Annotated in this window: 57 protein-coding genes, 3 tRNA genes and 1 pseudogene (1 of these 61 running past the window's edge); 15 read left to right on the plus strand and 46 right to left on the minus strand. The window is 28.3% G+C overall.

Annotated features, from left to right (window positions below):
- Positions 1-158: 158 nt before the first annotated feature.
- Positions 159-293, plus strand: a complete 135-nt coding sequence (locus AVBRAN9333_RS03535; protein WP_336609439.1) for a hypothetical protein — start codon at positions 159-161, stop codon at positions 291-293.
- A gap of 95 nt (positions 294-388) precedes the next feature.
- Here the strand turns inward: AVBRAN9333_RS03535 and AVBRAN9333_RS03540 are convergent, their stop codons facing one another.
- Genes AVBRAN9333_RS03540 through AVBRAN9333_RS03590 form a run of 11 tightly spaced genes read right to left on the minus strand, consistent with a single transcriptional unit; the run spans position 389 to position 12143 of the window.
- Complete coding sequence (locus AVBRAN9333_RS03540; protein ID WP_442862225.1) at positions 389-964, minus strand: NUDIX domain-containing protein; 576 nt, start codon at positions 962-964, stop codon at positions 389-391.
- Positions 961-1620, minus strand: a complete 660-nt coding sequence (locus AVBRAN9333_RS03545; protein ID WP_214120481.1) for a hypothetical protein — start codon at positions 1618-1620, stop codon at positions 961-963. Before AVBRAN9333_RS03545 ends, AVBRAN9333_RS03540 begins: the two co-directional genes overlap by 4 nt.
- Positions 1613-2353, minus strand: a complete 741-nt coding sequence (locus AVBRAN9333_RS03550) for a DUF815 domain-containing protein (protein WP_214117442.1) — start codon at positions 2351-2353, stop codon at positions 1613-1615. Before AVBRAN9333_RS03550 ends, AVBRAN9333_RS03545 begins: the two co-directional genes overlap by 8 nt.
- On the minus strand, positions 2337-4334 hold the full coding sequence (gene glyS / locus AVBRAN9333_RS03555) for a glycine--tRNA ligase subunit beta (RefSeq protein WP_214117443.1): 1998 nt from the start codon (positions 4332-4334) through the stop codon (positions 2337-2339). Before glyS ends, AVBRAN9333_RS03550 begins: the two co-directional genes overlap by 17 nt.
- Positions 4331-5530: a threonine ammonia-lyase gene (ilvA, locus tag AVBRAN9333_RS03560; protein WP_214120479.1), complete on the minus strand. Its 1200-nt coding sequence runs from the start codon at positions 5528-5530 to the stop codon at positions 4331-4333. The genes glyS and ilvA overlap by 4 nt, the downstream gene beginning before the upstream one ends.
- Positions 5517-6536: a tRNA (uridine(54)-C5)-methyltransferase TrmA gene (locus AVBRAN9333_RS03565; protein ID WP_336609440.1), complete on the minus strand. Its 1020-nt coding sequence runs from the start codon at positions 6534-6536 to the stop codon at positions 5517-5519. The genes ilvA and AVBRAN9333_RS03565 overlap by 14 nt, the downstream gene beginning before the upstream one ends.
- On the minus strand, positions 6529-8286 hold the full coding sequence (locus AVBRAN9333_RS03570; RefSeq protein ID WP_214117446.1) for a Na+/H+ antiporter NhaC family protein: 1758 nt from the start codon (positions 8284-8286) through the stop codon (positions 6529-6531). Before AVBRAN9333_RS03570 ends, AVBRAN9333_RS03565 begins: the two co-directional genes overlap by 8 nt.
- Before the next feature lie 21 nt (positions 8287-8307).
- Positions 8308-9594: an MFS transporter gene (locus tag AVBRAN9333_RS03575; RefSeq protein ID WP_336609441.1), complete on the minus strand. Its 1287-nt coding sequence runs from the start codon at positions 9592-9594 to the stop codon at positions 8308-8310.
- Complete coding sequence (locus AVBRAN9333_RS03580) at positions 9591-10739, minus strand: GGDEF domain-containing protein (protein ID WP_214117448.1); 1149 nt, start codon at positions 10737-10739, stop codon at positions 9591-9593. Before AVBRAN9333_RS03580 ends, AVBRAN9333_RS03575 begins: the two co-directional genes overlap by 4 nt.
- A 10-nt stretch (positions 10740-10749) precedes the next feature.
- Positions 10750-11916, minus strand: a complete 1167-nt coding sequence (locus AVBRAN9333_RS03585) for a hypothetical protein (RefSeq protein ID WP_214117449.1) — start codon at positions 11914-11916, stop codon at positions 10750-10752.
- Positions 11916-12143 (minus strand): hypothetical protein, encoded by a 228-nt coding sequence (locus AVBRAN9333_RS03590; RefSeq protein ID WP_214117450.1) that lies wholly within the window; start codon positions 12141-12143, stop codon positions 11916-11918. Before AVBRAN9333_RS03590 ends, AVBRAN9333_RS03585 begins: the two co-directional genes overlap by 1 nt.
- A gap of 87 nt (positions 12144-12230) precedes the next feature.
- Between AVBRAN9333_RS03590 and moaC the strand changes: the two genes are divergently transcribed.
- The 3 genes from moaC to AVBRAN9333_RS03605 are packed head-to-tail and all read left to right on the plus strand — an operon-like array spanning position 12231 to position 13938.
- Positions 12231-12704: a cyclic pyranopterin monophosphate synthase MoaC gene (gene moaC, locus AVBRAN9333_RS03595; protein WP_214117451.1), complete on the plus strand. Its 474-nt coding sequence runs from the start codon at positions 12231-12233 to the stop codon at positions 12702-12704.
- Positions 12682-12936, plus strand: coding sequence for an HP0495 family protein (locus tag AVBRAN9333_RS03600; RefSeq protein WP_214117452.1), 255 nt, complete (start codon positions 12682-12684; stop codon positions 12934-12936). The genes moaC and AVBRAN9333_RS03600 overlap by 23 nt, the downstream gene beginning before the upstream one ends.
- Positions 12937-12945: 9 nt before the next feature.
- Positions 12946-13938: a hypothetical protein gene (locus AVBRAN9333_RS03605; protein ID WP_214119763.1), complete on the plus strand. Its 993-nt coding sequence runs from the start codon at positions 12946-12948 to the stop codon at positions 13936-13938.
- A 37-nt stretch (positions 13939-13975) separates the two neighbouring features.
- Here AVBRAN9333_RS03605 and AVBRAN9333_RS03610 read toward each other — a convergent pair whose 3' ends face one another.
- The 4 genes and pseudogenes from AVBRAN9333_RS03610 to AVBRAN9333_RS03625 all read right to left on the minus strand — a co-directional run bounded on the left by AVBRAN9333_RS03610 (position 13976) and on the right by AVBRAN9333_RS03625 (position 17835).
- Positions 13976-14707 (minus strand): thioredoxin fold domain-containing protein, encoded by a 732-nt coding sequence (locus AVBRAN9333_RS03610; protein ID WP_214117454.1) that lies wholly within the window; start codon positions 14705-14707, stop codon positions 13976-13978.
- 50 nt (positions 14708-14757) lie between these two features.
- Positions 14758-16455: pseudogene (selB, locus tag AVBRAN9333_RS03615) on the minus strand (selenocysteine-specific translation elongation factor); the annotation flags it as partial.
- Complete coding sequence (locus tag AVBRAN9333_RS03620) at positions 16449-17555, minus strand: AAA family ATPase (protein WP_336609442.1); 1107 nt, start codon at positions 17553-17555, stop codon at positions 16449-16451. The gene AVBRAN9333_RS03620 and the pseudogene selB, both read right to left, overlap by 7 nt.
- A 28-nt stretch (positions 17556-17583) precedes the next feature.
- Entirely contained in the window at positions 17584-17835 is a 252-nt protein-coding gene (locus AVBRAN9333_RS03625) for a hypothetical protein (protein WP_214117457.1), read from the minus strand.
- A 153-nt stretch (positions 17836-17988) separates the two neighbouring features.
- On the opposite strand from AVBRAN9333_RS03625, the gene AVBRAN9333_RS03630 reads away from it, so the two are divergent.
- Both AVBRAN9333_RS03630 and AVBRAN9333_RS03635 read left to right on the plus strand, forming a co-directional pair.
- Positions 17989-18969 (plus strand): PLP-dependent cysteine synthase family protein, encoded by a 981-nt coding sequence (locus AVBRAN9333_RS03630; RefSeq protein ID WP_214119760.1) that lies wholly within the window; start codon positions 17989-17991, stop codon positions 18967-18969.
- Positions 18970-18978: 9 nt separating this feature from the next.
- Positions 18979-19401: a DUF1090 family protein gene (locus AVBRAN9333_RS03635; RefSeq protein WP_214117459.1), complete on the plus strand. Its 423-nt coding sequence runs from the start codon at positions 18979-18981 to the stop codon at positions 19399-19401.
- Positions 19402-19422: 21 nt separating this feature from the next.
- On the opposite strand, the gene AVBRAN9333_RS03640 is transcribed toward AVBRAN9333_RS03635, so the two are convergent.
- The 4 genes from AVBRAN9333_RS03640 to AVBRAN9333_RS03655 are packed head-to-tail and all read right to left on the minus strand — an operon-like array spanning position 19423 to position 23993.
- Positions 19423-20070 carry a tRNA threonylcarbamoyladenosine dehydratase gene (locus AVBRAN9333_RS03640; protein ID WP_214117460.1) on the minus strand — a complete coding sequence of 216 codons (648 nt, stop codon included), beginning with the start codon at positions 20068-20070 and terminating at the stop codon, positions 19423-19425.
- Entirely contained in the window at positions 20063-20824 is a 762-nt protein-coding gene (gene surE, locus AVBRAN9333_RS03645) for a 5'/3'-nucleotidase SurE (protein WP_214117461.1), read from the minus strand. The genes AVBRAN9333_RS03640 and surE overlap by 8 nt, the downstream gene beginning before the upstream one ends.
- 2 nt (positions 20825-20826) lie before the next feature.
- Positions 20827-21243, minus strand: coding sequence for a hypothetical protein (locus tag AVBRAN9333_RS03650; RefSeq protein WP_239803326.1), 417 nt, complete (start codon positions 21241-21243; stop codon positions 20827-20829).
- Positions 21240-23993, minus strand: a complete 2754-nt coding sequence (locus AVBRAN9333_RS03655) for a cytochrome c biogenesis protein (RefSeq protein ID WP_336608509.1) — start codon at positions 23991-23993, stop codon at positions 21240-21242. The genes AVBRAN9333_RS03650 and AVBRAN9333_RS03655 overlap by 4 nt, the downstream gene beginning before the upstream one ends.
- Before the next feature lie 243 nt (positions 23994-24236).
- On the opposite strand from AVBRAN9333_RS03655, the gene AVBRAN9333_RS03660 reads away from it, so the two are divergent.
- Genes AVBRAN9333_RS03660 through AVBRAN9333_RS03670 form a run of 3 tightly spaced genes read left to right on the plus strand, consistent with a single transcriptional unit; the run spans position 24237 to position 28690 of the window.
- The gene (locus AVBRAN9333_RS03660) at positions 24237-26165 is read left to right on the plus strand and encodes a multiheme c-type cytochrome (RefSeq protein ID WP_214117464.1); all 1929 of its coding nucleotides are present in this window, start codon (positions 24237-24239) and stop codon (positions 26163-26165) included.
- A 43-nt stretch (positions 26166-26208) separates the two neighbouring features.
- Positions 26209-28245, plus strand: coding sequence for a rhodanese-like domain-containing protein (locus AVBRAN9333_RS03665; protein WP_336609443.1), 2037 nt, complete (start codon positions 26209-26211; stop codon positions 28243-28245).
- A gap of 4 nt (positions 28246-28249) precedes the next feature.
- Positions 28250-28690: a hypothetical protein gene (locus AVBRAN9333_RS03670; protein WP_336609444.1), complete on the plus strand. Its 441-nt coding sequence runs from the start codon at positions 28250-28252 to the stop codon at positions 28688-28690.
- A gap of 6 nt (positions 28691-28696) precedes the next feature.
- Here the strand turns inward: AVBRAN9333_RS03670 and AVBRAN9333_RS03675 are convergent, their stop codons facing one another.
- The 22 genes from AVBRAN9333_RS03675 to AVBRAN9333_RS03780 form a co-directional block, all read right to left on the minus strand.
- Positions 28697-29233 carry a hypothetical protein gene (locus AVBRAN9333_RS03675; RefSeq protein ID WP_239803324.1) on the minus strand — a complete coding sequence of 179 codons (537 nt, stop codon included), beginning with the start codon at positions 29231-29233 and terminating at the stop codon, positions 28697-28699.
- Between the two features lie 2 nt (positions 29234-29235).
- Positions 29236-30183, minus strand: a complete 948-nt coding sequence (locus tag AVBRAN9333_RS03680) for a sialidase family protein (RefSeq protein WP_336609445.1) — start codon at positions 30181-30183, stop codon at positions 29236-29238.
- A gap of 192 nt (positions 30184-30375) precedes the next feature.
- Entirely contained in the window at positions 30376-30966 is a 591-nt protein-coding gene (locus AVBRAN9333_RS03685; RefSeq protein WP_214117469.1) for a zeta toxin family protein, read from the minus strand.
- A 176-nt stretch (positions 30967-31142) separates the two neighbouring features.
- Positions 31143-32990, minus strand: coding sequence for an Lnb N-terminal periplasmic domain-containing protein (locus tag AVBRAN9333_RS03690; RefSeq protein WP_336609446.1), 1848 nt, complete (start codon positions 32988-32990; stop codon positions 31143-31145).
- Positions 32991-33431, minus strand: a complete 441-nt coding sequence (locus AVBRAN9333_RS03695) for a DUF3015 family protein (protein WP_214119749.1) — start codon at positions 33429-33431, stop codon at positions 32991-32993.
- Between the two features lie 64 nt (positions 33432-33495).
- Positions 33496-33572 (minus strand) — tRNA-Arg (locus tag AVBRAN9333_RS03700).
- Positions 33573-33596: 24 nt separating this feature from the next.
- Positions 33597-33687: transfer RNA gene (locus tag AVBRAN9333_RS03705), tRNA-Ser, on the minus strand.
- 49 nt (positions 33688-33736) lie between these two features.
- The gene (locus AVBRAN9333_RS03710; protein WP_239803320.1) at positions 33737-36058 is read right to left on the minus strand and encodes a tetratricopeptide repeat protein; all 2322 of its coding nucleotides are present in this window, start codon (positions 36056-36058) and stop codon (positions 33737-33739) included.
- Positions 36058-37374, minus strand: coding sequence for an NADH-quinone oxidoreductase subunit N (locus AVBRAN9333_RS03715; RefSeq protein ID WP_336609447.1), 1317 nt, complete (start codon positions 37372-37374; stop codon positions 36058-36060). The genes AVBRAN9333_RS03710 and AVBRAN9333_RS03715 overlap by 1 nt, the downstream gene beginning before the upstream one ends.
- Positions 37375-37383: 9 nt before the next feature.
- Positions 37384-38760, minus strand: coding sequence for a complex I subunit 4 family protein (locus AVBRAN9333_RS03720; protein ID WP_214117474.1), 1377 nt, complete (start codon positions 38758-38760; stop codon positions 37384-37386).
- Positions 38753-40558, minus strand: a complete 1806-nt coding sequence (gene nuoL / locus AVBRAN9333_RS03725; RefSeq protein WP_442862226.1) for an NADH-quinone oxidoreductase subunit L — start codon at positions 40556-40558, stop codon at positions 38753-38755. The genes AVBRAN9333_RS03720 and nuoL overlap by 8 nt, the downstream gene beginning before the upstream one ends.
- Entirely contained in the window at positions 40549-40827 is a 279-nt protein-coding gene (nuoK, locus tag AVBRAN9333_RS03730) for an NADH-quinone oxidoreductase subunit NuoK (protein ID WP_214117476.1), read from the minus strand. Before nuoK ends, nuoL begins: the two co-directional genes overlap by 10 nt.
- Positions 40824-41333: an NADH-quinone oxidoreductase subunit J gene (locus AVBRAN9333_RS03735; RefSeq protein WP_214117477.1), complete on the minus strand. Its 510-nt coding sequence runs from the start codon at positions 41331-41333 to the stop codon at positions 40824-40826. The genes nuoK and AVBRAN9333_RS03735 overlap by 4 nt, the downstream gene beginning before the upstream one ends.
- Positions 41326-41997, minus strand: coding sequence for an NADH-quinone oxidoreductase subunit NuoI (gene nuoI / locus AVBRAN9333_RS03740; protein ID WP_214117478.1), 672 nt, complete (start codon positions 41995-41997; stop codon positions 41326-41328). The genes AVBRAN9333_RS03735 and nuoI overlap by 8 nt, the downstream gene beginning before the upstream one ends.
- Positions 41998-42006: 9 nt before the next feature.
- The gene (gene nuoH, locus AVBRAN9333_RS03745) at positions 42007-43002 is read right to left on the minus strand and encodes an NADH-quinone oxidoreductase subunit NuoH (RefSeq protein ID WP_214117479.1); all 996 of its coding nucleotides are present in this window, start codon (positions 43000-43002) and stop codon (positions 42007-42009) included.
- A complete protein-coding gene (locus tag AVBRAN9333_RS03750) occupies positions 42995-45400 on the minus strand; it encodes an NADH-quinone oxidoreductase subunit G (RefSeq protein WP_336609448.1) in 2406 nt (801 codons plus the stop codon). Before AVBRAN9333_RS03750 ends, nuoH begins: the two co-directional genes overlap by 8 nt.
- Positions 45390-46037, minus strand: coding sequence for a hypothetical protein (locus AVBRAN9333_RS03755; protein WP_336609449.1), 648 nt, complete (start codon positions 46035-46037; stop codon positions 45390-45392). The genes AVBRAN9333_RS03750 and AVBRAN9333_RS03755 overlap by 11 nt, the downstream gene beginning before the upstream one ends.
- Positions 46034-46261, minus strand: coding sequence for an NADH-ubiquinone oxidoreductase subunit E family protein (locus AVBRAN9333_RS03760; RefSeq protein ID WP_214117482.1), 228 nt, complete (start codon positions 46259-46261; stop codon positions 46034-46036). Before AVBRAN9333_RS03760 ends, AVBRAN9333_RS03755 begins: the two co-directional genes overlap by 4 nt.
- Positions 46258-47484, minus strand: a complete 1227-nt coding sequence (nuoD, locus tag AVBRAN9333_RS03765; RefSeq protein WP_214117483.1) for an NADH dehydrogenase (quinone) subunit D — start codon at positions 47482-47484, stop codon at positions 46258-46260. Before nuoD ends, AVBRAN9333_RS03760 begins: the two co-directional genes overlap by 4 nt.
- Entirely contained in the window at positions 47484-48275 is a 792-nt protein-coding gene (locus AVBRAN9333_RS03770; protein ID WP_336609450.1) for an NADH-quinone oxidoreductase subunit C, read from the minus strand. Before AVBRAN9333_RS03770 ends, nuoD begins: the two co-directional genes overlap by 1 nt.
- Positions 48275-48775, minus strand: coding sequence for a NuoB/complex I 20 kDa subunit family protein (locus AVBRAN9333_RS03775; RefSeq protein ID WP_214117485.1), 501 nt, complete (start codon positions 48773-48775; stop codon positions 48275-48277). The genes AVBRAN9333_RS03770 and AVBRAN9333_RS03775 overlap by 1 nt, the downstream gene beginning before the upstream one ends.
- Positions 48757-49146, minus strand: coding sequence for an NAD(P)H-quinone oxidoreductase subunit 3 (locus tag AVBRAN9333_RS03780; RefSeq protein ID WP_214117486.1), 390 nt, complete (start codon positions 49144-49146; stop codon positions 48757-48759). The genes AVBRAN9333_RS03775 and AVBRAN9333_RS03780 overlap by 19 nt, the downstream gene beginning before the upstream one ends.
- Positions 49147-49316: 170 nt before the next feature.
- On the opposite strand from AVBRAN9333_RS03780, the gene rpsL reads away from it, so the two are divergent.
- The 5 genes from rpsL (at position 49317) to AVBRAN9333_RS03805 (ending at position 53986) form a co-directional block, all read left to right on the plus strand.
- The gene (rpsL, locus tag AVBRAN9333_RS03785) at positions 49317-49724 is read left to right on the plus strand and encodes a 30S ribosomal protein S12 (protein WP_214117487.1); all 408 of its coding nucleotides are present in this window, start codon (positions 49317-49319) and stop codon (positions 49722-49724) included.
- 78 nt (positions 49725-49802) lie between these two features.
- A complete protein-coding gene (rpsG, locus tag AVBRAN9333_RS03790; RefSeq protein WP_336609451.1) occupies positions 49803-50273 on the plus strand; it encodes a 30S ribosomal protein S7 in 471 nt (156 codons plus the stop codon).
- A 12-nt stretch (positions 50274-50285) separates the two neighbouring features.
- Positions 50286-52361 carry an elongation factor G gene (fusA, locus tag AVBRAN9333_RS03795; RefSeq protein WP_336609452.1) on the plus strand — a complete coding sequence of 692 codons (2076 nt, stop codon included), beginning with the start codon at positions 50286-50288 and terminating at the stop codon, positions 52359-52361.
- Between the two features lie 58 nt (positions 52362-52419).
- Positions 52420-52496 (plus strand) — tRNA-Arg (locus tag AVBRAN9333_RS03800).
- A 956-nt stretch (positions 52497-53452) separates the two neighbouring features.
- A complete protein-coding gene (locus tag AVBRAN9333_RS03805; RefSeq protein ID WP_214117490.1) occupies positions 53453-53986 on the plus strand; it encodes a YagU family protein in 534 nt (177 codons plus the stop codon).
- Positions 53987-54015: 29 nt separating this feature from the next.
- Here AVBRAN9333_RS03805 and AVBRAN9333_RS03810 read toward each other — a convergent pair whose 3' ends face one another.
- Together AVBRAN9333_RS03810 and fliW are read right to left on the minus strand one after the other, a co-directional pair.
- Positions 54016-54753 carry a pyrroline-5-carboxylate reductase gene (locus AVBRAN9333_RS03810; RefSeq protein ID WP_336609453.1) on the minus strand — a complete coding sequence of 246 codons (738 nt, stop codon included), beginning with the start codon at positions 54751-54753 and terminating at the stop codon, positions 54016-54018.
- On the minus strand, positions 54750-55160 hold the full coding sequence (gene fliW, locus AVBRAN9333_RS03815; protein ID WP_214117492.1) for a flagellar assembly protein FliW: 411 nt from the start codon (positions 55158-55160) through the stop codon (positions 54750-54752). Before fliW ends, AVBRAN9333_RS03810 begins: the two co-directional genes overlap by 4 nt.
- Positions 55161-55243: 83 nt before the next feature.
- On the opposite strand from fliW, the gene bamD reads away from it, so the two are divergent.
- Entirely contained in the window at positions 55244-55906 is a 663-nt protein-coding gene (gene bamD / locus AVBRAN9333_RS03820; protein ID WP_214117493.1) for an outer membrane protein assembly factor BamD, read from the plus strand.
- A 27-nt stretch (positions 55907-55933) separates the two neighbouring features.
- Here the strand turns inward: bamD and AVBRAN9333_RS03825 are convergent, their stop codons facing one another.
- The 3 genes in view from AVBRAN9333_RS03825 to AVBRAN9333_RS03835 are tightly spaced (each overlapping or abutting the next) and all read right to left on the minus strand, a layout consistent with a single transcriptional unit that may run on beyond the window.
- Positions 55934-56596, minus strand: coding sequence for an anaerobic ribonucleoside-triphosphate reductase activating protein (locus AVBRAN9333_RS03825; RefSeq protein WP_336609454.1), 663 nt, complete (start codon positions 56594-56596; stop codon positions 55934-55936).
- Positions 56593-56724 (minus strand): anaerobic ribonucleoside-triphosphate reductase, encoded by a 132-nt coding sequence (nrdD, locus tag AVBRAN9333_RS03830; protein ID WP_214117495.1) that lies wholly within the window; start codon positions 56722-56724, stop codon positions 56593-56595. The genes AVBRAN9333_RS03825 and nrdD overlap by 4 nt, the downstream gene beginning before the upstream one ends.
- Positions 56721-57671 carry the 3' end of a ribonucleoside triphosphate reductase gene (locus AVBRAN9333_RS03835; RefSeq protein WP_284454203.1) on the minus strand. 1119 nt of this gene lie beyond the right edge of the window, so 951 of the gene's 2070 nt are visible here — the last part of the coding sequence; its start codon lies beyond the right edge, outside the window; it ends in the stop codon at positions 56721-56723. Before AVBRAN9333_RS03835 ends, nrdD begins: the two co-directional genes overlap by 4 nt.

The following is a 57671-nucleotide window of genomic DNA, read 5'->3' on the forward strand; positions in this document are numbered from 1 at the left end:
TTTTTATTTTATGTAGGCTAGAATTTAAAAACCCACCCATATCACAAATATTTAAATCCATATTTAACTCTCCTTTAACTAAACTTATATCGGTTAATTTTATTTTTCTTTAAGAGTTTTTAGTAATAATTTACTAAATTTTAAAAAAAGGAGAGATTATGAAAAAATTATTATCAGCTATTTTATTATTATTAGCTTTGTCATCTATTGCTGATGCAAGAACAAGACCTTATAATCACTGCACGATTACTTGGTATGGCAAATTATATTGCAGCCCACATATCAATGATTAATCAAAAGAATTACGAATTTATTCGTAATTCATATATAAGTTTTACTGCATTTATAAAATACAAAATTATTAAAAATTAAAAGAATTTAAATCTACTTATTTTTTATAAATATACCTAAACCACAAATTAGCATAATCAATCAAAGCACTTCTTTTATTTTTTGCAAAAAACTCATCATATTCATTGATTTTTACATATACGCTTTTAATGAATTCTCCATTATCAACGCCGCCACCAACTCCTACAATGTCATCATCGCTAACCCTAGCAAAAAATAAATGTTGAGTATTTACCCCACTACCAAATCCTGTATAAAATTTATTAATATAAACTAATTTTTTAGGCTTAAATCCTAATTCTTCTATACATTCATCTAAGGCGATTTCTTCTAAGCTTTTGTTTTTATCAATTATCCCACTACATAATTCAACCGAAAATCCACTCTCATAATCTTTACAATTTTCGTAATAATATAAAGGTGCTCTAAATTGTTTTACAAATATAAAACTATCCTTGCTCTCGTGATATAACATAATACTAACAGAATCAAAAGACTTTATAAAATCCCAATCTACCTTATGCTCATTTATAACAAAACTAGCTCTTAAAGGTTTTATAAAATCTGATTTTTTAAACTCAACTATTTTAAAATCACTTATATTAATTTTCATTCAAGCTCCTTTAAAACCTTAAGCCCTATTTCATCAAATTGTTTATTTTTATAATGATTTTGCATTAGATTATCAATACTTGCAGCAAAAATCATATAAATATATGACAAATCTTGAGTATTTAATGCTTTATAAAAATACTCATCATCAAGCCCACTAGCTATAATATCTATAGCTTCTTCGTAATTATTAAACTCATAGCCTAATAGTTCTAAAAATCTTTTAGCATTTGAATTAACCACAAAAATAGGCTTTTTTAAAAGAAAATTACTAAGCATTAAAGCCGTATCAAAACCAATGCCTTTAATATCCATAATCCAATCAAAACTAGCATTATTAATAAAATCATCAAAACTGCTAAAATCATTCACAATTGCCCTTGCTAAATCGCTAATTTTTTTTGCTTTTGTATTATAAAATCCACTTGCTTTTATTAACTCGGCTAGTTCTTTTACATCAATTAAAGCAAGTTTGTTTATAGAATTTGAAATAGGAATTTCAACATTTTTTAATGCTTTTTGAGTGTTTTGCCACTTGGTATTTTGACCTATTAAAAGAGCTAAAAATTTTGAAAAATCATCATAATTTTGCCATTCATAAGAACCTTGTAAATTATGTTTTAATAACGCTTTAAAAATACTAGCTCCATTAATCATTCAAATCCTTTTTTAGTTCATAAAATTGTTTAGCGATACGACCATTTTTTGTGCCTTTTAAATTTGCAAATTCTAAAGCCTTAGCCTTTATCTCATCACTAAATTCATCTTTAAATAATGATTTTACAATGCTTAAATACTGCTCTTGGCTCATTGAATAAAAATTAAGCCATATTCCAAATCTTTCTTTTAAAGCAAATCTATCATCGCTTTCATCTTTAAAATCAGCGTCTTGATAATTTGTATTACTTGATTTTAAAAGATTTTTATAATTTGAACTTAAAATAAACATTATATTATCACTTAATTTCTCGCATCCACCATCTAAAATCGGCTTTAATGCCTTAAAACTATCATCATTTATACTAAAGCTTATATCATCTAAAAATATTACGAATTTGTATTCTAATTCGCTTAAATCATCAATAATATATCTTAAATGCGATAAATCTTCTTTAAAAACCTCAACTATTCTTAAATCACTTTTAATAAATTCATTAAAAATAGCCTTGATTAAACTAGATTTGCCACAACCTTTTGCACCGGCTAATAAACAATGCTGATAGGCTTTGTTTTGTAAAAAATTATTCATATTATTTTTTAAGATATTAAATTCTTTATCCAAAAACAAAAGGTCTTTAAAATCAACCAAATCAAGGTTTTTAATAGGCTTAAAGCTACTAGTTCTTGCTCTATAACTAGCAGCTTTAAATTCTTTAAACAATGCTATCAAAACTAACTTCTTTTAAATCAGCCACACAAGCAATGTGCTTATAAATGCTATAAACTAATGCTAAGCGATTGTTTTTAATCTCTAAATCATCAACATTTATCATAACATTATCAAAAAACTCATCAATGATAGGTTTAAGTGCAAAAATCTTACCTAAATTATCACTCACATCATCACTAAAACTAATATCTTTATAAGCTTTATATAATTTAATCTCATATTCATTACTTAATTTGCTTTCATCACAATATAAATCTTTACTATCTTTTATGATATTTGCAAGTCTTTTAAATGTTGAGATTTTGCTCTCATAATCTTTATCTTTTGCTAGATTTATAAGTGCTTTTATATTCTCATCAATTACTACTAAATCATTATTATTCACATTTAAAACTGCTTTTATAAAAGATGAATTTACGCTATATAAAGCATTAAATCTATCTGTAATAAAATTAAGCAATTTAACTTTATCATAATCTTTATAAAGACCTTTAAACTCGTTTAATAAATCTAATAAATTAAATTTAACGCCTAAATCAATTAGAATTTTAATAATACTTAAAGCTGCTCTTCTTAATGCGTAAGGGTCTTTATTACCACTTGGAAGCTTGTTTATACTAAATAAAGCCATTAAAGTATCAAGTCTAGTTGCTAAGATTACAATTTTACTTAATTTTGTGCTTGGAATAACATCATATAAATATTGCTCTTTAATAGCAGTGCAAACTTCACTAGAATACCCCATATTAGCAGCATAATATGAGCCTACAATTCCTTGTAATTCAGGGAATTCGCCTACCATTTGTGTCCTTAAATCAGCCTTGCTAAGTGTGATTGCATCTTTTATATTTTTTGTATTTTCATAAGCAAATAATTTTGCTAATCTTAAGGCAATTTCTTCTTCTCTTTGTTCTTTTTGTGCTATTGTGCCTAATTCTTGCATATAAATTGTATTGTTTAATAATTCAGGTTGTAAGCCAAGTTTTAAGTCATTTTCCCAGAAAAACAACGCATCGCTAAGCCTTGCTCTTAACACCTTTTCATTACCTTTTTTTATAGTTTCTAAATCAGGATTGAATGAATTTGTAATTGTTATAAAATTATTGCTTAAAGAATTATCCTTATATACTGCAAAATAGCGTTGATTTTCTTTCATTGAAGTAATTATTACTTCAGGTGCAACTTGTAAAAATTCTTTATCAAAACTACCTAAAAGCGCTGATGGATATTCAGTAATTGCTACAACTTCTGCTAATAATTCTTCATCAATTTCAGCTTTTAAATTCCATAATTTTTCAATATTTCTTATCTCACTTAAAATGATTTCTAATCTATCTTTAGGATTTAATATAACTTTGCCTTCTTTTAAAGTCTTAAAATACTCATCTTGGGTATTAAAAGAGATTTTATCCATACTAATATTTCTATGAACGAAAGTGCTTTTACTTGAGTTTATATTAAACAAACTTGCATTAATTAATTCATCATCCATCATAACGCATAGTCCAGTAATTGGGCGAATAAAACTAAAAGTATTTGCACCCCAACGCATACTTTTACCAAAATTAAGACTTGTAATAAAGCTTTCTAAAATATCATTTATTAATTCGCTAAATAATTTACCTTTTTCTATTTTTTCTACATATAAACAAACTTTTCCTTTAATTTCTTTAAAGCTAAGTTCGTTTTCGCTAATATCTGCTTTTGCTAAAAAACTCTCACCAGCTTTACTTAATTTCCCATCTTTATAGGCTACTTCTTTAGGAGCTCCGATTAATTCTATAACGCTATCGTTTGCTCTTTCGTTTGCTTTAAATGTAAAAACAAATCTTCTAGGAGTGTATAAAAACTCTAAATTACTAAATTCAATATTATTTGCTTTTAAAACCACTTCTAATTTATCTTTTATATTTGGTTCTTCTTTTAAAAAAGGAATTGCAGGTAATTCTTCTGTAGTTATTTCTATTAAAAACTTTCTCATTTTATCTCCTTAAATGTAAAACCTTGCTCTTTAAGAATTTTTCCAACTTCTTCTTGATGAGCTTTGCCTTTAGTCTCAAGTGTGATTGTAATATTTGCATCACCAAAATCAGTGCCTAATCTATCATAATCAACTTTTATTATGTTTGCTTGTGCGTCTTTTAAAGCTTTAGTTAAATCAAGTAATGCCCCTGCTTTATCAATTAAAGTTACGCATATTTGCATTTTTCTATAACTTTTAATAAGACCTTTTTCAATAATATTATTTAGCATTGTAATATCTATATTTCCACCACTTAAAATACAAACTACATTGCCGCTTAGATTAGGAATTTTGCCGTGCATTACAGCAGCTACACTTGCTGCTCCTGCACCTTCAACTACTTGTTTATGTTGCTCTAATAAAAATAAAACCGCATTAGCTATTTCTTCATCGCTAACCATAACCATATCATCTACATTATTTTTAATTATATTAAAGCTATCTTCATTAACATCTCTTACAGCTATACCATCAGCTATTGTTTTTACCTTGTTTGAGTTTATGATTTTACCTTCATTAAAGCTATTTAGCATAGCACTAGCACCCTTGCTTTGCACTCCTATTACTTTAATATTTGGATTAATTTGTTTTGCTGCACTAACAATACCGCTAATTAAACCGCCACCGCCTACTGGAACGATGATATAAGAAATATTGTTTAATTCTTCAATTAGTTCTAAAAATATAGTCCCTTGTCCTGCCATTACAAACGGGTCAGCAAATGGGTGAATAAAGGTTAGATTTTTAGTCTTTTCTAACTCTTTTGCGTAAGCATAAGCTTCATCAAAATTATCGCCTTTAAGTATTACATTAGCACCTAAATTAGCTGTGCTGCTTACTTTATTTACTGGTGTTGATTCTGGCATTACGATATGAGCTGTTATACCAAACTTTGAAGCAGAAAAAGCTACTCCTTGAGCGTGATTTCCTGCACTTGCTGCAACTACTCCTAGTTTTTTTTGCTCTTCATTTAAACTTGCAATCTTATTATAAGCGCCCCTTATCTTATAAGCTCCAATTGTTTGAAGATTTTCACATTTTAAATATATATTATATTTATCATTTGATAAAAATCTTGAATAATTAAAAGGCGTTTTAATTGCCACATCATATACTTTTTCTTTAGCCGCATATATTTTGCTAAGCTCTATCATCTTTCTTCCTTTCTAGGTAAAATCCACACTCTAAATGCTCTGAATTTATAAATTGGTCAAACAAAACAAATCTTTTTAACTCGTGAGTTTTGCATAATTTTTCTAAATCTATTTTAGCCGTTAATGGATTGCATGAAATATAAATTATATTATCATAGTTTTTTACTAAATTAACACATTCGCCTAAACCGCATCTTGGAGGGTCTATTAAAATATGTGAAAAACAAAAATCATCTAAATTTAAATCTTTTAACCTATTAAAAGCTCTTACCTTATTAAAAGCGTCTTTTACTTCACTATCTTTTAGCCTTGCTGTAAAAATATTATTTACATTATTTAATTTGCAATTTTTATTTAAAAATGCCACATTTTTTTTACTAAGTTCTGTTGCAAAAACTTTTTTAAAAAATGGTGCAAGTGCTAAGGTAAAATTACCATATCCACAATAAAGCTCTAATAAATCATAGCATTTTTTATCTTTAAGACAAGATTTTGCAAACTCAAGCATATTTTCATTCATACTTAAGCTAGGTTGGATAAAACACTCATCATTAAACTCATACTTAATATCATTGCTAAAATGCTCTAAAATATCGCTTGGATATGATATTCTTTGTTTTCTTGATTGCATTATTAAATTAAGCTTTAAATTAGTTAATTTGCTTAATTTTTCGTAATAATTTTCTATTTTAAATTCTTTTATGTCTTTATGATATAAAAGCAAAACATTTAAAGTATAAAAGCTCTTAAAAAATCTAATCTCAAATAATTTATCTTTTAAAACTTCATCTAAAGCCTTAAGCAATTTAGGCATAAATTCTCTTATCTCATCACATATAAAAGAAGTATCAAAATCAGTTATTTTTACCTTATCTTTAAACATAGCATAAGATATTTCGCCGTTATTTTTATATAAAGCAAAATTAACCCTAGTTCTTAAGCCATCTTTATAAATCTTCTCGCAAGGAATTTGAAATTCCTTGCAAACTAAGTCAAATTTATTCAACTTTTTTTCCTATTAAGCGAAGTGCTAAGCTCATCATAACAACACCTAAAATAATTGTTAAATACACATTTAAGCCAAGACTTACAGGAATATATCCAAAAATTACGCTAATAGCACATACTAAAAGCGCATAAGGCATTTGAGTTTTAACATGCGCACTTAATTCACATTTTGCACTCATTGCACTTAAAATTACGGTATCAGCTATCGGAGAACAATGGTTTCCAAAAATAGCACCTGTTAAAACACAAGAAATATTTATAACCATATATTCATGAAGTTCATTTCCACTCATACCAGCTTCAAGACCAACTGCGTGTGCAAGTGGGATTGCTAAAGGCATTAAAATACCCATAGTTCCATAACTTGTGCCTATTGCAAAACTCATAGCCGAGCCGATTAAGAAAATTAAACTAGGAAGTAATACATGCGGAGTTGAGCCTGATAGTAATTGAACTATGTATTTATGAGTGCCTAATTCTTTTACAATTGCAGCAAGGCTCCAAGCAAAAAGTAGCATTGCAATAGTAAATATCATACTCTTCCAGCCATGTAGCCAAGTCTCTACTGCTTCTTTGTGATTAATTTTTTTGCGAACTAGACCTAAAATAACTGCTACAACACTAGCAAATAATGCAGCTTGAAATAATGCTAAGCTTGAGTTTGCTTCACCTAAAGTAGTTCTTATCGCATAAAAACTTAAATAATTTTCTTCAATCTTGCTTAAAATGTCTGCTTTATCAGGGTCATCTATAATTGCATTTAAACCACTAAAATAAAAACTTGCTAAAGCTGTAATAATAAGAGTTAAAATAGGAATTAAAGCATCACTAATTTTATGCTCTACTCCATCATTTGGTTTTAATTCACGCTCAAGTTCAGCTCCAACATCAAGTGCAGCTTCACTTACTATTCCTGCACGAGCATTTTTTTCAGCTATATACATTGAGCCAAATTCTCTTTGCTGAATAGCTGTTAAAACAACGAAAATTAGCATAAAGATATTATAAAATCTATAAGGAATTGTTTGCATAAATACTCCAAAAGCATTTACATCGCTAATTCCTACTAAAGAATAAGCAGTTTTAATAAGTCCAACTTCAATACCTATCCAAGTAGAAATTATCGCAATTCCTGCAACAGGTGCAGCGGTGCTATCAAGTATGAAGCTTAATTTCTCACGAGAGATTTTAAACTTATCAGCAATTGGTCTCATAATAGGACCAACGGTTAAACTATTTGCATAATCATCAAAGAAAATACAAAGCCCTATAAGCCAAGTGCTAACTTGAGCTGAAACAGGACCTTTTACAAAGCGAGTAAGCGCAAGTGCAACTGCGTTTATTCCACCCATTTTAGTAATTAATGCAACCACACCACCTATACAAAATACTTGCAAGATTACTCCTGCATCATCGCTATCTATCATAGCATCTAGCAAATGTTTTACTATATTTGAAAATGACGCTAAAAATAAATTTACCCAATCCATAAAAGATGGATTATTATAAGTAAATGTATAAGTATCATTTACAATATTTGCTGTGTAAAAATTAGCAAAAGCTAGAAGAAAAGTCCCCGTAAAAACACCTATAAATAAAGATAAAATTACTTCACGAGTAATAAAAGCTAAAATAATAGCCATTAAAGGCGGTAAAAGTGTTAAAACGCCATATAATTGCATATTGCTAACGCTTGTATCAGCTGCGTTTGCAAATATACTAAAAAACATTAAAAACAAAAATCTCATTTTAAATTCCTATTTTAAATTCTACATTCTTTTTGATACTAAACAAGCCGTAATAAAGGCAACAAATGCTACTAAAACTATATAAGCTCCACCACCGATTTGATATAAAAATGGTGGATTTTCACCAATTGCAACTTTGTTTAAAAACGGCAATAATATAGGAGTTATAAATCCTGCTATTGCGTAAGCTAGGTTGTAGCTAAAGCTAATTCCACTATAACGAATTTTTGCAGGGAAAATCTCAACCATAATTAAAGGCGTAAAGTTCATAAGTCCTGCACTAAGAGTTGCTAATAAATAAAAACTCACAAGTAAATTAATATCCTTGCCTATATACAACTCATAAAAATACAACGCACCAAAAACACCCCAAAGAATGGCAAAAATCTTATAAATCCTACTAATTCCAAATTTATCACTTAAAAATCCTGTTAAAACACAACCAATCATCATAGCAAGTATTCCATACATTTGAAAAAGGGTATTATCAACAGGGTCTAATTTCATAACAGCTTTTACGAAATTTGGAGCAATTAATAAAAATACAACCACACAAGCAGTTAAAACCCAAGTAACTAAAATAGAAATAAATATCCCAAATCTATGATTTTCTATAACATCTTTTATAGGAAGTTTTACTAAAGAATCGCTTTCTTTCATCTTTTTAAATACAGGAGTTTCATTTAAATAGCGTCTAAGATATAAAGAGATTATTCCAAAAACACCGCCTAAAGCAAATGGAATTCTCCAACCCCAATCCTTTAGCTCTTCAGTCGTAAAATTAAGCTGCATAATAAGTGCAACCAAACAACCAAGTAAAATTCCACCAACAACGCTTGAAGTTAATAAGCCTATAAATAGACCTTTTTTGTTATCTTCACTATGTTCTCTTACAAATACCCAAGCACCAGGTAGCTCTCCACCTATTGCCATACCTTGAAAAATACGAACAAATAAAAGTGCAATAGGGGCTGCATATCCAATTGTCTCATAAGTTGGAATAATAGCAAGTGCAAAAGTAGGAATTACCATAAGTAAAATACTTAGCATAAACATATTTTTTCTACCAAATTTATCTCCAAAATGTGCCATCACAACGCCGCCTAAAGGACGAGCTAGATAAGCTGCTGCAAATGCTCCATAAGTATTTAGCTCTTGCCAAAACGGACTAAGCGTATTTGGGAAAAAATGATGTGCAAAATAAGATGAAAAAAATACAAATATAATAAAGTCATAAAACTCAAGAGTTCCACCAAGTGAGCTTAAGGCTAGAGTTTTTACTTCTTCTTTGTTTAATTTTTTTGTCATATATCTCCTTTTTCGTAATTTAATTTATCTCTATTAATAGCCAATTCTTCATAAGCTTCGCTAATAAATTTATTTATTTGATAATCAAATGATGAAGTATGAGATAAACCTACAATTACTTGAACTTTAGCACCTTTTACTCCAAAACGATTTTTCATAGCTTCTTGCCTAACTTCATCTATATAACTCTTAACTACAACCTCATCTTCATTAATAATAAAAACTAAAAACTCATTTCCACTCCAACGAGATATGTATTTTTCATAGTTTTCACTATTTTTTCTTAATATATATGCAAATTCTTTTAAGACTTCGTTGCCTAATTCTGTTGTGTATTCTTCGTTAATTTTTCTTAAGTTATTAATCTCTATTACTATTACACTAGCTTGAGTAATTACATCTTCATCAGCATTATGCTCAAGTTTTGCATTCATAATTTCTAAGAAAGAATATTTATGATAAGTTTCAGTTAAGGTGTCAAAACTAGTAAGTCTTTTTAAATGGCTCTTTCTGTTTTCATCATTAACAAATCTAATAACCTGACCTAATTCCATAATAATTTGGGTAAAAAATATAGCACTAACTACGCAAATTATATTGATAATATATATAAATACTTGTCCTGGCTCTTGATACGCCTTGTCGCAATAGAAAAATAAAAATAAATATAACAAGAAATAAACAAAAGGAAATATAAAAATTAAAGCAGAATATTTTCTTAAATTAAGATAATAATAAGATGTAAGCATAATTAAATATAAATCAAATCCATATCCCCAACCAATACTTAAAGAAAAATAAGTAGCTGTAAAAATTGATTCTAATTGAAATAAATACCAAGCATAATGCCTAACGCTTATAAAATTTACTCTTATAATTTTTTTAAACAATGATGATTTAAAAGATTTTTTACCATTTAAAATCTTTCTATATCTATTATAAAAATAATTTTTTTCTCCAAAACTCTTATAAAGTTTTCTACCAACAAACAATAAGAATAAAAAAGCTAAATAATATAAAGATGTTGCAAAAATTTCATAAGAAGTAATTATAAAACCATTGTAATAAAAAATCAAACCAGTAAAAAATCTAGCAAAAAATAAAAATAGACTATTTACTAATATCAAAACTTCATATTTAACCACTTTAAACCTTTTAATTTATATCGTCATATCCACTTTTATACAATATATACTCACGACCCATTGTTTTTGTTTCATATTTTAATTTTACGGTTTCATTTATTTTTTCTAATAAAACTTTAGGTCTTTTTTGAGTATCTATATGCTTGTGGTATTTTGCAACAATTTTTAAATAAATATCAAAATTATCTTTTTTCTTTCTAATCATCTTATCAAAATCTTTGCTTATTGATTCAAGTAAGAAATAAAACTTAGAGCTTTCTTCTTCTAAAATTAATACAAAAGTATTTAAATCCCATTTAATTATAATTTCATCATTAGGATAATAAACTCTTAAAAGACTTAAGAATTCATTCATTACTTTATTTTGGTAGTAGTAATCTATCTTAAAATATGAATCTTGGTCTTTTTGAACAAAAGCTATCTCAAATATACAAACATTAAGATTATTGTATTGATTTTGTTGTCTTTGTAAAAGCAATTGTGTGAAATCTTTTTTATCAATTAGATTGAATTTAGTATGTATTTTTTTAGTTATTTTTATATGACTTTTATTTACAGATAATTTTTCTATATCTTCTATTGATTTTAGACCTACTACATGGTTGCTAAATACTATGCTAGAAAAAACTACAAAAACAGAAATTATAAATAATAAATTAGAAAAAAAACTCTCCTTATAATAAGGATGCCAAAAATAATAATCAATTAAAAATAAAGATATAAATATAGTTAATAGCACTAAATAAGTAATATTTGCTATCAATAATCTTTTTTTAGAATCATTTATAAACATTATATAAATCAAAGTGGCTAGCAAAATAATATATAAATGAGCCCCACCTGCCATAGAATATAAATATATATTACAACAAATAGCAATGATTATACATGCCCCACCACCCATAAAGCTAAACCAGTCAAGATACCTTGCTACTGATTTTTTCTTTCTATTTAAAAGTAAGGCATAAAATAAACAAGCACAAACAATATATAAACTTGATATAAAAAATTCTTTAGCAAAAAGCATAGTAATACCTAAAAAACCAAATGTAATAATTATGGTTAATATTAAAATTACATAAATTCTTTTTAAGGTAATATTATGATTTCTTATATCTTCATAGGTATCATAAAGCTCTTGTATAAATTCTACTCTTTGACTATCGTATTCTCGCATTATGCCTCGTCATAACTATAATCATCGTCATCATACATATCTTCATCATATATGTTATATTCATCAAGACTGCTTAATTCATCATCAAAATCTTGCTCAAATTCGTCATCAAACTCATCTAACTCATCGTCAAATTCGTCTAATTCATCATCAAAGTCATCATATTCACTAAAGCCATCTAACTCGTCATCTTCATAATCTAAAAACTCATCATCATCGTAAGCCATATAATTTTCCTTAATAAAATTAAAAATGCTAATATACCATTTTATTTATATTATTTGTTAAAATCTAAGCAAAAATAAAGGAAAAAAATGCAACTTACACACATAAACGAGCAAAATAATCCTACTATGGTTGATGTTAGTGATAAACAAATTACTAAAAGAAGAGCTTTAGCAAGTGGCAAAATCACAATGAACGAAGAAGCTTTTAAAGCAGTTTTAAACGGAAATGCTAAAAAAGGAGCGGTAATAAATACAGCTATTGTTGCAGCTGTTATGGGAGCTAAACAAACATCAAATCTAATCCCAATGTGCCATCCACTACCAATTAGTAAAGTTGAAGTAGATATTGAGCCAATTGAGAATGAATTTGCTTTTAGACTAAATGCAGTGGTAATCACCGAAGGAAAAACAGGTGTAGAAATGGAAGCTTTAAATGCTGTTAGTGTAGGCTTATTAACGATTTATGATATGGTTAAAGCAATTGATAAAACAATGGTTATTGATGATATAAAATTATTAGAAAAAGACGGAGGCAAAAGTGGTCAATTTAGAAGAAATTAAAGCTGATTTAAAGATAGAATATCCTTGCAACTGGAGCTATAAAGTAATACTTGATAAAGATGATGATATAAATGAATTAGTAAAAAAGCTAGATATTAAAAATGCAAAAATTGAAAGTTCAAAATCTACAAGTAATTATAAAAGCTATAACCTAAGCCTAGAAGTGCCAAATGAAGCTTATAGATTAGAATTATTTTCTACTCTTAAAAAACATTCTAAATTTGTTTTATAAGGAAAAACTATGAAGAATATATTATTTAATGAAATACAAGAAAAAGCAAAAAAAGAATTTATTAATTCAAACGATGATGGATTAATCGCTAGATTATATACCAAGTATTGTGAAGAGCTAGAGAATTTAGAAGCGCTTACAAATGAGAATAAAAATATAGTTTTAAAAGCCCTTTTAAGAGCAAAAATGTCTATAAAAGAGCAAGAGATTTATACTCTTACAAATGAGCTTGAGATGATTAGAAAAGAGATAAAGTCAAAAGAATTAGAGCTTTATAATATTACAAAATCAAGTTTTAATGAGCTAAGTAAGGTAGTTCAAAATGATATTCAAAAAGAATACCTTGAAGAACTTATGTTAAATGAAGCAAACTCATTACAAATTCTTTACGAAACTTCTCAAAATGCTTTTATAAATGTTCTTGAAACAAATGCGATGATAGAAGAAAGATGCTTTTTAATAAGTAATTTTATGCTAATTAACGCACTTGAATATGCTAAGTTTAATAAGGATAAAATAATTAATGCAGCTGAACTTATCTTAAAAGCAGCACTTGAACTAGCAAATGAATGGCAAAGCTATGCTGAAGAGCTTTTGACTGGAGTATTAAATGGACTTTTAGAAGGTATATTTGCTATCTTAGAAAGGCTTAAAAAGGATTTAGAAGTTAGCTTAAGTGATAATGAACTTGATAATATGAAACTATCTCTTCTAAGTCTTGAGCGTGATTTTATAGCTATGATTAAGACAAATCTAAATAACGATGCTTCAGGTAAGGCACTTGAAAATATTTTAAATAATAAACTTGATAATAATTTTGCTAAATTTGCAAGATTAGTAAGAGAAAACAAGCAACTACTAAATATAAAATTAATCAAATTTCAAAATAGCGAACTAAACGAAAAAATCAAAAAAGAATTAAATACTTTAGAAAAAGCTTATAATGAATTTGATGTAAAAAAATTAGCTTCAAATATTTTCACAAAATTTAAGAAGAACTAAAAAAAGAATTTGAAACTCTCGTTTCAAATTCTAAAAATTATTTAACTTTTATATTACTAAAAATTGCTGGAGTATAATTTACACCCATATTAAATACTTTTTCATCAACCTTTTTAGCATATTCATTTTTTCTATCTTGGTCAATTTTTTTGTATTCAACACCATCTTGATAATATTTTCTTAATATTGCGATTTTTTCTTCATCAGTTTTAGCTGTTTTGATTTCATCAAAAATATTAAGCGATTTATCTAAAGCATTCTCGTGCATTGGAAGTGGAGTTAAAACAAATTTAATATTAGTTTTTTTCAAATCTTCTTCTATATTTTTTAAATGTTCTCTACAATAAGGACAATCAGGGTCGCTAAATACTACCATTGCAGTATTGCTATTTTGCTTTCCTAGATTAATAATCATATCAGGATTTTCTTTAACAAAATCTGTTAATAATAAGCTTAATTTCTCTTGTTTTTCTTTTTCTTTTTTAGCCATAAAACTAGCTTTTAAATCTATACTTTCTTTCATATTAAGCATAGTTGGTGTTCCATAAACTCCATCACTAAAGAAAACATCAGAGCCAACTACAACTCCATCTTTTAATAAATTAAACTCTACCATTTCAAATTTTGAATCAGGAACTTTATCAACTTTTACTAATTCTACTTGAATATTTTCTGGTGTAATTGTTTTTACAAATTCTATAACTTTATCACTAATTTTACTAGCACTTAAAGCGCTTACAACCGACATTGCTAATATTATTTTTTTCATACTAATCTCCTTAAAAAAATAAAAGTTTAATTTTGCATTAAATAGCGTTTATTGTCAATATTTTTTACACCCTTTAAAGTGTCTAAATACTCAAGTAAAGCAATGGCATATTTTCTACTTAAGTCATATTCATTTTTAAGTTCTTGCACTCCTACACCTATTTTTAAAATAGGGCTTATGTTTTTTACAAATTCTTCAAGTGCTTGTGTGCTAATAAAATAATTATGTGCTAATCTTTTTACCTTATTTTGAGAACATAATTTCTTCATAATATCATCGCCACTTTTTCTATCTAAATTAAGCTCATCATAGATATTATAAGGAGCTTTTGGGGTTAGGCAATTTAATTCATCATATATTTTTTCTTCATTATTTTCTAATAATTTTTCTAATTTTTCGCCTTTTTTATAAAAAAGACCATTATTAAATTCTAAAAAATCTAAATCTTTTAAAGCCAAATCACACAAAAACTCATCAATTCCTAATGATTTTTCTAAGCTTTTTGCACTTTGTAATGAATAAGGGTTTTTAGTAAAAAGCTCTTTTATATTATTTTTTGTATCTTCTAGGGCTTTTTTTGCATATACACAAGCACCATTTAAATCTACTATCTCGCCTACTTCTTGAGCATATTCTAAGGCTTTTTGAGTGCTTAGATTAAATCTTTGCGGCGCACAAAAAAGCCCAAAACCTGAACTATGATTTTGATTTAATAAAGCAAAAGCACTTTTAAAATCTTTTTGCTCTAAAGCGTTTAATAATTCAATCATTTTTGATTTTTTAAGCGGCTCTGTAAGTGGATTTAACACCACTCCACCAGCAACAGCACGAGCATTTTTTAAGATTATAAAAGGCTCATTAAAACTTAGAGCAATTGGTTTTTTTAATACAAATTTTGCAAATCTATCGTATTGTAAAAATTTCGCTTCAATTTGCTTATTAGCAGCACAAAACAATACATTTTCATCATGCTTTAATTCACCTTCTAAAGTAGTATAAATCTCATTTGCACTTCTTAAATAACCCTTAGAATAAATGATATTTCCTACTTTTAAATTCCCTTTAAAGACAAAAGCAACCCTAGCAGGTGCTACTACGCTTTCTACATTTTTATGCTGAACTTCAATTGATTTTATTTGAATATTTTCTAATTCATCGCTTAAATAAGTTTTGCATTCTAATTTGCCACTTTTTAAAATACCCGTTGCTACAAGACCAATGCCTTTTACATTAAATACTCTATCAACATTGATTTTTAAAGCAAAATCTTCATAATTTGGAACTTTTAAACTCAATAAATATTTTTTAAGCTCATCTATGCCTAATTTGTTTTTAGCACTTACTAAAAATACTCTAATAGGCGTAAAATCAAGTTGCTTTAAAATCTCTTGCTTTTTAGCATCAATATCTTGGCATAAATCAATTTTATTTAAAACTAAAATTATATTTTTTACACCCATAATTTTTAAGATAAAAATATGCTCTAAGGTCTGTGCTTTTAGCCCTTCGTTAATATCTACAACAAGCATTGCGTATTCACTTTGAATACCACCTATCATTGTCTTAACCAAGCTTTCATGACCTGGCACATCAACAAATGAGATATGCTCTAAATGTGAAAAGCTCAAATCAATAGTAATCCCACGCTTTTGCTCTTCAGGTGTATTATCTCCATCAAAATCATTTAAAGCTTTAATTAATGAAGTTTTGCCGTGGTCAATATGACCTGCGGTTGAAATTATTAACATTTATAAAGTCCTTCCTTTCTCCATAGTGCGAAATTTTTTTCATATCCTATGCCGTAATCTTCGTAAAATTTAGGGCAATTAATAGCCATTTCTTGAGTTTTGTTTGGCTCATCGTGTGGATAAATATAGTATTTTTCTTTATCAGGATGATTATTATCTAAATATGTTGGTATTTGCAAGGCTTCATTGTTATTTACAAATTCTAAGGCTTTATTGATTGCTTTATAAGATGAATTTGATTTTTTAGAATTAGCTAGAAAAACTACACATTGAGAAAGTGTAATCCTTGCTTCAGGTAAGCCAATGTCCTTACATATTTGCAAACACGAATTAGCCATTACTAAAGCATTTGGATTTGCATTGCCTACATCTTCACTAGCAAATATACAAAGCCTTCTAGCAATGTATAAAATATCAATACCTGCATTTATCATTCTAGCAAGATATAAGATTGCTGCATTTACTTCACTTGCTCTTAAGCTTTTAATAAGAGCTGAAGTTAGTAAAAACTCATCTTCTTTATTGCTAATATAATTTGGTCTTAGTGTCTTTAGCTTTTCTAGGCTAATATTTTTAAAAACATTTGCGTATCTTAAAAGATTTAGCATTGCTCTTGCATCGTTTGAGCTTGATTTGATTAAATAATCTTTTATTTCTGTGCTTAAATTAGGTTGAGCTTGTTCTAAAATCTCTTTTAATTCATCATAACTTAATGGCATAAACTCAAAAAACAATAACCTAGAGCATAAAGCCTTATTTAGTGAATACAAAGGATTATGAGTGCTTGCAGCTAAAAAATAAAAATTATTTTCTTCTAAAGGTTTTAATAACACATCTTGAACGCCTTTATTTAAGCGATGAATTTCATCAATAAATACAACAGGCTTAAAAAGGCTATCTTTTTTAATAACTTTTCTAAGTTCTTCAACGCTAAAACTAGCACCATCAAACTCATAAAAATTAGTTTTTAATTCTTTTGCTATAAATCTTGCAAAAGTGGTCTTACCTACCCCGCTTGGACCATAGAAAACACTATGCGGAATTTCTTTTGCTTTTATAAACTCATCAAAAATTTCTCTTACTTTATCCTGCCCTACCATTACTATCCTTTAAGGGCATTGTAATGATTTATTTTAAAAACTTAGCAAAGCTTAAAGCAAAATTAATATATTTTCCAAATCCAAATTCTTTTAAAATAAACAATGATATTTCTTTTAAAATATCAGGTTTTACTTCTTTAACTTCTACTTCTTTTTTAGGCATAAATTTATTCACTAATTCACTTGCCTTGCTTACAATTACTTGAGTTTTTGTAGCTTTTCTAGGTTTTTTAAAAAGTGCAAAAATTGATTTTGCAAGTTTTTTAATAAACGAAAACATTTTCCAACCTTTATTGATAATAATTTTACAAATTATAATTATTTTTGATTAATAAAGTGATATTATTTTTCATAATCTTTATTGAAATTATTTTTAAATTCATTTTTAACTTTAATTTACTAAAATAAGCGTTTTTTTAATTAAGGAAAGTATATGCAAAATAAACTAAAAGAATATGCAAAATTAGTTGGCAACACGCCTTTAGTTGAAGTTGAATATTTATATAAAAATAAAAAATCAAAAAGCTATTTTAAACTAGAATATTTTAATCCAAGTGGCTCTATTAAAGATAGAATGGCATTAGAAATTATGCAAAATGCTGTTAAAAATAATGAATTTAAAGCTGGTATGAGTATAGCCGAAGCAACTAGTGGAAATACAGGTATAGCTTTTTCTGCTTTAGGTGCTTTTATAGGTGCTAGTGTTGAGATTTTTATGCCTTGCTGGATGAGTGAAGAGCGTAAGAAAATAATTAGAAGTTACGGAGCAAAATTAAGAGAAGTTAGTGCTTGTGAGGGTGGATTTAGTGGTAGTGTAAGACTTGCTGATGAGAGTGCAAAAAATGGCAATGTATTTTTACCTCATCAATTTGAAAACGAAAGCAATGTAAAAGCCCATGAAAAAACTGCAAATGAAATTCTAAACACTCTAAAAAAACACAACCTAAAGCCAGATTGCTTTGTAGCAGGAGTTGGAACAGGTGGGACTATAATGGGAATTGGCAAGGTATTAAGACCACTTGGAGTAAAAATATGCCCATTAGAGCCTGAAGGTTGCGCTAGTATGAGTAATCCTGGAGAAAATTCAGAGCATAGAATTCAAGGCATAGGAGATGGTTTTGTGCCTGATATTGTAAAGCTAAATGAATTAGATGATATCATCATAGTAAATGATATAGATAGCGTTATAATGGCACAAAAACTAGCTAAAATCGGACTTGGAGTTGGAATTTCTAGTGGAGCTAATTTCTTAGGTTGTATTAAGGCTAAGGAGCTTTTTGGAGATTGCGTAAGCGTTAGTGTATTTGCTGATGATAATAAAAAATATCTAAGCACTGATTTAATGCTAAATATGCAAGATGAAGAAAGATTTTTAAGCAATAAAATTGAATTAATCGGATTTAAAGTATTATAAGGAGAAGATATGAAAAAATTAATTTTACTAAGCATAATTTCAAGTATTGCAATGGCAGATTGCTCTTATAAAATCAATAAATTAGAGCGTGAATTAAGCTATGCAAAACAATATGGCAATTTTAATAGAGTTAGAGGTCTAGAAAACGCTTTAGCAAATGTAAGAGCACATTGTGGTGGCGGTAGTGTTTATAATAATGATTATTACACTAGAAAAAATGAGATTAAAGACACTATTGAAAGATTAGAAGATGAAGCTGAACGTAAGATTGATAGGATTGAAGACAAGCTTGATGAATTAAATGATATGAAAAATAGTATGAGTAAAGACGAATACAAAAGAAGAAAAGCAGAATTAAAAGCTGAAAAAAATCGTATAAAAGACGAATATAAAAGACAAAAACAAGCTTTAAAAAACTCTTATAAATATTAAAAAAGCCTAATTTTTTAGGCTTTAATTCTTCAATAATTGCTTAATCGCTAAAGATGATAATAAAAGCCCCATAGAAGCAGTCATTCCCATAAAAGACCCTAGCCCAACACACATTGGCTCTTCTTCACTATAAGCCATTTTAAATTTACCCTTAAATCTGCGTTTTTTAAGCTCAAGTCTAACGGCTTTTGCTAAAGCACACATTTTGGTCTTATCCCAATTTGCAACCTTTAATTTTAAAGGGTCAATTCTTTTTGCAGCCCCACCACTGCTAATAAAACTAATGCCTTTTTCATAAGCAATTTCAGCTATATCGCATTTAGCTTTAACATCATCAATACAATCAATTATTAAATCAAATTCTTTATCTTTTAAAAACTCTAAAAAACTTTCTTTAGTAATTAATAACTCATAGCAATTTGCCTTATAAAATTCAGCAAAAACGCTAGCCTTACTAAGTCCAATATTTTCAGAATGTAATTGTCTATTTTGATTACTAGCTTCAAAATAATCCTTATCAATCCCACTTACATTAATACCAACTCTAGCAAGTGAGCTAAAGCACATACCACCAACTCCGCCAAGCCCACAAATTAGCACTTTTTTTGAACTCAATTTATCATAATTATCTTGAAATAATAATCTAGCTCTTGCAAATCTCTCACTCATTTTCTAACCATTTCTTTACTTTTTTTAATTCTTTTTTAGCCGTTAGATTTAGCTTAATTGGAGTAATACTTGCATAACCTTGTCTTACATAATCAATATCATCATCTTTTGCTTTTACCTTGCTTAAATCATACAAGCTATCTAGCCAATAATACTCTAATCCTCTAGGGTTTTTACATATTTTACTTGAGAATTCATATCTCATTTTACCCATTTTACAAACTTTATAACCTTTATAATCACTCTCACAACTTGGATAATTTACATTTAAAAATCTTCTTTTTTTAAGTGGATTAAGCTTAAGTAATTTTAAGATTAATTTAACAGCAAGTTTACTTGAACGCTTAAAATCTATATCTTTTTCATAAAGTTGAGAAAAAGCAATCGCATTCACTCCACAAAGCACACTCTCCATACAAGCAGCCGCCGTGCCTGAATAGGTTATATCTTCAGCTAAGTTTGCTCCATTATTAATCCCACTTACTACTAAATCAGGTAATTTATCCTTAAAAATAGTGCAAAATGCAAGATTTACGCAATCACTTGGAGTGCCGTCTTTTAAGGCATAATAATTTTTCTTAATTTTTACAAAACTTAGTGGATGATTTAGTGTAAGCGAATGCGCACAAGCACTCTTATTGCTCCAAGGAGCAACTACAAAAACCTCTAAATCTTTAATCTTTTTAAGTCTTTTTCTAAGTGCTAGAAGACCTGGTGCATCATATCCATCATCATTGGTTAATAATATTCTCATTTTTACCTTTTCATATCAAAATCTATAAATAATTTTATTTTTTTATCATTATTAAATAATTCTAATCTATATCTCATAGTGCTTAATAAACAAGTGCTTACCACAAACTCACTTTCATAATCTCCGTTATCAAGTCTAATAAGCTCGGCATTTATAACACCCATATCCATATTAAGCCCATATAATTTAAGATTTAGATTATCGTATTTAGGTAAGCCTTTAATTATTAATTTAGTTTCTTCCATAAATCTTATCGGACGATTAATAATTTCAAAACTAATTTTTCTACCTTTGAAATCTTTTTCGCATACATCTTTATTAATAGAGCATTTAAGTGGAGTGTTTAAATAATTTTCATCAATTTTTTCATCATCACAAGCTATGAAAAATAAAGCTAAAAATATTAACACAACTCTCATTTTAAATTCCTTCTAATAGCAACCAAACTAAAGATTATTAGGATAATTACGCTAATTATTAGCCATAATGGACTTTCAAAATTGCTCTTTTCTCCTGCGTAAGAATGCTTACCTACTAAATAATAATTCACTCCAAAATAAGTCATTAAAATAACGCCAAATCCCCACATACTAAGCAGTGCGTATAATAGTTTTGATTTTAATTTTAAATGCACCAAAATTGCATATATTAATATACTTATTAAAGACCAAGTCTCTTTGCTATCCCAGCCCCAGTATCTTCCCCAAGACTCATTAGCCCAAATTCCGCCCAAAAAATTCCCACAAATTAATAATAATAAGCCTAAATGATTTGCTAAATATATTTGAATATTTGCCTTATCGTAAGGTTTTTTAAATATTACGCACGATAAATAAGAAAAGCTAATTAAAGCACTTAAGCCAAAAAATCCATAAGAAGCAGCAATTAAGCTTACATGAATACTAAGATAAGGAGAATTTAAAACAGGCATTAGATTTGTAATTTGTGGATTAATATCATTAAGATGTGCTGTAAATAATGTAGCAACGCTAAACAATAAACACAAGCTAAGTAATAGATTTTTTCTAAAAACAAGTCCAGCAAAAACAGAGCTTAAAGCAATATAAATTAAACTCTCATAAGTATTAGTAAGCGGAGTAAATCCTGCTACAAAACCCCTTAATCCAATGAGAATTAAATGGATTAAAAATAGTATTAAAGTAAGATAAAAAATAATTTTAGTATTTTTATTTATCACAAATAAAGAAAGTATAAAAAGCACTAAATAAGCAAAACACAAACTATAAAAAGCATCATATTTGCTTAAAAATATTTGAGTTTTAATCTGTGCTTGGCTAGGTAAAAAATCAAACTGATTTTGCAAGTTTTTAATCTTAGATAAAATCTCATTAGCCTTGCTATAATCATTAGTTTTTTTAGCAATTACTAAAGAGCTTAAATATTCATTAATTAGCTTTTGATTATCCAAGCTTATATTATTTGCAAATGGGCTTTGCAAGTGGTTTTCATCAGGAATTATCTTAAATAATTCTGCTGTAAAAATTAAATATAAAATATTCACACTCTCATCAACTCTAATCAAATCCTTATCATAATCATTAAAATTCGCTTCTCCTTTAGCATAGGTTTTTTTAATTTCATCTTTTAATTTATAGCTTGAACCATCGTAAAAATCACTAAATTTTGCTTGTTTTTCACAATTTAAAAATTCTCTTAATTTAGGATTTTTGACCCTAATTAATCTAGCTTCATTTACATAAGTAACATCGGTAATTAATCTAAATATTTCTTCACTTGCAGCGTTTTTATTAGGACAACCAATTTTATTGCATAGCTCTAGTGAAAAAGTATAAAATGGCAAAAATCTATCATTTAGATCTTGAATAATTAAAGAATTTAATTCATTTATATGAGAGTTAAAATCATTTGCTTTTAAATTTGGACTAAGAATTATTATAAAAACAACACTTAAAGCCTTAAAATATTTTCTAGTTTTTAGACTAAATAAATTTAAAAAACACCCAATAAATAATAAAGCATAGCCAATATAAGTAGGAGTTTTGCCTAAATCTTTATTAGCACTTAAAATCGTGCCTTTTAAATCTTCATCATAAGAATGCTGAAAATACCTAATACCTTTATAATCAAGCACTTTATTCATAGCTATTTTTACATCTATTTTTTGATTATTATCTAAGATTAATAACTCACTTTCATAATCTTTTGCACTCTTGCTACCTGCGTGGGTTATTAAATTAAATCGTTTTAGATAAATATCAAAATCAAGCTTTAAGCTCTCTTGCTTCCAAGAAATATCATAATCATTTATCTTAATATTATCGTTTAATGCAAGGATTAGTTTTTCTTTTGAAATTCCTGATTCAAATTCCACTCTAATCGCTTGTAAATTACCCCCGCTCATACTAAGTGCGTCTTTTGAATGAACTAAATAATTTAAAGCCGAAAAAGAAAACTCATCTAGCAAATATATACCATCTTTTAATTTAAAATCACTACTTAAAATTTGATTTAAGAATTTCATTTCTTGATTAGTGTTTATATAAAACTCATTATCTTTTATATAAAAATTAACATAATTAGTGCTTGTTTTGTTAAAGCAAAAATCAATATTAGCAACACTAACGCATTCATTATAATTAATCTCAACATCACTATATCCATTATCAAAATTAAATCTTAATTTTAAATAACTAGGGTCGTTTAAATCATCACTTTTTACCTTAGTAATCCCTGCTTCATTGCTAAAATCAACAAACCTTAAACTTGCATTATCAAGTTTTATAATCTCATTTAAATTACTAGTTTTACTGATTTTATCATTGTGTTTTAAGACTAATTCAGTTTTTGTGCTTTTTATCTCATTTGCTTTATTATCAACCCTTAAATGAATAATGCCTTCAAAACCAAAAAAATGAGTTAAAACAGCACCAATAAATATAAAAATAAAAGAAATGTGAATTAAAAATAATGAAATATTTTTATAAAGTTTGTATTTAAAAATCGCATAAATCACACTTAAAAACAATAAAACCATAATCAAGTGAAAATACCAAGCATTATAAACTAAACTCATAGCATAACTTGTGCCTTTTGCACTCTCAATAAATGTAGCAACCCCACAAAAAATAGCAAAAATTAGCATATAAACTAAAGAAATCTTTAAATTTAAAAATTTATTTAAAAACATTATTATTAAAACTACTTTCTTTTAAAATCATTCTTAATTGATAAAATTTATTATCTAAACTTAAAGCTATATTTTATAATAAAAGCCTTAAAAAATAAGAAAATTAATTAAAATTATTTAATACATTTTTTCTCCTTTTTGAATTATTTAAATTATATTTTATTTTTTATATTTTTTTAAGAAAGCTTTAAATGAAATTGGATTACACTTCATTGTTGTAATTTTAATTTTAAGGAGAAAGCTATGAAACGCTTGTTAGCACTAGGTAGTGCCTGTATTATGTTATATGCTAATAATATAACACCTCAAGCTGATGGTATCGAGCCTAGAACTCTTCACGATTATGTAAATCAAGAAACTGATTTTATAGAGTTCTTAAAAGACCGCCATCCTATGTTTAAATACGAAAAGGAAGGAAATTTAGTTGGAAAATATTCTATTTCTAATCGCCAAGAAGAATTCGTAGAATTCGGTGGGCATGGAAATTATGAAAAAGACACAGGTCGTTCTGCGTCAATTACATATCGTCTAGGTATGGAAAGTATTTTAGATTATCCAAATAAATTCGTAGGACCTAAAAAATGTGGTGAATGTCACCCTGCTCAATATGAAGCTTGGAATCGCTCACGCCACTCAAAAGTTATTCGTTTTCCTGATGAATTAGAAGAAGCTGGAGGAGACCCTAAAAAGCCTATGTATGGAAGCAGCGAAGCTACAATTTTACCAAAAGGTGTTGAAGCTGATGATGTATTTGTAATCGTAGGAACTCCTAGAACAAAATATGGTTTTATTGATAAATGGTTAGTTCGTGGAACTTATCACATTGAAGATGGAAAATTAGCTGATGGAACAGGTAAAATGGTTGCTGGAGGTAATCAATTCTCACGCCTTTGGGTTGAATCACTTACACCTGAAGTTGCGAAAAAAATCGCTGAATTCTCACCTGGCTTTCCTACAAAATTAGAAGATTTTGGCAAACAAACTTCAAGCGTTTGGGGAATAAACTCTTATGGTTCTACTTATAAAGAAAAAATGATGTTTCAACCTGCATCTGCATATTGTGAAGTATGCCATAGCTTTAAATTTGACTTTAAATCTAAAGAAGAATTCTTAGCAGCAATTGGAAATAAAGACGAGCTTAGAAAACACGCAATTTCTAAAGGAATTAGCTGTGAAGAATGTCACGGAGCTGGAGCTCACCTTTATGGAGCAAGGGGCGCTGGTATGCCAAGTAATTGTGAAAGATGCCATCAAAGATTTGCTTATGATAGCGAAGATGCGAAGATTGACCCAAGAAAGCCATTTAATAGTTACTTTAAATCAGCGTGTCCATCTTGTGGAACTGAAGGCTCACAAATGTATAATACTATGCACTATGATAAAGGTATGAGATGTTCAACTTGCCACGACCCACACGAAGTTACTGCAAATGATTGGAAAGACCCTTATACAAAAGTAGGACTTAAAAAAACTTGTAGTGATTGTCACGAAACTCAAGCTGAAATGTTTAAATACGGCGGAGCACACGCTAAAGATAATTGCACAGGCTGTCATATGCCAAATATGATGAGTTGTGAAAACTTTGCAAGCGTTCAAAACCCTGATAAAGGTGGATTTGACAATGTTCGTGCAAGTCATATATGGAAAATCTATGTAGATAAAGACGCAAAAACTCTAAACCCACCAGAAGGAAAACCAAGAGACCCACAAACAACTAAAGGTTGGACAATTGCTAGAAAAGATGGCAAATTCTTTGTGGATTTAATGTGGAGTTGCGGAAGAACTAGCTGGAGTGATGTAAATCTAGTAGGACCTGGGGCAAGTGGATGCCATAGTGCTGTGCAATCAACTTTACCAAAAGAATTACACTTCACAGACCAAGAGCAAATCTATGATAAAGTTATGGAATGGCAATTACCTGTTAAAGAAGGCTTTAAAAAACTAGAACTTGCAATTCGCAAGATTGATAGAGAACAAGCAAAAATGGATAATCTAAGCACAAAAACTAAATCAGAAATTATCCTACTTACAAAAGAAGCAAGAGCAATTTATGAAAAAATTGAAAAAGATGGAAGCTGGGGCGTTCATGGTCCAAAATATGCTCTAAAACTAATAAATGAAGCATTAGTTTATGTAGCACAAGCTCAAGATTTATTAGATGGTAAGAAATAATAAAAGGTTAGGAAAAATCCTAACCTTAGTGAAAGGATAAAATATGTTGCTAAGACTTATTTTTGCCATCTTTTTAAGCTTTAACCTTTTTGCATCGGAAGGCGATTTTGCAGTAGTTGAAGGAGTAATTCCTATATCTATGGCTGATGTAGAAAAAGAATTAGGTAAAAAAGATGTATATATATTTGACGCAAATACAAAAGAAGAAAGAATAAAATACGGCTATTTAAAAGGCTCTATTTTTATTAATACACCTGAATGGGTAAGTTTATTACCTAGCAATAAAGACGCTAAGATTATTTTTTATTGCTTAAATAGAATGTGCTATGCAAGTAGCGATGCTGCATTAAAAGCACAAAAACTAGGATATACAAATGTTCGTGTAATGCTAGATGGAATTGAAAGCTGGATTCTTAGTGCAAGACCTATTGAAAAAGGCGGCATAAAACCACTTGTAAAAAGCCATGATATTAATAGTTGGCACAAAGGAAATGAAGTAAGTAGTTTTAAAGATGAATTACATAAGAATTTAAGATTTGGTAACCTTCCTGCTTGTAGAGATTGTCATGGTGCTAGTGGAATTATCAATGATTTAGCAAACGACAAAGACAATGTAAATGCAAACTGCACTAGTTGTCATAAAGAAGTTAAGGCTGAATTTAGCGGAAGTGTGCATGATAAATTCACAAATCCAAGAGAAAAATCTCCATCATGTTCGGATTGCCATAATGTGCATGATAAACAACAATTAACCTCTTTAGCTGTTAAAAAACTAAGCGATGTAAAATGTGGAAGTTGCCATGAAAAAGAGCAAAAACACTATCACGAAACTTTCCACGGAAAGGCTATGGTTTTAGCAAAAGATGGTGAAAGCAAAAAAATAGCTGCTTGTTTTGATTGTCACGGGGCTCATAACATTCATAAACCAAAAGATGAAAAATCAACTTTATATGGTGAAACTAGAATAAAAACTTGTGAAAAATGCCACGAAGGAGCTAATGATAACTTTAGTGATTTTATAGCTCATGCTGACCATACTGATAAAGAGAATTTCCCTTTACTTTATTGGGCTTATGTGTTTATGACAGGACTTGTAATATCAGTATTTGCATTCTTTGGCTTACACACATTCTTGTGGAGTATAAAACTAATTTATATGAGTATTAAATATAAAGATGAGTGGCGTGCAGCAAAAGAAAAAATGCATAATGACAAGGTAAATATTAAACGCTTTAGCACCTTGCATAGAATTCAGCATTTCTTTGTAGCTTCAAGCTTTTTAGGATTAAGTTTTTCTGGCTTACCGCAAAAATTCTATACCGCTCCTTGGGCTCAAACTATGATTGATTTAATGGGCGGAATTGTAATGGCTACTAAAATACACCATTTTAGTGCGTTTATTATGATTGCAGTATTCTTAAGCCACATTGCTGAAGTAGTTTATAATTCTTGGACTAAGCGTGATGCTATTCGTGATAATAATGGAAAGCTAAGCTTTAAATTATTCTTAGCAAAATTATTTGGACCTGATAGTTTAATGCCTAGAATGCAAGATTTAAGAGATGTTGTAGCTCATTTTAAATGGTTTATTGGAAAAGGCGAAAGACCTAAGTTTGATAGATTTACTTACTGGGAAAAATTTGATTATATAGCAGTATTTTGGGGTATGTTTATCATTGGCTTTAGTGGTTTAGTATTGTGGTTTCCGGTTGAATTTACGAAGATTTTACCTGGCTTCATGCTAAATCTTGCAACGCTTGTGCATTCTGATGAAGCACTTTTAGCTACAGGATTTATTTTTGCGGTGCATTTTTTCAATACTCACTTTAGAGCTGATAGATTCCCTATGGATATGGTTATTTTTAGTGGAGAACTAACCGAAGAAGAGTTAAAGCACGATAGACCTGAATGGTATGCAAGGCTTAAAGCTAGTGGAAAATTAGACGAACTTAAAAATGAGAGCAATTCTTTTGCTAAGTATTTTTATTTTGCAAGAGTTGTTGGATTTTTAATGTTATTTACTGGACTAATTTTTCTGTTCTTGATAATTTATGCCTTTGCTGATATGTTGATAGGATAAGAGTATGAAAAATAAAGATACTAATATGATTTTAAGTTTTACGGCATCAAGTTTAATTGCCGCAGCACTAATTCTTAGTGCTTGCGGCAATGAAGCTAAAGAGCCTGAAGCTGTGGTTAAAGACTTTGTGCTTTTATGTGAAGCTGGGAAAATGAATGATGCTGCTAAATTACTTGCTAGTAAAAATAATGTGGATTATTTTAAGAAGTTTCAAGATAAAGGTAAGGATATGATTTTTATAGATTATGATTATAAAGGTAATGATGATACTATAGAAATGAACTTTACTAAAAAGAACAAAAGTAGCGAAATAGCTGTGGTGCAAGTAGATACAAACTATAAAATCCAGCAACATAAATTCAGTAAAGATGTGATTTTGCACAACGAAAATGGCGAGTGGAAAATCTATGAATACCCAAGCTTATATCCTGTAAAGGTCAAATAAGTCTAGTTAACTAGACTTATTTAAATTCTTTTTAATTGCTTTTAAAATTACTTGAAAAAATGAAAATATCAAAATAAAAATATCAAAAAAACAATCATTTATATTATCAATGCCTAAGATAAAAGATATTGCTAAAGATAGCAAAAATAAAATTGATAGAATTTGATTTAGCAAATACGAAATTATAAAAATTACAAAAATTATTAAATAATTTAAAAAACCATTTTCATAATAAATATCAAAAGCAATAATATTTAAAAATGATAGAAAAAATAAAAGATTGATAACAAAAATATAAACATAAGCCCTAAAATCAAGCAATTTGCCTTGATTAAAAATTATTAATAGCAAAATTAAAACACTAAAAATACTAAGATTAGAAAATATACTATAAGTATAATCATTCAAACTCAAACCATTAAATATAGATATATTTGTCAAAAAAATTATCGCTAAATATATAAAAATTTTCTTCTTAATTGTAAGTTTTTGAAAAATACTTGCAAAAATTGATAAATAAAGTAAAGTATAAATAAAGTGCATTTTTAATCCTTTTTGTTAAATAAAAATTGTTTGTATTGAATAAAATCACGATTATGTGTGTATGTGATATGAGCTTTATTATCGCTAATAAATACACTTGCATAGCTCATTTCTTTACCTTTATCAATATCTAAAATCCTATGAAAATCATTATAATCTTTCATAATAGCAAGGCTTAAAGTATTTCTTGAGCCATCTTTATCGCTATTAAAAAGCAAGAAAATATCATTATTTACTTTGAATAAATTAATAGAATTATCATAATTTTTTAGATTTGTTTTTGTTAAATCATTGCAGTTTAAAAGATTATCACAAGTCATAGTATAAAAATCATAATTAGCACTTTTGCTAGACCTAAAAGCAAATAAAGCTAGTTTATCATTAATAGCAACGACACTTGGCTGAAATAAATCTTTAGCATTAGTGAGTTTTTTGATTTTTAAAAGTTCGCCTGAATTATTAAATACTAAAGCTAAGGGATATTTATTGGCTAATTCGTGATAAATTGGGAGTAAAAAGCCAAATTCTTTACCTAAATTAACATAAATAGCATTAGCTCTTACAAGATTACTAATATTTGCAAAAGGGCTTAAATGAAGGACTTTTTGGAATTTAAAATCAATAGTATCAATACTGCTAATATAATGATATATTTTGCTATTTGCCCAGCCGCCAAAACTAACTCCTACAACAAATAAATGGATTTTATTATCTGTTTTGACTAAGGTTGGATTTCCGATTTTTTTAATATATTCTTTGCTATCTTTCATAAGCTTTTCTCTAGTAATTAATGCAAAAGGCTCTAAATAATTTGTGCCTTGATAAATACTCGCATAAATTGCTACATCTTTTGCACCTTCTTTAGAACCTGCAAAAAATACGCTAAGCAAATAATCATTATTAAGAGATATTGTGCTTGAAGAATGTGCTGATAATACACCTTGTTTCATTGGTATAGAAATGCTTTTTAATTCTTGGATTGTTTGGGTTTTGTGGTTGGTTGGTTTGGTTAAATAAGTAAAATTTATATCTTTGTTATTTAATAAATACCCCCCCCCATAAAAATAAACTAAATAAAAATAATGTGAGTTTTTTCATCTTTGTCCTTTGTGGTTTTTTAAATCATAACTAACATTTATAAATTAATAATTTTGAAGTTTTATTTTTTCTGAAATTAAATCATTGAACCATTCAATATTTTTTTGTATATCTACTTTTCCATTTGTTATTTTTGCAATTAATTCATAATTTTTAGTGTTATCATAAACCAAAATCTCATCACACAACGGCATAATTTTTAAAAGATTTTGCATACTTTCGTAATATCTTTTATCTATTAAATGTGGTTCTATATCATGTCCACCTTTACTAACTCGTATTTTTACACGCTCTTTTGCTGTTTGTGGGCTATCAAGCCCTACAAAGCGTAAATTTATTTTGTAATTATTCTCTTTTAATTCATCAAATAGATTTAATATAGATTTTCCACAAAGTGTAGTTTCTTGATTGAAATTAAGTTTATCATCTATATAAACTTTACGCATTGTTATAGCTATTCTTGAAGCACGAACTTGAGTTTGTCTATCTCTATAGTCTCCAATACTTTGAGCTATTTCATCTACATTTATACGATAGCCTAAATTTATTCCTTTTTCTAGTGTTAAAAAATATAAAGTGGTTTTTCCTGCACCATTTACACCAGCAAAAATAGTAACTATAGGTTGATTTATCATAAATTTTCCTTATATAGATTTTAAGTAATTATAATAAAAATTAAATAATTTTATTAATATAAAAACTAAAAATATTTTATATTTATTTATAGCTTTTTATAGATTTTTAAAATAGTTGCTAACCCGAATACTTAAAATTTAAAACAAATCAAATTAAATTCCAAATCCAAAAAATATCAAAAATAATAATTTATACCTATTTTAAATATTTCGTTTTTGTGAAAATATTTTTGAAATTCAGCAAAAATCGCAGTGTTTTTATAAATCTTAAAATGAGTTTTGATACTTAAAATATCTTCTAATAAGCCGTGCTTATAAAAATTCTTATGATAACTTAAACTAAGCTTATTTGCTTTATAAGATAGGCTTGTAATTATTTGATTATTAAAGCTCAAACCATCTTTATAAGCTCTAAAACCACTTAAAAATGATAATAAAAAATACTCATTAACAAAACTAATCCCACCTAAAAGCTCCATATTTGCTAATTTATCATCTAATACATCATCATAAGCTAATTTAAACAAAAAACTTGGCTTATGATTTATATAGTTAAAATCACTTAAACTTGCAAGTCTTAGCAAGATTAGCTCATCTAATTTAGGCTTTTTATCATAATTAATAGTAGTGCTTAAAAATTCTATTCCAATACCTTTATCAAAACCCAAATCATCTTCATAAATATCGTGCAAGGCTGGTCTAATTGATAATAAAGCTTTCTTTTTTGTATCATAAGCAAATGATATTTTGCTAGGATAATTAGCCTTAATTATGCTTTCCTTTGGAGTTTTTAAAGGAAGCTTTGCTATTTTGCTTTGAGATAAATTACTAGATATTTTATGAGTTATTTTTTTGTATTCATCTACGCTAAGCTCATTTTTACTAGCATAATACTGACTAAGCTCGTTCGCTAAAGCTAAAATAGAATAATCATAATTTGGCTCAATTTTACCTAAAGCTATATTTTTTGCTAGATTTATATCATCAAAACTCAAATCTTTTGCTTGATTTAAAATGGTATTTAACTTTGATGCTCTATAACGATAATCGCTAATTAGATTAATATCGTTGATTTTTTGTATAGTATTGCTTGGGATTACGCTATAAATAAATTTATTTCTTAATTTAATATCAGGATTTGCATTCTCAAGTAACCACAAAATATTATAAGAGCAATTTTTATCAAAAAACAAATAAACCGAACTACTATCCTTAATCTCCCATAAATGTAAAATCAGTCTATTTACTTCTTCTTCATTTAATTTTAAATCATACTCGTAAAGGTCTCTATTTTCGCTATCTTTGTATGTTTTTAACATATCATAATAAGGCTTTAAAGAATACTTGCCAATGTATCCGCCAAACAAACCTTTAAAGGCAAACATTAAGCCATTTTCATCTTTTTCATCAACATCGGCAGCATAATTAATAGCGTAAGATAAAAGCCTTGAATTGTAATTAGAATTAATTAGCAAAAATGTATGCCCAAACATTGAAGCTGGGGAATTTAAATAAGCAGCTGGAAAAACTATGCTAATTGATTTAGGGCTAATATATTCTAAGAAATTATTCAAATCAGAACAATTTAAATCCTGATTTTTAGTAAGTTTTAGAGATTTTTCTATGTATTTTGCCCTTAAAGGAAACTTGCAAATAAAGTGCAAATTATCATTATCATTGCTAAAAGTTATAGCAGAATCTTTTTGATTTAACTCTTCTTTTTTGCCTAAATATATTTCTTTTTTTAGAAAATACATATATAAATTAAGCTCAAATTCTGATTTTAAATTCCTTTGATTTGAATAAAAAAATTCTTTATTAATTATCTCGCTTTTATTATTTGTAAAGTGAAGGAGATTTTTCCATTCTATTGTGTTAAAAACTTGTTTTTGATTAGCTTGTTGAATAATTTCTAAAAACTCATCTTTAGAAATACTTAATTTAGAAAAATCAAGATTTAATAATTCATTATCTTGTGCCTTTGCAAAAATACAAAAGCACAATAAAAATAAAAACTTTTTCAATTATAAAGCAGAAGCTCTATCTAAAACTTGAGCACCTACAACATTGCTTGAATTGTAAATAGCTAAGTAATTTGCTCTTAAATTAGCTTTAAATAAATCAGCGTCTTTTACTTCTAAAAGTTCAGCTAAAGTATCTAAATGCTCGCCCATTCCTAAAGCAGCTTCATTTGATAAGGCGTCAAGATTTGCATTTACGAAATTAATTGCTTTTTCATTATGAACTAATCTTGTTTCTTGGCAATTTAGTGTTCCTGTAGTAATACCAAAAGTTTGATTACCTGAAGTTCCGTTTGTAGTAGCTTGTAAAGCATACATAATTGCTGAATCAGGGTTTTTAATAATTATAGTTCCAAGTCCGCAACCTGTTTGAGTATTTGCACCTGCAAATAAAGAAGTGCTAATCGCACCAACAACTACCAATGAAGAAAGTAATTTTCTCATTATAACTCCTTTTAAAGTATTAAAAAAACAAATTATAAAACTATATATTAACAATGAGTATGAATGGTGCGCCCGAAGGAATTCGAATCCCTGACCTTTTGAACCGCAATCAAATGCTCTATCCAGCTGAGCTACGAGCGCATAAAATAAGTTTTTGAAATAAAGTGGCGGACAGAGAGGGATTTGAACCCTCGAGCCCCGATTAAGAGCTGCACCCTTAGCAGGGGTGTGGTTTCAGCCACTCACCCATCTGTCCAATAAGTAAAACGCATATTATATATTTTAAAAATTAGATTTAGCTTAAATTATTCCAAAAGTTGTAATTTTTCATCACATAAATTTTTCCAATCACCACTTTTGCATTCTTTTAAAGTTTCTTTTGCTTTTTCAAATTCTTTATTTTTAATTAGCATACTAGCTTCTAAATATTTTGCATTGCTGTATTCTTCTTCGCTTAATTTTAATTTATATAAATCTATAAATATTTCTTTAGCTTCTTTTATATTATTTTTATTAATTAAAGCATTTAAAGTAATTAACTCTATCTTAGGACTATATAAATTAATACCTAAATAATTTTGTATATTAATTGCTTTTTTACCATAAGTAATAGCTGAAATATCAAGATTATTGTTTTTAAAGTAATTTAAAAATTCGTCATAAACCTCAACTAATCTTAATCCATTGCCGTATTTTTCAAGCTGTTTTAATGAAAAAATAGCATCATTGTATTTGTTTTGCTTAATTAATGATAGTGATAAATAATAATATATCTCAAAATATTCTGGTTTTTTAATATTAAATCGTTTATTTAAAATAGATTTGATTATATTTTCTACATCTTTATACTGCTTATTTAAATATAAAAGTTTTGCTTGTTTGATTTTATAAAACACCAAATCTTCATTTTCAAACTTAATTGCAAAATCTAAAGCTAATTTATTTTCTTTTTTTCTTTCTAAACACTCTAAATATTTCATTTTATTAATGACTTTTTCATCACTTATAAAATTATTATTTTTTATGTATCCTAAAACTTCATCGCAATCATCATCATCTAATGCAATATTTAATAAATTAATCAAGCTACTATCATATAAAGAAATTAGCTCTTCATTTTCACTATCTTTTATTTTCTTTTCTAGTTTTAAAATCTTTTCATAATCTTTTTCTTTATACAATAATTTAACTTCTTCATAAAGAGCTCTTTTTGATATGTTATTATCATATTTAGCCATTAAAAAATTATAATATTCGTGCAATTTAAAGCTATCTTGTTCATCTTTTTCAAAATATAAACTATCAATAGTCTCATCAATAATATTCATATATTCGCCATTAGGAAATAGCTTTTTATATTCATTTAAATATTCATCAGCCTTTTTATAATCATTATTTTTAGCTAAAGAAACCCCTAAATTTTTTAACACTCTTTCATAATAAGGGTCTAATTTATTTGAATTTTTAAATAAAAACTCATAAATAGGAGCACTAATGTCATACATTTTTTCCTTGAAAAAATCATCAGCTAAACCTAAGGTCTTATCCTTATCTTCTAATAAATATTGCTCATTTGCATTAAAGACTTTTAATACAAATTCCTTAGCTTCCTTTGCTTTATTATGACTAATATTGATTTTTGCTAAAGATATTGCAGCTTTACTAGCCAAAATCGCATCATCTGAACTAAATAAAATATTATTATAAATAATAGTAGCAGCATCTCTTTTGCCGTGAGATAGTAAAAAATCAGCATAGTTTAAACTTGCTAATTTTGTATAATAAGAATTTGGATGCTCGTTATTTAAAATATCTATAAAATATTCAGCATCACTTCTTTGTTCTAATTTTAAATAAGTTTTTACCATCATTTGCAATATTTCAGTGTAATTCTCATCACTTGGAAAAACCCTTACATAATCTTTTGCACTTGAAATAATTTCTTCGCTTAAAGTGGTATTTTCATTTAGCAAATTAAACATAGCTCTAATTCTATACAAGTAAAACTCGCTTATAAAAATACTATTTTTATATTTTTCTAAAGACATATTGCATAAATCTAATAGCTCTTTATATTGCTTATTATCGTAATATTTTTTAATACTCAAATAAGAATTAATATCACTATTATCGCTAATATTTACAGGATTTTGGTCTAAATCAAGCCCTTCTATAAAAGGAGTTTGCAAATCAGGAAAAATCACATCAAAATCAAGTCCATTAGGACTTAACACTCCTTGAGTATATGGAAAAAATATAAAAGTAAAATTTTTAGAAACTTTTTTGCTAGATGCAAAAACCACATTAGTATCATATAATTTTTGCTCGCTATCAACAATACTAACATTTGTTTTAGGGTAAATATATATATCTAAAGTATCTTTTGAATTTTTAAATTCTAATTTGAATAAAGTTAAATCTTGATTTGATAATAACCTTGATTTACCCTTCACACTACATTTAAAATAAAGTTTTAAATTCTCATCTTGTAATTTATCACAAGTTATATCAGTATTGTTTTTAATATGTAAAACTGATATATTTTTATTTATTTCCTTGCCAGAGTTTATATATAGTTCAAAAGAATATAAATAAACGCAAAAGCAAAGAAATAATATTTTTTTCATTATTTAATATAATCTAATCCAACGCTTGCAACAAAAGAAGCAATAACTGCTAAAATTAAAACTATTTTTTGAGCGTTATTAAAATATAAAAATCCTATTTCTTTATCTGCAAAAATTGCTTTTATAAATCTTAAATAAGCAAATAGCATAATAATTGAGCTAAGTGCCATACAAATTGCTGCATAAATATTAACATTTAAAGCTATATTAATTACACCAACCTTAGCAAAAAATACGCCAAATGGTGGCAATGCTGCAAGATTTAACAACAATACAACAATACAAATTCCTAATAAAGGATATTTCTTAAACACCCCTTTTAAATTCTCATAATTTGTGTCTTTAAACGCACCTAAAAACATAAATAATGCGATATTTACAAATGCAAATGTTAAAAAATAATATAAAAACATTTGACTTGATAAATGAAAAAATGCAAGGGTTGCATAAGCAAAAGATGAATGCGAAACAGAGCTATATACTAACATTGATTTTGCATTATCTTGCTTTAATGACATAACACTAGCAAAAAGCATAGAAGCACAAGCAATAATTAAAATAATCTCACTTACATTGAAGAAATTTTCAAATGAAATCATAAATCTATATGCAAATACCATCATAGCTATTTTTGGAACTATTGAAATAAATCCAGCTAAACTTGAATCAGCCTTTAAATACACATCTTTAAGCCACATATGAAGTGGTGCTACTGATAATTTAAATAATATTGTAATTCCTATCATAACAAAGGCTAAAATACTAGCCGTGCTAATTGTAGCTAATGAGTTTAGTTCTAAACTTGCACTATCAAAATAATACATTGCAGAACCCATAGCAAAAAATGCTGAACCTAACATTCCGTAATTAAAGTATTTAATAGCACCTTCAATTGCTTTTTTCTTAAACGCTATTAAGCTATAAAGTGCTAAAGAAGAGCCTTCAAGAGTTATAAAAGCTACTATTAAATTATTAGTGCTTACCATAAAATTTAAACAAGCTATCATCATTAAAAATAATGCAAAAAACTCACCTTCATCAGCTCTTTTATTAGCAAGTAGAAAATAAATAGCTGATAGATTGATTAATATACTTGAATATTTTGCTAAATTATCAAATATAAATAAATCAAAAAAACTCTCATCATAAGGGCAATTAAATTGGCAAATAATAGCAATTATTAAAGCCACAATACTAAGCCCTTTTAAAGCTCTTAAATCAAATTTATAAAATAAATTAGCAACCAATATAAAACAAGCAAAAACTATCAAAGCAAGTTCAGGTAAAATAAGTAATACATTTAAATCAAGTTGCATTCTATCTCCTTATACCGCAAAGTTGATATAATCTAAAATTATATTAGGATTTACTCCAAATACAATTATAATCAAAGCTATGAAAGATAAAATTATTATCTTAGATAAACTAACCTTTATGTCTTTAGCTTCATTTTCTTTACTTAAAAAGCTATTTCTAAACATATTGAGCATATAAACAGCTCCAAGTATCACAACTAAAGTAGCAAAAACTCCAGCCATCTTACTAGCTGCAAATACTCCATAAAGAACCAAAAACTCACCTGCAAAGCTTATAGTAAGTGGTAAAGAAATTGATGAAAATAATAAAACTCCAAAAATAAATGTCAAATAAGGCATATGTTTAGCTAAGCCCTTTAACTCACTTAGATTATAAGTTTTGTAATTATCTTTTAAAATTTCAGCGTAAAAAAACATTGCCCCACTTACAATAGCATGAGCTACCATATAAACAACAGCTCCACTTAAAGCAATTGGATGCATAGAAAAAATACCTAAACAAATAATTCCTAAGTGTGATATTGAACTCATTGCACTTAATTCTTTGTAATTTTTCGCATTGCTTGCTAGAAGTGCTGCATAAATTGCTGAAATTATACATAATGTATAAATTATCCCACTAAATTCATTAATACTAACAGCAAATAAAGGAAGGCAAAACTTAATCATTCCAAAAGGCGCCATTTTAAAACTTGCAAGCATTACAGAAACAAAATTAGGTGCTTTTGAATAAGTTTTAATAGCCCAACTATGAAATGGAAAAATAGGAGCTTTTATAGCAAATGCTAGGAAAAATCCTATAAATAATAAAGTATTTTCAATAGGACTTAAATTTGTAGTTGAGAAATAACTAATGTCAAAATTTAAAATCGCATCATTAACTCTTGCATTATAAGCTAAATAAATCATAGCAAGTAGCATAAAAATTGAGCCTAAAAATGCAAATACAAAAAATGACCTAGCTAGTTTTGCTTCATTGTTTTTAACCATTAAATATAAAAGTGGAAATAATGAAACTTCCCAAAAAATATAAAATAATAAAGCATCATTTGCTAAAAATAAACCATTCATACAAGCACTTAAAATCATAGCACTTATTAAAAAGTCTTTTGTTTGTTTAGAAAAAAAGCACATTGACAAAAATAGCATAAGATTTGCCACAAAAGCTAAAGTAAATGCTATCTCATCAGCTTTTAAATTAATCCCAAAATTAAAAGCTTTTATTAAAGTATAGTTAAATGTATGAATTTCATCAATTATCACATAATAATTAAGACATAAAATTATAAAAGAAAATAAAATTCCGCTAATTTTAGAAGCCTTATCATTTATAAAATATGCACTAACCCCAAAAATTAAAGGTAAAAATATCAATAAACTAAGCATATATCACCACCATTGTTAAAAGTAAAAACACACAAAATGCACAAATAAACACAATGTGAAGAGTTAAGTTATTGTTTTTGTTCTCACAAGAAACAAGACTTAAAAGCTTTTTAGGACATTCAAAAATAAATGAATATAGACCTTCTTCAAATCCTGTTAATACTTTAGCTAAACATTTATAAGGTTGTATGAAAATAATCTCATATAATTTAGGTATGTAATATTCATTTTCTAAAAGCTTTTTATATTTACAATTGCAAGTTTCTTTTGCACCATTTTTATAAACTACTATAGCTAAAACAATTCCTACTATAGCAACCACTAAAGAAATAGCAATTAATACATAATTATGGTGTAATTCTTGCATAGGAATTCTAATAAATTCAAAGAATTTACTATCCCAAAAACCTGCAATAATTGCTAATATTGCTAAAGGTAACATTGCAATTAGTGCTATAGGTTTTGCTTCGTGTGGATGGATTGTGTGATTTTTTGGAGCAAAAAATACCATCATTAATAGTCTAAAACTATAAAACGCTGTTAAAAACGCTGTAAATAATAAAACAGAATATAAGCCAAAATGCTCTGTTACAAATGCAAAATCTAAAATCTTATCTTTTGAGAAAAATCCTGCGAATGGATAAATACCACTTAAAGCTAAACTTGCAATTATCATTAAAACTGCTGTAACTTTCATAGGTTTATATAATTTACCCATTTTATAAATGTTTAATTCATCGTGCATTGCGTGCATAATATTTCCAGCACCTAAGAATAATAATGCTTTAAAAAATGCGTGAGTTACTAAATGAAATAATGCTATTTTATAAGCTCCTAAACCACAAGCTACGAACATATATCCAAGTTGAGAAAGTGTAGAAAATGCCACAATTCTTTTTAAATCTTTTGCAGCAATTGCCATTGAAGCAGCAAATAAAGCTACAAAAGCACCTAAACAAGCTATGAAATAACTTACATTTGGAACTTGCGAAAATAAATCGTGAGAGCGAATTACCAAATAAACACCAGCAGTTACCATCGTAGCAGCGTGGATTAATGCTGAAACTGGTGTTGGACCTGCCATCGCATTTGCTAGCCAAGTATGGAATGGAAATTGAGCTGATTTACCCATAGCACCAACAAATAATAAAGCAGCAATTAAAGTTAATAAATTAGGATTTAACATTTCGTGAAAGCTTAATATAGCAAATACTTCTTTATAACTTAAAGTTCCGAAATTAAAATATATTAAAAATATTCCTAAAAGCATTGCAAAATCGCTTATTCTATTCATAATAAAAGCTTCATTTGCTGCTAATGAGAATTTTTCATTTTGATACCAAAAGCCGATTAATAACCAAGAGCATAGACCAACGCCTTCCCATCCAACAAATAATAATAAGAAATTATCACTCATTACTAAAATTAACATACAAAATACGAACAAGCCTAAAAATGCAAAGAATTTATTAAAGCCTTCATCGTGTTCCATATAATAAATACTATAAAAATGCACACAAGTAGCAACTAATGTTACAACGCACATCATAGTAAGGCTAACAGAATCTATTAAAAAGCCGAAATTAACATTTAAAATTCCTATCCAATGACCCAAACTAATATACAAATTCTTATCTGCTAAATAATATAAAGATATAAAAGCAAAAATACAAGCTAAAAGCATTAAATAAGAACAAAAATAACCTATTACTTTATTTTTTGGAGAAAAAGAATAAATTCCTGCAAAAATTGCACTTAATAATGGTAAAAATAAAACACATAATAAACTCATTTGCACTCTCCAAAATCTAGACTTTTATCGCGTCTATATTTAATCACACAAAAGCTAAGCCCAATAGCTACTTCGCAAGCTGCTATTGCCATAATAAAAATAGCAAAAACTTGCCCATCTAAAGCATTGTGCATTTTTGAAATTGCTACAAAAGCTAAATTTGCAGCATTTAACATTATTTCAGTAGATATAAAAAACATTATTAAATTCTGTCTTTTTAATACTCCTACTAAACCAATCAAAAACAATACAATTGATAATAATAAATAATTCATTGTTCTTCCTTTATCTTCTTTGCTACTAGCACGATAGCTGCTATTATTACCATTAGTAAAACCACTGCAACTATCTCAAAAGCTAAAAGGTATTTTGTAAATAAAATAATCCCTAAACTACGAGTATTTTCAAGCTCTTCACTAACCAATAAACTTGATTGAGATAAATTTAACTTAAATCCTAAAGTCATAATTATCATAAGAACACTCGCTAAAATACTTAAACTAAAAAAAGTTTTTTTATGTTTTAGCTTTTCTTTTAATTCTTTGCTTAAATCAAAAAACATCATAGCAAAACTATAAAGCCCTAAAACAGCACCACTATATACTATAATTTGAGCAGCACCCAAAAACTCTGCTCCTAATAAAAAATAATGAGCGCTTAAAAATACCATTCCGCAAGCAAGAGAGCTAAGAGAATATAAAATATTTTTAGAACTTACCGCAATTATAAAAAATCCCGCAACTAAAGCAGCGAAAATATAAAATATAATTAACTCAAACATCTTTTGCCTCTTTATTTGTTTTATCTTCTTTTGTATCGCTAGAATTTGAAATTGAAGCTTCACTTTCTCTTGCTTTCATTACATCATAATAATTTGGTGTAACCTTTACAAAATCATCAGCATCAGCTCTTAAACTTCCAGCACCTTCAAATTCAACTTGATTAATTAGATTATCAATTGGAGTTAATATATCTTTTTTATGTGCAAAATATGACCTTTGCTCTGCTGCATTTTCATATTCAACACCATGCACAATAGCAAGTTCAGGACAAACCTCAGCACAAAATCCACAATAAATACAACGACCAAGATTAATAGAATAATTACTTACTAATTTTCTACCATCATCGCCTAATTTTGTCTCCATTCTAATACAATTTGAAATACAAATTTTTTCACACAACCCACAACCAATACAGCGTTCATTTTCGCTTTCAATAAATCTTTGCAATCTATGCACAGCACGATAACGATTATCTAATTTGATTTTTTCCATTGGATATTTAATAGTTGCTGAATTACCCCTTTTTAAGGTTTCATTAATTATAAATGCTAAACCGCTGATTAAATCAGTATTTAAACATCTTTTAACACTTCTTATAAATTTTTCATAAGGAGTAAGAATTAATTTTCTTTTTTCATCTACTACATAATATTTTTTCATATATTCTCCTTATAAAGCCAATAACGCAGTTATGATTAAATTCGCACCCGCAACAGGTAATAATATCAAATAGCTCATTCTCATAACTTGATCAGCCCTTAAATGTGGGAAAGTCCCCCTAGCCCAAAAATACCAAGAAAATACAAAGCATATTTTTAAAATCATAGCAATAGCGCCTGGTATGAAATAAAAATCGTTATATCCACCTAAAAATAATAAAGTAATCAAAATTGAGCCTAAAATCATACTAGCGTATTCACCTATAAAAAACATTCCCCAGCGAAGACCACTATATTCAGTGCCATAACCTGCAACTAATTCAGGGTCGTTTTCTGCTAGACATAAAGGAGTTCTGTTTGTTTCAATAAAAATTGCTATTGTAAATAAAACAAATGCAATTGGTTGTTTAAATACTAACCAAGATAAAATTCCACCTTCTTGATAAGCGTTAATATCAACTAAGCTCATAGAACCAGTTAATAAAACAACAGCTAATAAGCAAAGACCACTAACGCCTTCATAAGATATGATAGTAACAAGCCCCCTAGCACCACCTATTAAAGGATATTTACTAGAACTTGACATACCACCTAAAAATATAGCATAAGCACAAAGTGATGAGCATCCAGCAATGTATAAAACTGCTATATTTACATCAGCAATAATTGGTTTTATCGTATGCCCAAATAATGTAAATTCAGGAAAAATCGGCACAGCAGCAAAAGCCATAAAAGCACAAATTGCTGATACTAAAGGAGCTACTTTAAATACTTTACTATTTGTCATATATGGAATTAAATCTTCTTTTGTAAATAATTTAATCATATCAGGAACAATTTGTAAAACACCAGCAGGTCCTACCATATCAGGCCCAAGTCTTCTATGAACATAACCTAAAACCTTTCTTTCTAAATAAGTTGCAAATCCAGCTAATGAAGCAAAAATTGCAATTACTAAAAGACATTTAATCAGCGTAACGATTATAAAAAACATAGTCTCACTCATAGCTAATTTCCTTTATATTTAACGCATAGTAGCGTCTTGTTTTAAAGAATTTATAAGGATTAATCTTATCATCAAAAGTAGGTAAATAAGCACCATTTTCAATATTCTTATCTAAAACTACTTTTATAATAATTTCATCTTTATCATCATAAATCTTAACCATAGAATTTTCTTTTAAATTATGTTTAGCTAGATAATCTTTACTTGCGTAAAGTGAAGCACATTCGTTAAAAAAGCTTGATTTATTAGTATATTTTGATAGATTTCCAATTGGATTTGCAAGTATTACAATATCATCTTTTTTACATTCGCAAATTGATTTTATATTTTGTGGAATTTGATTATCTTGTTTTAAATTCTTTACAAACTCACAAGTATCAATTAAATACCCACGATGATTATTTCCTGCATTATCATAATGATTTGTCAAATCATCAAAAGCAATATTTAAAAAGCCTTTATCTTTAGGTAATTGCTCTGTATATTCAATCGTATAAAGTGCATCTAATCCAAGAGCATTTGCTAAATCATTTAAATAATATCCTTTAAATTTAAGTGCAGCATTCGTAGGAACAAGCCTTTTATCATAATTTACAAATGTTCCTTCTTGCTCAAGTAGATTTGAACTAGCAAGATTATTATGCTCATCATTTGAGAATGAGAAATCTCCACGCTCATTATATCCTAGAGTAAAACCATCACTAGCTTTACTTAATTTACATAATAAACTTACACCTAAAGTATTAGTGCGTGGTGGGATTAACATAACTTTAAAATCAGTTAATTTTTGAATATTTGCAAGTAAATACGCTAAATATTTTGCATTTTCATGGTAAAAATAATCATTTCCGATAATTAAAGTAAAATTAGCTTTTTTAAGTAATAAATCTTTTAATTTATCTTCATCAAATCCTAATTCTTTAGCTAGGCTTGATTTTTTGATTGTTTCTTGCTTTTTCTCTTTAATCTCATTGCCTTCAGCATCTTTACTTTTAACTTCTACTTCAATTTGTTCTTCATAAAAAGCGTCTTTGATATATGCTAAATTCTGCGGCAAGTCTTTTGCAAAATATTGTAAAATAAATTCTAAAACTTGAGCTTCTTTACCATAATCACAATTTACACTTACGAAATTCTTAGCAATTTTTGAAAATTTTGTATCTTTAATAGGATGAAAATAAAGCCCAGCACCCTTATTCATAACAATTGCATTATTTACCTTATAAGATAAAGTAGGATTATCGTGTCTTAAAAAACTTCCTGCAATTACGATAAAATCAGATTTTTTAACATCATCACTACTTGCATTATAAAAACTACCTGAATGAGCGCAAAAAGTCTTTAAGAAATCTTGAAAACATAAAGCTTCATTATTTACTAAATTAAAGCCATATTTTTGTCTAAGTAATTCTAAAATATATGCTTCTTCATTTGTTATATAGCTATTAAATTTCACATTTTTAATTTTATTATCTTTAAACAACGATACTAAGCGATTAAACTCTACTTCATCTTTACCTTTACAATCACTTGCTATATCATAAGCAAATCTTGCAGCCTTATTTAAAGTAGTAAAATGAAAATCATTTGAAACTCTATAAACCACCTTAGTATTATCTTTAATACTTTTTTGTTTAACATCATAATACATAAGCTCACAATCACTACTATGTGGATTACTAGCAGGTATGCGAGTAAGTTCCCAAGCATTTGAGCGATATTGAAAATTCTTATTAATAATTGCACCAGTCGGACAAACACTAACACACTCAGCACATTCTTGACAATCTAAAGTTGTTCCATTTTGTGGAGCTATTAGTGATTTTTGAAATTTTGTCCAAACTGCATAAGCATCTTTACTCATAGTATCTTTAAAATCTTTATCAGGTGCATCTCCACCACGAGCTATAGTTTTTAACTCACTATCTCCGATTTTGTCCTTACATACGGTAATACATCTTTCACAAACTATACAAAGACTTGGGTCATATTGTAAAGCACCCCAATCTTGATGTCTTCTATCTATTTCTTTTATCCAATGATTTTGAGTATCTACTTGTGCTTTATGCGTGAAATTCTGTAATTCACATTCTCCACTTTTATCACAAACTCCACATTGTAATGGGTGATTTATGCAATAAGTTTGCATAATAGCATTTCTTTCGTCCCATAATTCTTTAGTATTGCTTAATACCTGCATTCCATCTTTTACTTTAGTATTACAAGCGTATGAGCGTTTGCCATCAATTTCAACCATACACATTCTGCAAGCTAAAGTTGGACTGCAATCATTTAAATAGCAAATTGCAGGTATGAAAATATCATTAGCACGAGCAACTTGTAAAACATAATCGCCATCATTAGCTAAGCATTCTTTACCATTAATGTTAATTTTCATTGCTTACTCCTTTAACCACGCAAGGACTAAACGCATAAGCATTATCTTTTTTACTTAATGCAAATAATCCTTTTAAACTATTATCAATTTTTACTTTCTTTTTTAATATTTTAGTTTTTGTTTTAATTTCTACTAAATCAAATTCTTTAATTTTTGCAAGATTTGCAAAAGCTGGACTTACTATAAAATCATCATTATCTAAACATTCATATAAAATAAGCCCATTATTATCATCTAATTCAACCAACTCAACATCTTTTAATTCATAATCAAACATAAGTTTTAAATCAAAATGTTTAGCCAATTTACTTGCAAAATAATATATATTTTTGTCTTTATGATAAAGCAAATTACTATCTAATAAAATTAAATCAGCACTCTTTAAAAATTCTAAAATCTCACTAGCTTCTTCTTCTCCAAAACAACTCTCAGCACTAAGTTCGCCTATATCAAATTCGCTTAAATTAAGCATAGTGCAAAACAATGCTAAAACATAGCTTTCGGTTCCTAGTTCGCATTTATAAAATTTTTGTTTTAATCTCTCATCGTAAAAACTACCGATATTTACTATTTCATCTTGGCTAAAATGACTTAAGACTTCTTTACTTGCATAATTTAAGAAGCTTAATATTTTCATTTTGCTTCCTTTTTAATAACTATAGTCCAATCACTTTGATTGAACTTAAGTGAGTTCATCATCTTACAATTATTATTAGCTACAAATTCATAAGATTTATCAATATTAGAAAAATCTCCGATTTCAAATAAAACAACCAAAACTTCATTAGCTTTAGCATTATCAATATGAGTTTTTAAATCAGCAAATAAATCTTTACTTTTTCTAAGGTCAATTCTTCTCATCTATCAATCTCCCCTAAAACAATATTTGTTGAACCCATAATAGCCACAACATCAGCCACATATGTTCCAACCAAAAGCTCTTCATAAAACGAACAATGCCAAAAACTAGGAGTTCTAGCTTTAAGACGATAAGGTCTAGTTGAACCATCACTTTTAATAAAATATCCAAGCTCTCCTTTAGGACTTTCTGTTGGCACATATACATCTCCAACAGGTGGGCGAAGACCTTGAGTAACTAATACGAAATGCTGCATTAAAGAATAATTTTGGGTCATAATTTGTTCTTTACTTGCACTTACAAATTCTTTATTGTTGCAAATTAATTCAGGAGAACTCTCTCTATACATAGGCACTAATTGTCTAAGTATTTTTACACTCTCACGAAACTCTTGCATATAGCATTTATATCTTGCGTAAGTATCTCCTTGGTTTGCAAAAGGAACACCAAATTGAACTTCATTATAAAGTAAATATGGCTCTTCTTTTCTAATATCCCATTCAATTCCACTTCCACGAAGCATTACTCCACTACAACCCCAGCTTAATGCTTGTTCTTTTGTAACAACCCCAACGCCTTCTGTTCTAAGACGCCAAATTCTATTATCATCAAGTAAGGTTTCATAATCTTTTACATCGTTTAAGAATTTATCACAAAATGCTAATAATTCTTGAGTGAAATTAGCTGGTAAATCAAGCATTGCACCACCTATTCTCATAGATGAATGCGTAAGTCTTGCACCACAATATTTTTCTATTAAATCCATAACATATTCACGCTCTCTAAAGCAATATAAAAATACAGTCATTGCTCCAATATCAAGTGCGTGAGTTGCAAGCCATAATAAATGACTAGCAAGTCTATTTAATTCTAATAACATCATTCTAATGATTTGAGCTCTTCTAGGAATTTCTAAACCACAAAGCTTCTCAACAGCTGCTACATAAGCATAGTTATTTGCACTTGCTGCTACATAATCCATTCTATCAGTAGTTGGAATAAATTCTTGATAAATCATATTTTCAGCCATTTTTTCCATACCACGATGCATATAACCAATCATTGGAGTGCATTTAACTACTTTTTCCCCATCAAGCTCTAACACTAATCTTAAGTTTCCGTGTGAGCTTGGGTGCTGAGGACCAAGATTTATAATCATTCTGCCATCTTCTTTACTAAAGGCTACATTTTCATAATAAGGTTTTAACTTTGATGGTATTTGCATTATCTTCTTCCTTCTATGAATTTTGAATCAGCACGCTTAACTTTCTTAACAAACATTACGCCTTCATCTTCTTGATATTCTTGTTTATAAGCAATACTAATAGGCTCAGCTCCTTTTGGAACTTCGTGATAAATTCTAGAAAAATTATTTGTATCATTACAATCAACTCTTCCTGAATCACGATTTTCAGGCCCTACAACTTCACGATATTCCTTACCAAAAATTCTATCTATTTCATACCATTTGGCAAATTCATCTCCTTCTAAAGGATAAGATTTTTTAAGTGGATAATCAAACCAATCATCAGGCATTAATAGTCTTTTTAAATTAGGGTGATTAATAAAATTTACACCTAACATATCATAAGCTTCTCTTTCAGACCAATTTAAACCCTTAAATACACAAACTCCACTTTCAATAGTTTCATCTGCCTTACAGGTTGTAACTATTCTAAGCCTTTGTTTTTTATTCATATTTAATAAAAGATATTGAACTTCATAAGAATTATCTTTAGCTAAATAATCAGAACAAATCAATTCAGTAAAAGTTGTAAAACCTAAATCTTTAGCCTTTCTTAAAGCCTTTAAATTATCTTCTTTATTGATTATCAAAACTGCAATATCAAGCTCAATAAAAGAATTTAAAATAGAAAAATTATTATTAAACTCATCAAATAAATATTCAAATTCACTACCTTTTATATCAATTTTAGTAGTTTGTGGTGCGTGATAAAATCTATCTTTGTAGTAGTCTTGCTTTTGCGCATTAATCTTGTCTTTATATTCTCTCATTACACCAACCTTTTTGCTGCTATTTTTTTAGATATTTTTTCTTTTCTAATTTTCTTTTGAAGTATCATTAAAGCAAATTGAAAACTTTCAGGGCGTGGAGCACAACCAGGAACATAAATATCAACAGGAACTATCCTATCAACACCTTGAACCGTTGAATAAGTATTAAACATACCACCAGTGTTTGCACAACTACCAACAGATATAACCCACTTTGGATCAGGCATCATATCGTATAATCTTCTTGTAAATTCTGCATGTTTTTTACTAAGAGTTCCAGCTACAAGCATTACATCGCTATGTCTTGGACTTGCTCTAAAAATAGTTCCAAATCTATCAAAATCATACCTTGAACCACCACCAGCCATCATCTCAATAGCACAACAAGCAAGACCATAAGAAAATGCCCATAAAGAGTTACTTTGACCCCAACCAACTAACTTATCTACCGAAGTTAAAGCTATTGGCATTCCATTTGTGTTTAATTGATGCTCTGCCATTGTAACGCTCCTTTTTTATACGCATAGATAAAACCAACTAAAAGTAAAACAAAAAAACAAACCATTTCAATCAATGCAAAAAGTCCTAATTGCTTATACATTAAAGCCCAAGGATACATAAAAACAACTTCTATATCAAACAAGATAAAAATTAAAGCAAAAATAAAAAATTGTGAATTTATTTTAACTGCTTGTTTTTGCGGTAAAGGTCCGCACTCATAAGGTCCTAAGCCTAATTTTTTTCTATTTTTTCTAGCTAAAGAATTTCCTATTGTTTTTGCTAAAAAAACTAGTCCAAAAAATAAGCCTGTAGCAATAACTAACATTGCTAAAATGCCGAAATACTGAATATCCACATCTGAACTAGACATTTTAATTCCTTTCAAAATTTTTTTGGATTTACTAAAAAATAATTCGTAAATGATAGTGAAAAAAACTTAATTATTTCTTGTTCTCAATTAAGGTTAAAAGTATTAAAACTTTTTTAAGAAAAATATTATATAATCACGACTTTTTAATAAATTTTTTGAAAGGATGAAACGTGCCTACCATAAATCAATTGGTTAGAAAAGAACGCAAAAAAGTGATTGTTAAATCAAAATCACCAGCGTTAAAAGATTGCCCACAAAGACGTGGCGTTTGTACAAGAGTTTATACTACAACTCCTAAAAAACCTAACTCAGCGTTAAGAAAAGTTGCAAAAGTTAGATTAACAACAGGATTTGAAGTTATTAGTTATATTGGTGGTGAAGGACACAACCTACAAGAACACAGCATCGTTTTAGTGCGTGGCGGAAGGGTTAAAGACTTACCAGGTGTTAAGTATCACATCGTTCGTGGTGCTTTAGATACTGCAGGTGTTGCAAAGAGAACAGTTTCAAGATCAAAATATGGAACAAAAAGACCAAAGCCAGGTCAAGCAGCAGCTCCTACAAAAGGCAAAAAATAAAAACGAGTTTCACAGATTTGCAGCTTAGATATGCGGCATAATTTGAGTAAATTATAATTTAAAGTTGAAGAGGAAAAAATGAGAAGAAGAAGAGCACAAGTTAGAGAAGTTCTAGCTGATCCTATTTATGGTAGTAAAGTAATTACAAAATTTATTAATTCATTAATGTATGATGGTAAAAAATCTATTGCTACTGAAATTTTATATGGTGCGATTGATTTAATATCGTCTAAAAATAGCGAAGTTAAAGGTATAGATATATTTAATGATGCTATTGAAAATGTAAAACCTGTTTTAGAAATTAAAGCACGCCGTGTTGGTGGTGCAACTTATCAAGTTCCTGTTGAAGTTCGCCCTGTTCGCCAACAAGCGCTAGCAATTCGCTGGATTATTCTAAACGCTAGAAAAAGAAGCGAAAGAACAATGATTGAAAAATTAGCAGGTGAGTTAATGGATGCAGCAAATAGCAAAGGTGCAGCATTCAAGAAAAAAGAAGATACTTACAAAATGGCAGAAGCGAACAAAGCATTTGCACATTATAGATGGTAAAAAGGAGTTAAAATGGCAAGACAAACTCCTTTATCTCGTGTTAGAAATATTGGTATTGCTGCGCACATTGACGCAGGAAAAACTACAACATCAGAAAGAATTTTATTCTTTACTGGTATGAGTCATAAAATTGGTGAAACTCACGAAGGTACAGCTACAATGGACTGGATGGAGCAAGAAAAAGAGCGTGGTATTACAATTACTTCAGCTGCTACAACTTGCTTTTGGAAAGACCACCAAATCAACCTAATTGACACCCCAGGCCACGTTGACTTTACTATTGAAGTTGAGCGTTCAATGAGGGTTTTAGATGGTGCTGTATCAGTATTTTGTTCTGTTGGTGGAGTTCAACCACAAAGTGAAACCGTATGGAGACAAGCAAATAAATATCATGTTCCAAGAATAGTATTCGTAAATAAAATGGATAGAGTTGGAGCAAATTTTTATAATGTTGAAGCACAAATTAAAAATCGTTTAAAAGCTAATCCAGTTCCAATTCAAATTCCAATTGGCGCTGAAGACACATTCCGTGGTGTAGTTGATTTAGTAAAAATGGTTGCTTATGTTTGGGATGATGATAAAAAACCAACAGATTATAAAGAAATTGAAATTCCAGCTGACTTAAAAGAAAAAGCTGAAGAATATAGAACAAAATTAGTAGAAGCAGTTGCTGAAACTAGTGAAGAACTAATGGATAAATACCTAGGTGGAGAAGAATTAACAAACGATGAAATCTACAAAGGTATCAAAAAAGGTTGCCTTGATTTATCAATTATTCCTATGTGTTGCGGAACTGCATTCAAAAACAAAGGTGTTCAACCACTACTAGATGCTGTTGTAAAATATTTACCAGCTCCTGATGAAGTTGCAGATATTCGTGGTCAATACGAAGACGGCACAGAAACAAGTGTTAAATCAACTGATGATGGCGAATTTGCAGGATTAGCATTCAAAATTATGACTGACCCATTCGTTGGACAACTTACTTTCGTTCGTGTTTATCGTGGAAAACTTGAAAGTGGTAGTTATGCTTACAATGCAACAAAAGATAAAAAAGAAAGAATTGGTCGTTTATTAAAAATGCACTCAAACAAGCGTGAGGAAATTAAAGAACTTTATGCTGGAGAAATTGGTGCTATCGTAGGTCTAAAAGATACACTAACAGGTGATACTTTAGCAAGTGAAAAAGATAAAGTAATTTTAGAAAAAATGGATTTCCCTGATCCTGTTATTAGTGTTGCAGTTGAGCCAAAAACTAAAGCTGACCAAGAAAAAATGGGTATCGCACTTAATAAACTTGCACAAGAAGACCCAAGCTTTAGAGTTTCAACTGATGAAGAAAGCGGACAAACTATTATTTCAGGTATGGGTGAATTACACCTTGAAATTATCGTAGATAGAATGCTTAGAGAATTTAAAGTTGATGCTGAAGTAGGTAAGCCACAAGTTGCTTATCGTGAAACAATCCGCCAAAGTGTTGAGCAAGAATATAAATATGCAAAACAATCTGGTGGTCGTGGTCAATATGGACATGTATTCTTACGCCTTGAGCCACTTGAGCCAGGTAAAGGATACGAATTCGTTAATGATATTAAAGGTGGGGTTGTTCCAAAAGAATATATTCCTGCAGTTGATAAAGGTATTCAAGAAGCATTACAAAATGGTGTTTTAGCTGGATATCCTGTAGAAGACGTAAAAGTTACACTATTTGATGGAAGTTATCACGAAGTTGACTCAAGCGAAATGGCATTTAAATTAGCTGCTTCAATGGGCTTTAAAGAAGGTGCTAGAAAAGCTGGTGCTGTAATACTTGAACCTATTATGAAAGTTGAAGTTGAAACACCTGAAGATTATATGGGTGATGTAATTGGAGATTTAAATAAACGCCGTGGTCAAGTAAATAGTATGGATGAGCGTGGTGGAAATAAAATCATCGCAGCATTCTGCCCACTTGCTGAAATGTTTGGATATTCAACTGACTTAAGAAGCCAAACACAAGGTCGTGCTACATATTCAATGGAATTTGACCACTATAGTGAAGTTCCAAGAAATGTTTCTGAAGAAATCATCAAAAAAAGAAATATGTAATATCTAAACTAGGGATTTTAGTCCCTAGTTCTTCAAAAAATAATAATCAAATCTTTTAGTCCTCATAGCTCAGCTGGATAGAGCGTAGAATTCCTAATTCTAAGGCCACAGGTTCAAATCCTGTTGGGGACACCACTTAATATTGATTTTAAAATATATATTTAAGCTTCTAAAGTATTTTTTATAATTATTTTATATTTTATCTTTACTTATAAAAACATATAATAAGACTTAAAATATTTAAAAAATTACTAAGAAACAATCATAAATAAATAGCGAGTGATAAAGCATAAAACCTAAAAGGCACAAAGAAAGCGTTTCTACTATATTTATGTGAGATATAACCAATCTAATAATTTAACTAAATGTATAAGTGATTTTGCATTCTCTTTATTAATTACTATTAAAAAATACTCTTAATATTTTAAAATATTAATTCTAATATATTTAATCGTATTTAAGCACTAATTTTAAGCTTAATATATTGATTTGTATACTAAAATTGCAAATGCCAATGCAGTATAATTTATGTATTTGAATTCTAAAATGTTTAAATATATTATTTCCAATTAACTAAACTAGCAATTATCAAAAATCTTAAATATTCACGGATAAGACTATGATTATTAAATGTAACCAATATAGAGAAAATAATATTGTAATTATTAGCATATAAATTATAGCTTTATACCATAAGTTTAAATAAATATAAGAGCAGTTGCAATACTTGAAATAAAAAAAGCTTTTATTACAAATAAAAAACATATATTATAAATTAAATACTACAAACCTTATCTTTATTTTATAAATACTATCACTATACTTTTCTAATTTATAACATATACTTAAAATAATTATCTATATATTATTTATAAATAATTTAAAATAATACTTTTAAAATTTTATAAAATAATATATAAAAAATATATATTTATTTAAATTAATAGTATGAAAAACAATATTAATTTATTCAAATAAAATTAATAATTTAGGTAATTAATTAATAAATATTATTAAAAGATAATATATTTTATTTAATTATTAATATTAGTTAGTATAATTCAGTTTTAATTTATTTTTAAGGAGATTTTATGACTTTTACAAAACCTAGCGATAGGCGTTTGGCTTTATCTTTTTGGATTGGAATTCTAGCTGGAATATTCGGTGCTATTGTTAAATGGGGCTGGGAAGTGCCATTTCCACCAAGAAATCCTAATTTTGTTTGGCCTCTTGATGCATTAGAAAGAACAACTCCACCTAAAATATTTTTAGAACAAATTGGTATGCCTACTGATTTTACTTATATGTTTTCAGGTATGGATATGCCTTTATCAATTTTCATTGTTCATGTTGGATTTTCAATTGTATTTGGTGTTATGTATTGTATGATTGCAGAAATTTGGCCTCGTATTAAAATGTGGCAAGGTGCTGTATTTGGATTCTTCGTATATTTATTCGCGCATGTAATTGTAATGCCTTTAATAGCACAAGTTCCACCTTTATCACAAATTCCATTTGATGAACATTTATCAGAAATATTTGGACATATTGTATGGCTATGGGGAATGGAAATAGTAAGAAGAGATATAAGAAATAGAATTACAAAATCACCTGATATTGAATAAGCTTTACACACCTTTTTTAGGTGTGTAAATTAATTTTTATTTGCACTAGCTTTTATAGCTTTTATAAAAGCACTTCTAACAGCTTCATCTTCTAAAACATTAACACCTTTTATACTAACTCCAGCTGGAGAGCATACACCTTCTTTAATTAATGCTGGATGATTATTAGCAATTAAACTCTCAAAACTAGCAAATAATGATTTTACCAACTCATAAGATTTATCGTTTTTAAGCCCTATACTAACTCCACCATTAGCTAAAGCTTCAGCAACTAACGCTAAAAACGCAGGGGCACAACCATTAATGGCCATAGCTAAATTAAGCTCATTTTCATTCTCACATTCTATTGCTACCCCAAAACCTTTAATAATATTTAAAGCTAAATCAAAATATTTATGAGTTTTATCTCCTACATAAGTAGTGCAAGATTTATTGTATTCAGCAGCAATATTTGGCATAATTTTTAAATAATATTCAGATGCAATTACTTTTAAACTATCAATACTAATTCCTGCTAAAGGACTAATGATAATTTTTGCAGTTTTACCTAAAAATTTTTTACTAACTTCATCTAAATTATATGGCTTAAAGCATAAAATACAAATCTTATTAGTAATATCAAATTCTTCATAAGAAATACAATTTTTAATACCTACATTTAATTTATTTCTTACTACAAAAACCACATTAAAATTTGAATTCTCTAATCCTTTAGCAATAGCTTTCGCCATTTTGCCATTGCCAAGGATATAAATATTTTCATTCATTGCTTTAGTTCATTCATATTTTGTTGTAAGAAATTTTTAATCTTTTCTGTTGGATGATAGAATGGATATTGAGTTGGGTCTAAAATAATTTGTGCCATAGTGTTATTATCGTGGTTTAAAATCACTGGAGCTAACATATTTATAGTAGATTCTTCAACGCTTTTATTTAAAATCAAAATATTATAAATTTCAATATTTGAACTAGCTGTAACTTCAAGTAAAGCTTTGTAAGAAAGTGGCATATCAAATTCGTATTCTTTACAAATAGCATAAGGATTTAGCATAGTAAATGTAAAACCTCTACCATCAACACTCTTTAATCTCGCGAAACAATCATACATTTTTTCTAACTCTACTTTTGTAGTATCTTCAAAACCTAATATAGGAAACTTAACTTCAAATATCATTATTTCTCCTTTAAAAAAATATCCTAAGTATATAATAAATATTTAACATTAGAACTTATAATCGCCTTTTTAAAGGAAAATAAATGAAAAAACTTAATATTTTTTTACTAATTTTAACGATATTTTTTAGCGCTTGTGCTAGCAATAAAAAAGATATGTTTGATGATTATAATTTAAGCGATAGTGCTTGGTTAGAAAAAATCATTGAAAGTGTAAAAAAGAATGATTTAGAAAAAGCAGATAGTGATTATATATCTTTGTATAGCGAGCATATAAATAGCCCACTTTTAGCAAGTGCTATGCTAATTTTATCACAAGCACACGCAAATGAGCACGAGTATTTATTAGCAAATTATTACATAGATGAATATATAAAGCTATATGGTAATAGCCAAAATTACGAATGGCTAAATTATCTTAAAATTAGAAATAATTTTTATGCTTTTTCATTGCCTAATAGAAATCAATATTTACTTTTAGATTCAATTAAAGATGCTGATATTTTCTTGTCTACTTATAAGAATTCAAAATATACGCCTTTAGTAAATAGTATTAAGACTAAATTAAATCTTACTCAAATTATGCTAGATACTGATATTAGGAATTTATATAGAAGAATGGGACACGATATAAGCGAAGAAATCTATGATAAAAAGATTAAAGATAGTGATTTAAATGATATTAAATATATAAAACCAAGACTTCCTTGGTATAGAAGATTATTTGAAAGCAGCTACGCACTTTGATTTAGGAATTTAATTCCTAAATTTTATTTAATGAAAATTCCTTAACAAAAAATCATCATCAAGTCTATTAAAATCAATCGTTTTAATGCTTTGCTTTAGATTAGCAATATTTGGCACTTCTAGGAATTTTTGCAAATAATATTTATTTTTATAACCCTTTTTTCTTAAATACTCATTCATCTTAAGCACTTCATCAACGCTAAGTAAGTCAAAATGCCAAGTAGTTCTTATTTCAAATTCTGCTTTAAAATCTAGCAAAATATCTAAAGTCTTATCAAACTCATCAAAATAATCAAGCCCCGTAAGAGCTTTTAGTTTCTCTTTAGGGGCTTTAAAGTCAATAGCAAAATAATTTGCTAAATCATTTTCTAAAATATTTTTAATTACCTTAGGATTTGAACCATTACTATCAATTTTGATTAAATAGCCTAAGCTTTTTGCTAATTTTATATAATCTAATAAATTAGAAGAATTAGTGCATTCTCCACCACTAAAAACAACCCCATCAACCAAACCTACTCTACTTTCTAAAAAGCTTTTTAATTGATTCTTACTTACATTAGAAAAACCATTGATAATATGCTCGTTATAGCAATATTTACACCTTAAATTACAACCTGCAATCCACACTATGCAAGAGATATAATTAGGATAATCAATCACACTAAAAGGGGTAATATCATAAATCATTTGATAACAAACATTTTCCTTTCTTTATGTTCGCCTTTTTTGCCTAGATTAAAGCTTTCTACGGGTCTGTGATAACCCATTACTCTAGTATAAACCATACATTTTGTTCTTTTTTCATTATTTTTCATTCTTTCTCCTTTAATAATTCATCACATTTAGGGCAATACTCATGCTCTCCTGCAATATATCCATGTATTGGACATACGCTAAAAACAGGCGTTATCGTAAAATATGGCAAACGATAATTATTCGCTATTTTTTTAACCAATCTTTTACAAATTTCTTTGTTTTCTAATCTTTCTTTCATATAAAGATGAAGAACGGTTCCACCCGTATAAGCACACTGCAAATCATCTTGCATATTGAGTGCAAAAAATGGATCATCAGTGTAATTTACAGGTAGTTGTGTGCTATTTGTATAATAAATCTCATCACCATTTCCTGCTTGGATAATATCTTTAAATCTTTTTTTATCTTCTTTAGCAAAACGATAAGTCGTCCCTTCTGCTGGAGTGGCTTCAAGATTATATAAATTACCTGTTTCTTCTTGAAATTGCTTAATTTTTTCTCTAATATAATTTACTAATTTAATGCAAAAATCTTTTCCTATTTCTGAACTTATATCATAAGCATCATTGCTAAAATTCCTAAGCATTTCATTAGCCCCATTTATCCCTATAGTTGAAAAATGATTATTAAAACTTGGCAAATACCTTTTAGTATAAGGATAAAGCCCCCTATCATACATTTTTTGAATGAAAGCCCTTTTTAATTCAAGACTATCACGGGCTAAAACTAATAACTCATCTAAGCGTTTATAAAGACCCTTTTCATCTGCTTTATATAAATATCCCAAACGAGCTAGATTAATAGTAACTACACCAATACTTCCTGTCATTTCAGCACTTCCAAAAAGCCCACCGCCACGCTTTAACAATTCTCTTAAATCAAGCTGAAGCCTACAACACATAGAGCGAACCGCATTTGGTTTATAAGCATTTTCATCTTCTACTTTATTGCCAAACTCATCTAATTTATATTGTGAACCTAAGAAATTTTGAAAATATGATGAGCC

This window comes from Campylobacter sp. RM9333, assembly GCF_020137705.1.
GTDB lineage: Bacteria > Campylobacterota > Campylobacteria > Campylobacterales > Campylobacteraceae > Campylobacter_E.

Excerpts from the sequence above, each read along its gene's own strand:
- AVBRAN9333_RS03620 (WP_336609442.1), bottom strand. The coding sequence starts at position 17,555 with ATGGTAGGGCAGGATAAAGTAAGAGAAATTTTTGATGAGTTTATAAAA.
- AVBRAN9333_RS03675 (WP_239803324.1), bottom strand. The coding sequence starts at position 29,233 with ATGCACTTTATTTATACTTTACTTTATTTATCAATTTTTGCAAGTATT.
- nuoI (WP_214117478.1), bottom strand. The coding sequence starts at position 41,997 with ATGAAAAAATATTATGTAGTAGATGAAAAAAGAAAATTAATTCTTACT.
- fliW (WP_214117492.1), bottom strand. The coding sequence starts at position 55,160 with ATGATATTTGAAGTTAAGTTTCCTATATTAGGTTTTGAAGATACTACA.
- nrdD (WP_214117495.1), bottom strand. The coding sequence starts at position 56,724 with ATGAAAAATAATGAAAAAAGAACAAAATGTATGGTTTATACTAGAGTA.
- AVBRAN9333_RS03735 (WP_214117477.1), bottom strand. The coding sequence starts at position 41,333 with ATGTTTGAGTTAATTATATTTTATATTTTCGCTGCTTTAGTTGCGGGA.
- bamD (WP_214117493.1), top strand. The coding sequence starts at position 55,244 with ATGAAAAAACTTAATATTTTTTTACTAATTTTAACGATATTTTTTAGC.
- AVBRAN9333_RS03610 (WP_214117454.1), bottom strand. The coding sequence starts at position 14,707 with ATGAAAAAAATAATATTAGCAATGTCGGTTGTAAGCGCTTTAAGTGCT.
- AVBRAN9333_RS03655 (WP_336608509.1), bottom strand. The coding sequence starts at position 23,993 with ATGTTTTTAAATAAATTTTTAAATTTAAAGATTTCTTTAGTTTATATG.
- fusA (WP_336609452.1), top strand. The coding sequence starts at position 50,286 with ATGGCAAGACAAACTCCTTTATCTCGTGTTAGAAATATTGGTATTGCT.
- AVBRAN9333_RS03770 (WP_336609450.1), bottom strand. The coding sequence starts at position 48,275 with ATGAGAGAATATAAAGACAAGATTAATGCGCAAAAGCAAGACTACTAC.
- AVBRAN9333_RS03750 (WP_336609448.1), bottom strand. The coding sequence starts at position 45,400 with ATGAAAATTAACATTAATGGTAAAGAATGCTTAGCTAATGATGGCGAT.
- AVBRAN9333_RS03660 (WP_214117464.1), top strand. The coding sequence starts at position 24,237 with ATGAAACGCTTGTTAGCACTAGGTAGTGCCTGTATTATGTTATATGCT.
- AVBRAN9333_RS03535 (WP_336609439.1), top strand. The coding sequence starts at position 159 with ATGAAAAAATTATTATCAGCTATTTTATTATTATTAGCTTTGTCATCT.
- AVBRAN9333_RS03710 (WP_239803320.1), bottom strand. The coding sequence starts at position 36,058 with ATGAAAAAAATATTATTTCTTTGCTTTTGCGTTTATTTATATTCTTTT.
- AVBRAN9333_RS03810 (WP_336609453.1), bottom strand. The coding sequence starts at position 54,753 with ATGAATGAAAATATTTATATCCTTGGCAATGGCAAAATGGCGAAAGCT.
- AVBRAN9333_RS03805 (WP_214117490.1), top strand. The coding sequence starts at position 53,453 with ATGACTTTTACAAAACCTAGCGATAGGCGTTTGGCTTTATCTTTTTGG.
- AVBRAN9333_RS03755 (WP_336609449.1), bottom strand. The coding sequence starts at position 46,037 with ATGAAAATATTAAGCTTCTTAAATTATGCAAGTAAAGAAGTCTTAAGT.
- AVBRAN9333_RS03685 (WP_214117469.1), bottom strand. The coding sequence starts at position 30,966 with ATGATAAATCAACCTATAGTTACTATTTTTGCTGGTGTAAATGGTGCA.
- AVBRAN9333_RS03585 (WP_214117449.1), bottom strand. The coding sequence starts at position 11,916 with ATGCGAGAATACGATAGTCAAAGAGTAGAATTTATACAAGAGCTTTAT.
- AVBRAN9333_RS03570 (WP_214117446.1), bottom strand. The coding sequence starts at position 8,286 with ATGAGATTTTTGTTTTTAATGTTTTTTAGTATATTTGCAAACGCAGCT.
- AVBRAN9333_RS03780 (WP_214117486.1), bottom strand. The coding sequence starts at position 49,146 with ATGTCTAGTTCAGATGTGGATATTCAGTATTTCGGCATTTTAGCAATG.
- nuoK (WP_214117476.1), bottom strand. The coding sequence starts at position 40,827 with ATGAATTATTTATTATTATCAATTGTATTGTTTTTGATTGGTTTAGTA.
- AVBRAN9333_RS03590 (WP_214117450.1), bottom strand. The coding sequence starts at position 12,143 with ATGGCTTACGATGATGATGAGTTTTTAGATTATGAAGATGACGAGTTA.
- AVBRAN9333_RS03635 (WP_214117459.1), top strand. The coding sequence starts at position 18,979 with ATGAAAAAATTAATTTTACTAAGCATAATTTCAAGTATTGCAATGGCA.
- AVBRAN9333_RS03720 (WP_214117474.1), bottom strand. The coding sequence starts at position 38,760 with ATGCTTAGTTTATTGATATTTTTACCTTTAATTTTTGGGGTTAGTGCA.
- glyS (WP_214117443.1), bottom strand. The coding sequence starts at position 4,334 with ATGAGAAAGTTTTTAATAGAAATAACTACAGAAGAATTACCTGCAATT.
- moaC (WP_214117451.1), top strand. The coding sequence starts at position 12,231 with ATGCAACTTACACACATAAACGAGCAAAATAATCCTACTATGGTTGAT.
- AVBRAN9333_RS03540 (WP_442862225.1), bottom strand. The coding sequence starts at position 964 with ATGAAAATTAATATAAGTGATTTTAAAATAGTTGAGTTTAAAAAATCA.
- AVBRAN9333_RS03630 (WP_214119760.1), top strand. The coding sequence starts at position 17,989 with ATGCAAAATAAACTAAAAGAATATGCAAAATTAGTTGGCAACACGCCT.
- rpsG (WP_336609451.1), top strand. The coding sequence starts at position 49,803 with ATGAGAAGAAGAAGAGCACAAGTTAGAGAAGTTCTAGCTGATCCTATT.
- AVBRAN9333_RS03715 (WP_336609447.1), bottom strand. The coding sequence starts at position 37,374 with ATGCAACTTGATTTAAATGTATTACTTATTTTACCTGAACTTGCTTTG.
- nuoH (WP_214117479.1), bottom strand. The coding sequence starts at position 43,002 with ATGAGTGAGACTATGTTTTTTATAATCGTTACGCTGATTAAATGTCTT.
- AVBRAN9333_RS03640 (WP_214117460.1), bottom strand. The coding sequence starts at position 20,070 with ATGAGTGAGAGATTTGCAAGAGCTAGATTATTATTTCAAGATAATTAT.
- surE (WP_214117461.1), bottom strand. The coding sequence starts at position 20,824 with ATGAGAATATTATTAACCAATGATGATGGATATGATGCACCAGGTCTT.
- ilvA (WP_214120479.1), bottom strand. The coding sequence starts at position 5,530 with ATGATAGAGCTTAGCAAAATATATGCGGCTAAAGAAAAAGTATATGAT.
- AVBRAN9333_RS03665 (WP_336609443.1), top strand. The coding sequence starts at position 26,209 with ATGTTGCTAAGACTTATTTTTGCCATCTTTTTAAGCTTTAACCTTTTT.
- AVBRAN9333_RS03680 (WP_336609445.1), bottom strand. The coding sequence starts at position 30,183 with ATGAAACAAGGTGTATTATCAGCACATTCTTCAAGCACAATATCTCTT.
- AVBRAN9333_RS03670 (WP_336609444.1), top strand. The coding sequence starts at position 28,250 with ATGAAAAATAAAGATACTAATATGATTTTAAGTTTTACGGCATCAAGT.
- AVBRAN9333_RS03625 (WP_214117457.1), bottom strand. The coding sequence starts at position 17,835 with ATGTTTTCGTTTATTAAAAAACTTGCAAAATCAATTTTTGCACTTTTT.
- nuoD (WP_214117483.1), bottom strand. The coding sequence starts at position 47,484 with ATGCAAATACCATCAAAGTTAAAACCTTATTATGAAAATGTAGCCTTT.
- AVBRAN9333_RS03545 (WP_214120481.1), bottom strand. The coding sequence starts at position 1,620 with ATGATTAATGGAGCTAGTATTTTTAAAGCGTTATTAAAACATAATTTA.
- AVBRAN9333_RS03695 (WP_214119749.1), bottom strand. The coding sequence starts at position 33,431 with ATGAGAAAATTACTTTCTTCATTGGTAGTTGTTGGTGCGATTAGCACT.
- AVBRAN9333_RS03605 (WP_214119763.1), top strand. The coding sequence starts at position 12,946 with ATGAAGAATATATTATTTAATGAAATACAAGAAAAAGCAAAAAAAGAA.
- AVBRAN9333_RS03760 (WP_214117482.1), bottom strand. The coding sequence starts at position 46,261 with ATGAGAAGAATTGACCTTAGAAAAAGTAAAGATTTATTTGCTGATTTA.
- AVBRAN9333_RS03775 (WP_214117485.1), bottom strand. The coding sequence starts at position 48,775 with ATGGCAGAGCATCAATTAAACACAAATGGAATGCCAATAGCTTTAACT.
- AVBRAN9333_RS03825 (WP_336609454.1), bottom strand. The coding sequence starts at position 56,596 with ATGATTTATGATATTACCCCTTTTAGTGTGATTGATTATCCTAATTAT.
- AVBRAN9333_RS03650 (WP_239803326.1), bottom strand. The coding sequence starts at position 21,243 with ATGAGAGTTGTGTTAATATTTTTAGCTTTATTTTTCATAGCTTGTGAT.
- AVBRAN9333_RS03575 (WP_336609441.1), bottom strand. The coding sequence starts at position 9,594 with ATGACAAAAAAATTAAACAAAGAAGAAGTAAAAACTCTAGCCTTAAGC.